The 56643-nt window shown below is 50.8% G+C and carries 61 protein-coding genes and 2 riboswitches (2 of these 63 running past the window's edge); of the genes, 16 read left to right on the plus strand and 45 right to left on the minus strand.

Features of this window, described 5'->3' with window-relative positions; all coding sequences use genetic code 11:
* Both PVA01S_RS06755 and PVA01S_RS06760 read right to left on the minus strand, forming a co-directional pair.
* A protein-coding gene (locus PVA01S_RS06755; RefSeq protein WP_127606217.1) for an efflux RND transporter periplasmic adaptor subunit crosses the window boundary here: on the minus strand, nucleotides 1-242 show its 5' end (the start). It extends 412 nt beyond the left edge of the window; only the first 242 of its 654 coding nucleotides appear in the window; the start codon lies at nucleotides 240-242; the stop codon falls past the left edge of the window.
* Between the two features lie 22 nt (nucleotides 243-264).
* On the minus strand, nucleotides 265-705 hold the full coding sequence (locus PVA01S_RS06760; RefSeq protein ID WP_054797697.1) for a MarR family winged helix-turn-helix transcriptional regulator: 441 nt from the start codon (nucleotides 703-705) through the stop codon (nucleotides 265-267).
* A gap of 205 nt (nucleotides 706-910) precedes the next feature.
* Between PVA01S_RS06760 and PVA01S_RS06765 the strand changes: the two genes are divergently transcribed.
* From PVA01S_RS06765 to PVA01S_RS06770, 3 genes are all read left to right on the plus strand, one after another.
* Nucleotides 911-1342, plus strand: coding sequence for a MarR family winged helix-turn-helix transcriptional regulator (locus tag PVA01S_RS06765; protein WP_054797696.1), 432 nt, complete (start codon nucleotides 911-913; stop codon nucleotides 1340-1342).
* 124 nt (nucleotides 1343-1466) lie between these two features.
* Nucleotides 1467-1643: a hypothetical protein gene (locus tag PVA01S_RS26505; RefSeq protein WP_164751755.1), complete on the plus strand. Its 177-nt coding sequence runs from the start codon at nucleotides 1467-1469 to the stop codon at nucleotides 1641-1643.
* A 160-nt stretch (nucleotides 1644-1803) separates the two neighbouring features.
* Complete coding sequence (locus PVA01S_RS06770) at nucleotides 1804-2001, plus strand: hypothetical protein (RefSeq protein WP_127606221.1); 198 nt, start codon at nucleotides 1804-1806, stop codon at nucleotides 1999-2001.
* Between the two features lie 56 nt (nucleotides 2002-2057).
* Here the strand turns inward: PVA01S_RS06770 and PVA01S_RS06775 are convergent, their stop codons facing one another.
* On the minus strand, nucleotides 2058-3266 hold the full coding sequence (locus PVA01S_RS06775; RefSeq protein WP_127606223.1) for an MFS transporter: 1209 nt from the start codon (nucleotides 3264-3266) through the stop codon (nucleotides 2058-2060).
* Nucleotides 3267-3439: 173 nt separating this feature from the next.
* Here PVA01S_RS06775 and PVA01S_RS27170 point away from each other — a divergent pair, with 173 nt between their 5' ends.
* A complete protein-coding gene (locus PVA01S_RS27170; protein WP_219996633.1) occupies nucleotides 3440-3568 on the plus strand; it encodes a DUF6254 family protein in 129 nt (42 codons plus the stop codon).
* A gap of 118 nt (nucleotides 3569-3686) precedes the next feature.
* On the opposite strand, the gene PVA01S_RS06780 is transcribed toward PVA01S_RS27170, so the two are convergent.
* Nucleotides 3687-3965 (minus strand): small, acid-soluble spore protein, alpha/beta type, encoded by a 279-nt coding sequence (locus PVA01S_RS06780; RefSeq protein ID WP_127606225.1) that lies wholly within the window; start codon nucleotides 3963-3965, stop codon nucleotides 3687-3689.
* A gap of 112 nt (nucleotides 3966-4077) precedes the next feature.
* Between PVA01S_RS06780 and PVA01S_RS06785 the strand changes: the two genes are divergently transcribed.
* Nucleotides 4078-5025, plus strand: a complete 948-nt coding sequence (locus PVA01S_RS06785) for an SPL family radical SAM protein (protein ID WP_127606227.1) — start codon at nucleotides 4078-4080, stop codon at nucleotides 5023-5025.
* On the opposite strand, the gene PVA01S_RS06790 is transcribed toward PVA01S_RS06785, so the two are convergent.
* The 3 genes from PVA01S_RS06790 to PVA01S_RS06800 form a co-directional block, all read right to left on the minus strand.
* Nucleotides 5022-5786 (minus strand): ABC transporter permease, encoded by a 765-nt coding sequence (locus PVA01S_RS06790; RefSeq protein ID WP_127606229.1) that lies wholly within the window; start codon nucleotides 5784-5786, stop codon nucleotides 5022-5024. The two genes, PVA01S_RS06785 and PVA01S_RS06790, sit on opposite strands and share 4 nt — an antisense overlap.
* Nucleotides 5779-6531 carry an ABC transporter ATP-binding protein gene (locus PVA01S_RS06795; protein ID WP_127606231.1) on the minus strand — a complete coding sequence of 251 codons (753 nt, stop codon included), beginning with the start codon at nucleotides 6529-6531 and terminating at the stop codon, nucleotides 5779-5781. Before PVA01S_RS06795 ends, PVA01S_RS06790 begins: the two co-directional genes overlap by 8 nt.
* Before the next feature lie 152 nt (nucleotides 6532-6683).
* On the minus strand, nucleotides 6684-7703 hold the full coding sequence (locus tag PVA01S_RS06800) for an FUSC family protein (RefSeq protein WP_127606233.1): 1020 nt from the start codon (nucleotides 7701-7703) through the stop codon (nucleotides 6684-6686).
* A 22-nt stretch (nucleotides 7704-7725) separates the two neighbouring features.
* On the opposite strand from PVA01S_RS06800, the gene PVA01S_RS06805 reads away from it, so the two are divergent.
* On the plus strand, nucleotides 7726-7914 hold the full coding sequence (locus tag PVA01S_RS06805) for a hypothetical protein (RefSeq protein ID WP_127606235.1): 189 nt from the start codon (nucleotides 7726-7728) through the stop codon (nucleotides 7912-7914).
* A gap of 323 nt (nucleotides 7915-8237) precedes the next feature.
* Here the strand turns inward: PVA01S_RS06805 and modB are convergent, their stop codons facing one another.
* Nucleotides 8238-8915 (minus strand): molybdate ABC transporter permease subunit, encoded by a 678-nt coding sequence (gene modB, locus PVA01S_RS06810; RefSeq protein WP_372813360.1) that lies wholly within the window; start codon nucleotides 8913-8915, stop codon nucleotides 8238-8240.
* A gap of 2 nt (nucleotides 8916-8917) precedes the next feature.
* Entirely contained in the window at nucleotides 8918-9706 is a 789-nt protein-coding gene (gene modA, locus PVA01S_RS06815; RefSeq protein ID WP_412761014.1) for a molybdate ABC transporter substrate-binding protein, read from the minus strand.
* Between the two features lie 181 nt (nucleotides 9707-9887).
* Between modA and PVA01S_RS06820 the strand changes: the two genes are divergently transcribed.
* Together PVA01S_RS06820 and PVA01S_RS06825 are read left to right on the plus strand one after the other, a co-directional pair.
* Nucleotides 9888-10832 (plus strand): helix-turn-helix transcriptional regulator, encoded by a 945-nt coding sequence (locus tag PVA01S_RS06820; RefSeq protein WP_127606237.1) that lies wholly within the window; start codon nucleotides 9888-9890, stop codon nucleotides 10830-10832.
* 43 nt (nucleotides 10833-10875) lie between these two features.
* A complete protein-coding gene (locus PVA01S_RS06825; RefSeq protein WP_244932920.1) occupies nucleotides 10876-11595 on the plus strand; it encodes an HNH endonuclease in 720 nt (239 codons plus the stop codon).
* Nucleotides 11596-11680: 85 nt separating this feature from the next.
* On the opposite strand, the gene PVA01S_RS06830 is transcribed toward PVA01S_RS06825, so the two are convergent.
* The 3 genes from PVA01S_RS06830 to PVA01S_RS06840 form a co-directional block, all read right to left on the minus strand.
* A complete protein-coding gene (locus PVA01S_RS06830) occupies nucleotides 11681-12184 on the minus strand; it encodes a hypothetical protein (protein ID WP_127606239.1) in 504 nt (167 codons plus the stop codon).
* Between the two features lie 136 nt (nucleotides 12185-12320).
* The gene (locus PVA01S_RS06835; protein WP_127606241.1) at nucleotides 12321-12983 is read right to left on the minus strand and encodes a CPBP family intramembrane glutamic endopeptidase; all 663 of its coding nucleotides are present in this window, start codon (nucleotides 12981-12983) and stop codon (nucleotides 12321-12323) included.
* A gap of 95 nt (nucleotides 12984-13078) precedes the next feature.
* Nucleotides 13079-13360 carry a DUF1294 domain-containing protein gene (locus tag PVA01S_RS06840; protein ID WP_054797686.1) on the minus strand — a complete coding sequence of 94 codons (282 nt, stop codon included), beginning with the start codon at nucleotides 13358-13360 and terminating at the stop codon, nucleotides 13079-13081.
* A gap of 275 nt (nucleotides 13361-13635) precedes the next feature.
* On the opposite strand from PVA01S_RS06840, the gene PVA01S_RS26510 reads away from it, so the two are divergent.
* On the plus strand, nucleotides 13636-13779 hold the full coding sequence (locus PVA01S_RS26510; protein ID WP_164751756.1) for a hypothetical protein: 144 nt from the start codon (nucleotides 13636-13638) through the stop codon (nucleotides 13777-13779).
* An 88-nt stretch (nucleotides 13780-13867) separates the two neighbouring features.
* Here the strand turns inward: PVA01S_RS26510 and pruA are convergent, their stop codons facing one another.
* Nucleotides 13868-15433 carry an L-glutamate gamma-semialdehyde dehydrogenase gene (gene pruA / locus PVA01S_RS06845; RefSeq protein ID WP_127606243.1) on the minus strand — a complete coding sequence of 522 codons (1566 nt, stop codon included), beginning with the start codon at nucleotides 15431-15433 and terminating at the stop codon, nucleotides 13868-13870.
* Nucleotides 15434-15710: 277 nt separating this feature from the next.
* On the opposite strand from pruA, the gene PVA01S_RS06850 reads away from it, so the two are divergent.
* Complete coding sequence (locus PVA01S_RS06850) at nucleotides 15711-16883, plus strand: MalY/PatB family protein (RefSeq protein ID WP_054797685.1); 1173 nt, start codon at nucleotides 15711-15713, stop codon at nucleotides 16881-16883.
* Nucleotides 16884-16966: 83 nt separating this feature from the next.
* Here PVA01S_RS06850 and PVA01S_RS06855 read toward each other — a convergent pair whose 3' ends face one another.
* Nucleotides 16967-18253 (minus strand): sigma-70 family RNA polymerase sigma factor, encoded by a 1287-nt coding sequence (locus PVA01S_RS06855; protein WP_127606245.1) that lies wholly within the window; start codon nucleotides 18251-18253, stop codon nucleotides 16967-16969.
* Nucleotides 18254-18426: 173 nt separating this feature from the next.
* Nucleotides 18427-19503 carry a bifunctional 3-deoxy-7-phosphoheptulonate synthase/chorismate mutase gene (locus PVA01S_RS06860; protein ID WP_054797682.1) on the minus strand — a complete coding sequence of 359 codons (1077 nt, stop codon included), beginning with the start codon at nucleotides 19501-19503 and terminating at the stop codon, nucleotides 18427-18429.
* Nucleotides 19504-19700: 197 nt separating this feature from the next.
* Between PVA01S_RS06860 and PVA01S_RS06865 the strand changes: the two genes are divergently transcribed.
* Nucleotides 19701-20198, plus strand: a complete 498-nt coding sequence (locus tag PVA01S_RS06865; RefSeq protein ID WP_127606337.1) for a shikimate kinase — start codon at nucleotides 19701-19703, stop codon at nucleotides 20196-20198.
* Nucleotides 20199-20450: 252 nt separating this feature from the next.
* Here the strand turns inward: PVA01S_RS06865 and PVA01S_RS06870 are convergent, their stop codons facing one another.
* Nucleotides 20451-21068, minus strand: a complete 618-nt coding sequence (locus PVA01S_RS06870; protein ID WP_127606247.1) for a nitroreductase family protein — start codon at nucleotides 21066-21068, stop codon at nucleotides 20451-20453.
* Nucleotides 21069-21285: 217 nt separating this feature from the next.
* On the opposite strand from PVA01S_RS06870, the gene PVA01S_RS06875 reads away from it, so the two are divergent.
* Entirely contained in the window at nucleotides 21286-22098 is an 813-nt protein-coding gene (locus tag PVA01S_RS06875; protein ID WP_127606249.1) for an AraC family transcriptional regulator, read from the plus strand.
* Between the two features lie 275 nt (nucleotides 22099-22373).
* Here the strand turns inward: PVA01S_RS06875 and PVA01S_RS06880 are convergent, their stop codons facing one another.
* The 10 genes from PVA01S_RS06880 to PVA01S_RS06925 form a co-directional block, all read right to left on the minus strand.
* A complete protein-coding gene (locus PVA01S_RS06880) occupies nucleotides 22374-23249 on the minus strand; it encodes a sugar phosphate isomerase/epimerase family protein (RefSeq protein ID WP_054796603.1) in 876 nt (291 codons plus the stop codon).
* Nucleotides 23246-24319, minus strand: coding sequence for a Gfo/Idh/MocA family protein (locus PVA01S_RS06885; protein ID WP_127606251.1), 1074 nt, complete (start codon nucleotides 24317-24319; stop codon nucleotides 23246-23248). The genes PVA01S_RS06880 and PVA01S_RS06885 overlap by 4 nt, the downstream gene beginning before the upstream one ends.
* Nucleotides 24320-24367: 48 nt before the next feature.
* Nucleotides 24368-25429: a sugar ABC transporter substrate-binding protein gene (locus tag PVA01S_RS06890; RefSeq protein WP_127606253.1), complete on the minus strand. Its 1062-nt coding sequence runs from the start codon at nucleotides 25427-25429 to the stop codon at nucleotides 24368-24370.
* 80 nt (nucleotides 25430-25509) lie between these two features.
* Nucleotides 25510-26559, minus strand: a complete 1050-nt coding sequence (locus PVA01S_RS06895; protein WP_164751757.1) for an ABC transporter permease — start codon at nucleotides 26557-26559, stop codon at nucleotides 25510-25512.
* Between the two features lies 1 nt (nucleotide 26560).
* Nucleotides 26561-28048, minus strand: coding sequence for a sugar ABC transporter ATP-binding protein (locus PVA01S_RS06900; RefSeq protein WP_127606257.1), 1488 nt, complete (start codon nucleotides 28046-28048; stop codon nucleotides 26561-26563).
* A 102-nt stretch (nucleotides 28049-28150) separates the two neighbouring features.
* Nucleotides 28151-28996: a sugar phosphate isomerase/epimerase family protein gene (locus tag PVA01S_RS06905; protein ID WP_127606259.1), complete on the minus strand. Its 846-nt coding sequence runs from the start codon at nucleotides 28994-28996 to the stop codon at nucleotides 28151-28153.
* Between the two features lie 150 nt (nucleotides 28997-29146).
* Nucleotides 29147-29731 (minus strand): glucose-6-phosphate isomerase, encoded by a 585-nt coding sequence (locus tag PVA01S_RS06910; RefSeq protein ID WP_127606261.1) that lies wholly within the window; start codon nucleotides 29729-29731, stop codon nucleotides 29147-29149.
* Between the two features lie 21 nt (nucleotides 29732-29752).
* A complete protein-coding gene (locus PVA01S_RS06915; protein WP_127606262.1) occupies nucleotides 29753-30703 on the minus strand; it encodes a shikimate dehydrogenase family protein in 951 nt (316 codons plus the stop codon).
* Nucleotides 30704-30739: 36 nt separating this feature from the next.
* Entirely contained in the window at nucleotides 30740-31780 is a 1041-nt protein-coding gene (locus PVA01S_RS06920) for a Gfo/Idh/MocA family oxidoreductase (RefSeq protein WP_127606264.1), read from the minus strand.
* Nucleotides 31781-31849: 69 nt separating this feature from the next.
* Nucleotides 31850-32515, minus strand: a complete 666-nt coding sequence (locus tag PVA01S_RS06925) for a bifunctional 2-keto-4-hydroxyglutarate aldolase/2-keto-3-deoxy-6-phosphogluconate aldolase (protein WP_127606266.1) — start codon at nucleotides 32513-32515, stop codon at nucleotides 31850-31852.
* 159 nt (nucleotides 32516-32674) lie between these two features.
* On the opposite strand from PVA01S_RS06925, the gene PVA01S_RS06930 reads away from it, so the two are divergent.
* Nucleotides 32675-33469: a DeoR/GlpR family DNA-binding transcription regulator gene (locus PVA01S_RS06930; RefSeq protein WP_236595969.1), complete on the plus strand. Its 795-nt coding sequence runs from the start codon at nucleotides 32675-32677 to the stop codon at nucleotides 33467-33469.
* Between the two features lie 16 nt (nucleotides 33470-33485).
* Here the strand turns inward: PVA01S_RS06930 and PVA01S_RS06935 are convergent, their stop codons facing one another.
* The 12 genes from PVA01S_RS06935 to PVA01S_RS06990 all read right to left on the minus strand — a co-directional run bounded on the left by PVA01S_RS06935 (nucleotide 33486) and on the right by PVA01S_RS06990 (nucleotide 46453).
* Entirely contained in the window at nucleotides 33486-34286 is an 801-nt protein-coding gene (locus PVA01S_RS06935; RefSeq protein ID WP_164751758.1) for a DeoR/GlpR family DNA-binding transcription regulator, read from the minus strand.
* A gap of 24 nt (nucleotides 34287-34310) precedes the next feature.
* Nucleotides 34311-35234, minus strand: coding sequence for a phosphoglycerate dehydrogenase (locus tag PVA01S_RS06940; protein WP_127606272.1), 924 nt, complete (start codon nucleotides 35232-35234; stop codon nucleotides 34311-34313).
* A 14-nt stretch (nucleotides 35235-35248) separates the two neighbouring features.
* Complete coding sequence (locus tag PVA01S_RS06945) at nucleotides 35249-36217, minus strand: phosphotriesterase family protein (protein WP_127606274.1); 969 nt, start codon at nucleotides 36215-36217, stop codon at nucleotides 35249-35251.
* A complete protein-coding gene (locus PVA01S_RS06950) occupies nucleotides 36165-37769 on the minus strand; it encodes a xylulokinase (protein WP_127606275.1) in 1605 nt (534 codons plus the stop codon). Before PVA01S_RS06950 ends, PVA01S_RS06945 begins: the two co-directional genes overlap by 53 nt.
* A 104-nt stretch (nucleotides 37770-37873) precedes the next feature.
* Nucleotides 37874-38908 (minus strand): zinc-dependent alcohol dehydrogenase family protein, encoded by a 1035-nt coding sequence (locus tag PVA01S_RS06955; RefSeq protein WP_127606276.1) that lies wholly within the window; start codon nucleotides 38906-38908, stop codon nucleotides 37874-37876.
* A 67-nt stretch (nucleotides 38909-38975) separates the two neighbouring features.
* On the minus strand, nucleotides 38976-39806 hold the full coding sequence (locus PVA01S_RS06960) for a carbohydrate ABC transporter permease (RefSeq protein WP_127606278.1): 831 nt from the start codon (nucleotides 39804-39806) through the stop codon (nucleotides 38976-38978).
* Entirely contained in the window at nucleotides 39803-40687 is an 885-nt protein-coding gene (locus PVA01S_RS06965) for a carbohydrate ABC transporter permease (RefSeq protein ID WP_127606280.1), read from the minus strand. The genes PVA01S_RS06960 and PVA01S_RS06965 overlap by 4 nt, the downstream gene beginning before the upstream one ends.
* A 70-nt stretch (nucleotides 40688-40757) precedes the next feature.
* Nucleotides 40758-42158, minus strand: coding sequence for an ABC transporter substrate-binding protein (locus PVA01S_RS06970; RefSeq protein ID WP_244932922.1), 1401 nt, complete (start codon nucleotides 42156-42158; stop codon nucleotides 40758-40760).
* A 73-nt stretch (nucleotides 42159-42231) separates the two neighbouring features.
* A complete protein-coding gene (locus tag PVA01S_RS06975) occupies nucleotides 42232-43392 on the minus strand; it encodes a Gfo/Idh/MocA family protein (protein WP_127606284.1) in 1161 nt (386 codons plus the stop codon).
* Between the two features lie 85 nt (nucleotides 43393-43477).
* Nucleotides 43478-43894, minus strand: a complete 417-nt coding sequence (locus PVA01S_RS06980; RefSeq protein WP_127606286.1) for a cupin domain-containing protein — start codon at nucleotides 43892-43894, stop codon at nucleotides 43478-43480.
* Between the two features lie 65 nt (nucleotides 43895-43959).
* The gene (locus tag PVA01S_RS06985; RefSeq protein WP_230876127.1) at nucleotides 43960-45015 is read right to left on the minus strand and encodes a zinc-dependent dehydrogenase; all 1056 of its coding nucleotides are present in this window, start codon (nucleotides 45013-45015) and stop codon (nucleotides 43960-43962) included.
* Between the two features lie 121 nt (nucleotides 45016-45136).
* Nucleotides 45137-46453, minus strand: a complete 1317-nt coding sequence (locus PVA01S_RS06990) for a hypothetical protein (protein ID WP_127606287.1) — start codon at nucleotides 46451-46453, stop codon at nucleotides 45137-45139.
* Nucleotides 46454-47108: 655 nt separating this feature from the next.
* On the opposite strand from PVA01S_RS06990, the gene PVA01S_RS26515 reads away from it, so the two are divergent.
* On the plus strand, nucleotides 47109-47255 hold the full coding sequence (locus PVA01S_RS26515) for a hypothetical protein (protein ID WP_155614774.1): 147 nt from the start codon (nucleotides 47109-47111) through the stop codon (nucleotides 47253-47255).
* An 18-nt stretch (nucleotides 47256-47273) separates the two neighbouring features.
* Here the strand turns inward: PVA01S_RS26515 and PVA01S_RS06995 are convergent, their stop codons facing one another.
* Nucleotides 47274-47456 (minus strand): hypothetical protein, encoded by a 183-nt coding sequence (locus PVA01S_RS06995; protein ID WP_127606289.1) that lies wholly within the window; start codon nucleotides 47454-47456, stop codon nucleotides 47274-47276.
* A 43-nt stretch (nucleotides 47457-47499) separates the two neighbouring features.
* A riboswitch (cyclic di-GMP riboswitch) is annotated at nucleotides 47500-47589 on the minus strand.
* 1185 nt (nucleotides 47590-48774) lie between these two features.
* On the opposite strand from PVA01S_RS06995, the gene PVA01S_RS07000 reads away from it, so the two are divergent.
* Nucleotides 48775-50241, plus strand: coding sequence for an aldehyde dehydrogenase family protein (locus PVA01S_RS07000; protein ID WP_127606291.1), 1467 nt, complete (start codon nucleotides 48775-48777; stop codon nucleotides 50239-50241).
* Nucleotides 50242-50424: 183 nt separating this feature from the next.
* Nucleotides 50425-50524: riboswitch (purine riboswitch) on the plus strand.
* A 145-nt stretch (nucleotides 50525-50669) separates the two neighbouring features.
* Nucleotides 50670-51968 (plus strand): NCS2 family permease, encoded by a 1299-nt coding sequence (locus PVA01S_RS07005; RefSeq protein WP_127606293.1) that lies wholly within the window; start codon nucleotides 50670-50672, stop codon nucleotides 51966-51968.
* Nucleotides 51969-52056: 88 nt separating this feature from the next.
* Here the strand turns inward: PVA01S_RS07005 and PVA01S_RS26520 are convergent, their stop codons facing one another.
* The 6 genes in view from PVA01S_RS26520 to PVA01S_RS07030 are tightly spaced (at most 31 nt apart) and all read right to left on the minus strand, a layout consistent with a single transcriptional unit that may run on beyond the window.
* A complete protein-coding gene (locus tag PVA01S_RS26520) occupies nucleotides 52057-52236 on the minus strand; it encodes a hypothetical protein (protein WP_164751759.1) in 180 nt (59 codons plus the stop codon).
* Nucleotides 52188-52766 carry an ABC transporter ATP-binding protein gene (locus PVA01S_RS07015; protein ID WP_280531809.1) on the minus strand — a complete coding sequence of 193 codons (579 nt, stop codon included), beginning with the start codon at nucleotides 52764-52766 and terminating at the stop codon, nucleotides 52188-52190. Before PVA01S_RS07015 ends, PVA01S_RS26520 begins: the two co-directional genes overlap by 49 nt.
* 31 nt (nucleotides 52767-52797) lie before the next feature.
* Nucleotides 52798-53055, minus strand: coding sequence for an ATP-binding cassette domain-containing protein (locus tag PVA01S_RS27470; protein WP_307720667.1), 258 nt, complete (start codon nucleotides 53053-53055; stop codon nucleotides 52798-52800).
* 25 nt (nucleotides 53056-53080) lie between these two features.
* On the minus strand, nucleotides 53081-53578 hold the full coding sequence (locus PVA01S_RS07020; RefSeq protein ID WP_230876129.1) for a (2Fe-2S)-binding protein: 498 nt from the start codon (nucleotides 53576-53578) through the stop codon (nucleotides 53081-53083).
* A 1-nt stretch (nucleotide 53579) separates the two neighbouring features.
* Nucleotides 53580-54413, minus strand: a complete 834-nt coding sequence (locus tag PVA01S_RS07025; protein ID WP_054796572.1) for an FAD binding domain-containing protein — start codon at nucleotides 54411-54413, stop codon at nucleotides 53580-53582.
* Nucleotides 54400-56643, minus strand: partial view of a xanthine dehydrogenase family protein molybdopterin-binding subunit gene (locus PVA01S_RS07030; protein WP_127606343.1) — the 3' portion only. The gene runs 39 nt beyond the window's last position; the window shows 2244 of its 2283 coding nt (coding positions 40-2283); the start codon falls outside the window, past its right edge — the gene reads right to left on this strand; the stop codon is at nucleotides 54400-54402. The genes PVA01S_RS07025 and PVA01S_RS07030 overlap by 14 nt, the downstream gene beginning before the upstream one ends.

Genomic DNA, 56643 nt, shown 5'->3' on the forward strand with positions numbered 1-56643 from the left:
CGCGACGGGGACGTTTCCACGATCCCGAGCACGTCGCCCTTAGCGAACGCCTCGCCCTCCTGATAACGCCACTCCAGCAATTTGCCCGCAGACAGTGAACCGATCGCCCGCAGATCGCCCTGTACCTTCGCATCTTCCGTGCTTATGTATTTGCTCGATTCCCGGTAATAGTAATAACCGCCAGCACCGCCGCCGATGAGCAGCACGGCCAACACGGTAAGAAGCACCGCTTTTTTCTTCATCTTGTCGAGCTCCCTTCAACCCTTATCGCATATCTTGTCGCGTATCTTGTAATGAAGATGTCATTTTATGAAGAAGATACATGAACTGCTCTTGTTCCTCCTCCGGCAAGCTGCTGAGCAACTGTGTCAGCAATTGCCGTTTACATTGCCAAACTTTCTCGACCTGCCGTTCCGCCATCTCCGTCAGTTCCAGCCAGACGACCCTGCGGTCGGCTTCGTCACGGGTTCGACCGATATGACCGGTCTGCTCGAGCCGATTCACAGCCAGCGTCGTCGCGCTCGCCGAAATCTGCAAATCGTCTGCCAGCTCGTTCACCGCGGCACGCCGCTTACGGTACAAAGTTTGCAGCAGAACGACCTGCTGTCTGGACAGTTCGGGCGGGACCGCCCACTTCCGGGTTTGCCGGAGTACGACATGCAGAAGCTCCTCGAATTGTTTGATGCGATGATCCGCTTCAGCCAAACAGTTCCCTCCTCTAAAATATTTAGGATAAAATAGTTTATTAATGAAATCATTTAGCTGTAAAATATCATAGGAAATTTGTACCGTCAATTAAAATATTCATGATCGGCAGCAACTTTTTTGAAACCTGCCGCCAGTTCTTACGTATTATCCTGCAGCGGGCTTTTTTACCCGTTGATTTCTTATGTTTATACAGGGGGTTCCCATGCCAAACCGTCAAGATTTGTACGAACTGGAAGTAACGTTTCGCCAATTAATGCGCAGAATTCGAGGAAGCTGGAACCGCTTTGAAATTCAAGGGGTCTCCGCTTCACAAGGCATCATACTAGAAAAATTGGAGAACGAAGGACCGTTGAAGGTTTCGCAAATCGCTGACGCGCTTTGGATTACGGCAGGCGCCGTCACCTCGTTGTCGGACAAGCTCATCTCCGGCGGTTTCGCCAAACGGACCCGTTCGGAGGAAGACCGCCGCGTCGTCTATCTGGAAATAACGGAGCAAGGGCGGACGATTACCGAATCGCTGAAGAAGCACCGCAAGCAAGTGGTGGAAGGTTACTTCGGCAAGCTATCGGATGAGGACGTGAAGTATTTGACGCGAATTTTCAAGAACATACTAAGCGACACGGAAACGTTATAGAGCGTCTCGAAGCCGGGGTGAAACCGCTCGATAAAGCGCTTAAATTTAGCGTCCTTCCTTATCATCTTTTGTGTGATGCGTTCATAGAATGATAGCATCCGGGAAAGGGAAGGAGCTGCTTGCAATGGCCCAGCTTATCGAATTTTTGATGTGGCTCATGTTGTTCGCCTCCATTACGCTCGCGTTTGCGATGATGCTGCTTGAATTCATTCTGCGCGATACGACGGAATACGATATGGAATTTCTTTGGAACCATCAATATACGCTGCAAGATTTACATCTCGACCGCAAGGATTCATAGGATAGCGGAACGTTGGCGCCCGATTTCGTTCGGCCGTTCTTGTTCTGCGCTCGCCGGTCGGCAAAACCGCACAATAAAAAGCCCGGAGTACGCGCAGATGCGCGAATCCGGGCTTTCCTGGTTATTGGGGTAACGCTGCGACGCGCGAGCCGGACGGTGCGTGCTCCGCGGACAGAAGCTTCCCGGTGCGGACAAGCACGTTCTGCAGCGCTTCGGAGACCTGGGCGTCGAACTGCGTGCCGCTGTGTCTGCGAAGTTCTTCGCCGCCGTCTCGACGGACAGCTTCGGCCGCAGCTTACACCCGCTTCCCTTATGGTGTCAACAACAAGAAACCCTTTCAACCTGCGGCTCCGGTTGAAAGGGTATTTCGCTGTGTCCATTCCGTTACACGGGTAAAATTCAAGTCCCGGCCGCTTACACGCGGGGACTCGAAACGTTCGCCGCCTTCGCACGGAACCGCATCCGGGATGCGCCGTACACCAGGGCCAGCAGCAGCACATAGAGCGTCACGAGCACCCATAACGCAACCGATACGGACAGTTGGTCCATACACCACCCGGTCAGCAGCGGGATGAGCGCCCCGCCCACGCCGCCGGAGGCGATCAGTATGCTGGTTATCCGTTCTTCCATGCCCGGGAAAAATCCATTCGCGTACACGAGCGCAACCGCAAACATGCCCGACATCAACAGCCCCAGCAGCAGCACCAGCGCATAGCTCGAGAACACCGTATCGGCCATGGCGAATAAGCTTAAGACGGCGGCCCCGCTGGCGCAGCTGACCAGCAGGTAACGGGCTTTTCCCCAGCGGCCGGCCAATTGGGCGGCGAACAGCCGTCCGACCGCCATCGCTCCCCAGAAGCAGGTGACGGAAAGCGCGCCGATCTCCGGCTTCACACCGACATTTTCAATCATAATGGACGGCAGGAAATTCGCGACGCTCATCTCCGCGCCGACATATAAAGCAAAGATGACGATAAACAAAGTCAACAGCCCGATCAAACCGCCGGGAAGACCTTTGAACGAAGGCACGGCGCCTGCCTGCACGGCGTTCGACGCCGATTTCGCCATCACAGCAGACATTCGCCCGAGCGGCAGCACGGCCCATAACACGAAGACGAGCAGCGACAGCAGGCTTAAGGCGAGAAATGACCCCCGCCACCAGCCTGCGGCGATGAACAACGACACCAGCAGAGGCATGACCAGGGCGCCGACGCCGAAGAACACTTCGATGCGGGCCATGGCGACCGTCTTGCGCGATTCTTCGAAGTGCCCGATCACGACGGCGCCGATGATCGTCTCCACCATGCCGAATCCGAAGCCGGCGAGCGGAGCGATGGCGAGTACGATTCCCCATGGGGGCAGCGTAAAGAAGACCATTTCGCCCAAGGCCATGCAGAACAGGCTAACCAGCAGAGCGCCCCGCTTGCCCAGCTTCTGACTAAACCACGGACCGGCTAACACGCCGATTAAAAATCCGAAAAATTGCAGGGCGACGAGTTGTCCCCCCGCGCTGTAATCTTTCCCGTAATGGGCAAGCAGCTCGGGCATTAAAGCGCCGATAATGACATGCGCCAAGCCGATGAGCAAATACGATAAGCATCCTGTCCAAAAAAACGTTCTCACTTTCCAGCCTCCGTCCCCGTTGCTCCTTCTACCCCCTGAATCTTCACTTTAACGGATCAAAGCATAGATTACAACAACGTTTGCGGAGTTTATGAAGAATAAAGGACCGGCCCTCCCGCCATCCTAAAAAGGCAGCACCTTGCTTCTATATCCGAGAAGGGACGTGAAAGAAGATGAGCCATTCCAAACGCCGCCAGGAAAACGAGTGGAAAATCCGCAAGCAGTCCCCGCATCCCCACGGTAAGATCAAGTCGCTTGCCGAATATTCGGACGAATACGATGCCCGGCATTCGCAGCAGTAAGCGGTCGTAAATGCAAGCTGCTCGTGCCCTGCGTAATTGTAACGAACAGGTGTTTCGCACCAAAGCACACCTTCCCGCCCGGGAGGTGTGCTTCTTGATCATCGCGGCGCTAAACCGTTTATTTTCCTGCCAGCCGCTCCTGCGCCATCCGGATCATCTCGCGCACCATCGCGCCCCCGATTTGCCCGCCGATTTGCCCGGCCTGCTCCGTAGACAAATGGCCGTTGCCGTTCGGTTGGAGCGGTATGCCGAGAGATCGGGCCACCTCGTACTTGACGTTGTCCGGTTGCGCGGAATTCGTGCTGTATCCCTCCCTGCGCATCACTTCGGCCTTGAATTGGTCCAGGGCGTAACCGGCCCCGGGCACAACGGTTCTTCTGCTTCTTCTTCTGGCCATTCTGCCATCCTCCTTACCGTTTTGCAGTTCTTGTTGCAAAGGAAGTAAAGCTGCGATATGATAAAAATAAGAACATATGTTCTTGTCAATCCTTCCTTTCGAGGTGTACGATATGAGAGCGAACTATGAGCCGATAAACGCGAAGCAGGTTTTGAATCCCGTCAAAAGTCCCTCGATGCCGTTCGACTGGTCGATTAACCCGTACCGCGGATGCCAGCACGGTTGTAGTTTTTGTTATGCCAGGTCAACTCATACATTCCTGGGATTGGATACGGACGATACCTTCCAACGCCATATCTTGTTCAAGCAAAATGCGGCCGCGGCGCTGGAATCGCAGCTGGAACGCATGCTTCGCCAGAAGAACGGACGAAGCCGCATCGGCAAAGTGGCGATCGGGACCGCCACCGATCCTTATCAGCCGCTCGAGAAGAACGAGCAGCTTACGCGCCAATGCCTTGAAGTGTTGGCCGCCTATCATATTCCGGCCAGCATTACAACCCGTTCCCCCCTTGTTTTACGGGATGTGGACCTGCTGCGGAAAATTCCCGGCTGCACCGTGAACGTAAGCGTGAACACGCTGGACAAATCGGTATGGCGCAGCTTCGAGCCGATGTCGCCCGCGCCCGAACCGCGACTGGACACGGTGCGCCGCTTGCGGGAGCATGGCGTGGACGCCGGCGTGTTTCTGGCGCCGATGCTGCCTTGGATCACGGACGGGGCCGAGCAATTGGAGCCGCTCGTCGGGCGCATCGCGCAAAGCGGCGCCACCTTCGTAATGGGCTCCGTCCTCCGCTTGAACACCGCCGCGGTGAAATCATGGTTTTTTCATTCGCTTCGCCTGCATTACGCTCCGCTAGTAAGCCGGTATGCGCAGCTGTATGCAGGCTCGCCGTCGGCGCCGAAGCCATACCGCGAGCAGGTTATGGAACGGCTGGACCGCCTGCTGCAATCGAACGGGCTAACGGCCTATAAACCGCTGTCGGGTCAGCATACTAGTCCGAGCCCTGACAACGCAAAAAACACCGAACAACGTCCGGTGCAGCTGACTTTCGATATTTAACGATTCGCATCCTCCGTGACCCTAAGCCGGGAGTCGGCGGTAAACCATAACTTATAGCTGATCAGGCTGAGCAGCATCGCTGTCAATGCGGCCGAAGAAGCCAGAATGAACATGATCAGCACCTGGTAGCGCACCGCTTCGATCGGGTCCGCCCCGGCTACGATCATGCCGGTCATCATCCCCGGGAGCTGTACCAGTCCGACGGTTTTCATCCCGTCCACCGTCGGAATCATGCTGGCGCGAACCGCACGCTTCAGCGAGCCTTGAACCGCCTGCCGGGCCGTAGCTCCCAAGGCGAGCAGCGTCTCCATCTCACCGCGCGACGTCTCCATCTCGCGCTTCATTTGACTCAAGAACAAGCCCGATACGATCATCGCGGTGCCGATCGTGATGCCGCTGATCGGGATTATGTATTGGGCAGTCGGTTCAATCATGCGCAGCACGAGCAGCAATCCGATCGTAACCGCTTCAGTGCAGCCGATCGCCGCCGCGATCCGAAGGCGTAAGCCCTTCAGCCGTTTGGCCCGTCCGCCGGCATTCCATGAGGCTACGCCGATCATCATCAGCACGAGCAGCACGATGAGCGCGGGATGCCGCGAATCGAATACGAAGTGCAGCACATAACCGATGGCAAGCAGTTGAACGGCGGAACGAATCGTGCCGATCGCAATTTCTTTCTCCAATCCGAGCTTCTGGCGAATGGATAGAACCATTGTCACCGCCACGAAGATCAAGGTGCAGGCAAGCGCGGCGTTAGACATTCGCTTCATCCTTTCCGGCCGCAGGCCACTCGATGAAACGACGAGCCGGTTCCGTTTCCGGTTGCCGGAAGAACGCCGCCGTATCGCCCTGTTCCAGCAGCTGTCCATCGGCCATAAACCAGACGCGATCGCTGACTTGCTTCGCTTGCTCCAAATCGTGCGTGATCCAGACGCAGGCGGTGCCCTCCCGCTCCGACCACGCGTTCAGCCACTGTTCGACGGCGCGTTTGCTGCCGGGATCCAGGGATGCCGTCACTTCGTCCAGCAGCAGCACGTCGGGACGGGCAAGCAGCGTACGAACCAGGGCAGTGCGCTGCTTCTCTCCGCCGGACAGCTCGGACGCCGGCTTGCTCCAGGCGAGAGCTCCGAGGCCTAATGCCTCCATGCACGTGCGGGCAAGCTCCCGGTCAAACGGGGTGCCATGCAAGCGGCTGACCGTCCGCAGGTTGTCCTCGACGCTTCCGGTCAACATCACGGCCTGCTGCGCAACGTAGCTCACCTTAGCTCTCCATTCCTGCGGCTTCCAATTGTCGGCTGGCTGACCGTGCAGCGATAGACCGCCTTCGTCCATGGCGTCCAGCCGGGCGATGATACGCAGCAGCGTCGTTTTGCCTTGCCCGGACACGCCGAGCAAGGCTACCCGCTGACCGCGATGGACCTCTGCGGTAATCCCTTGAAACAAATAACGGTCGGGGGCTTCGTGCCGGCGTTTGGATAATTGATCGATCGATAAGAAAACAGTCAAAGAAAAGGACCTCCCGATTAAATGATCCGTCACGATAACATCGATTCGTGATACATACAGATCATTATGGGCGCTTATCTGCGGGAATGCACCAGTTTAGAATAAATCCGCCAAGAGAGAAATCCGGGAACTTTCCTCTTGCCCCTTCACTGTTACGAGCCCCGGTGGTATTGTTCCACCAGCTTGTCGAGCCTGCCGATCTGGTAGCCGTAATCGAAGAGCGACGTAGCCACGATCGCCAAGCGCAAATCCTCGTCCGGGCGCTCCCGGTTCTCCGCCATCATTTCGCGCATAAACCGGTTGCTGTCGGCTTCCACGCGCTCGATTTCCGGCGGCTCGGTTTCCTTCAGCTTTTCATCAAATTTCAGCAGCACATGCTCGTGAAACTTAATGAGCTTCTCCAGATGCCGGTCGAAGGCCTTATCAATCTCCTCGCTCCGGTCGGCCTGAAAATAATGCTGCTCCACTGCCTCGAGCACATCAAGCCCCTTGCGCAGCGTCGCATGCATCTGCTGGTACACGACGAGATCGCGGATTTTGCTGAATTTGGCGCCCTTCAGCTTCTTGTACTCCTCTTCGAGCAGCTTGAATTTGGCCTCGATTCCGCCGAGCGCGTCCTCCAGCTTCCGCTTCTCGTCGCGAAACACGCTCTCCTTCAGCTCGTCGGACACGGCCGTCCGGAGCAGCAGCGAAAGCTTCGCGAACACGCTTTCGATCTGCGCCACGAACTGTTCCCGAGGATTCGGGGGAATGAAGAAAATGTTGATCAGCGATGCCGTTCCGATCCCGATCAATATTTGCAAAAAGCGGTTCAACGCAAACTGCCATTGGCCGGATGCTTCCATGACCGCAATGACCGTGACAAGCGTCAGCCCGACGGTCTCCTCCATTTTCAGCTTTAAGCAAATCATGATGACCAGCACGCACATAAGCCCGATTGCGAACGGGTCTTTCGATAAATACATACCTGCCCCAAGCGCGAGCACCGCGCCCAGCGTATTCGTCTGCAGCTGCTCAAGAAAGTGGCGCCAGGAACGATAAATCGTCGGCTGCATCGCAAAAATGGCTGCCACCGCGGCAATAACCGGCGAAGAGATGTGCAAAAACGAACTGATGTATAAGGAAACGGTTACTGCAATCCCGGTTTTCAGCATACGCGCGCCGAACGTCACGATGATCCCTCCTTGTGAGCTAATGAACCGTCAGTCGAATCCGGAAGCGATCGTCGCCTCATCTGCGGCGTACCGGACCAGCTCTTCCCCAAGTGACGAGGCTATTATCCCGGCTTCAAGCGCGCAATCGCAGGCGCTGCAGCGGAACGTTCCGCCGCCGGACACGACGATGTATGAGGTCGTAGTCGAGAGCAGCTGCGGCCTGACTTGATGGCCGGCCGACGGCTCCAGCGTGCCCGCGGGAGAACGCGGACTGTTCCCCTTTGGCCGGACCCGGTCAGCAGCGAATCGTATTCGATACGTGCGGCAAGCGGGGCGGCTCTCGGTTGCGGCTGCGCTCGAAACTACATCTGTCTCTAGCGATTATACCGGGCTTAAGCCGCTCTAGCAACCGTCAAATCGGCGGCAGCGGCCTGTATCCGCCCTATCCGGATCCTATCCCAATCTATATCGAAAAGGAGGTTCTCCAGATGCGCTTCGGGCACATGCCGACGCCGCGCTGAAGCCATTAAAGGCTTGCCCGGCGGGCCGCCATTAACGTCGGCTGAAACCCGGCCTGCCCGCCGCGTACAGCATCGCAAAGCTGATCGCGATCATGGCGAAACACCAGAGCCAGGCCAAGCCCAGGTTGCCGGCATCGACCGCGAAGTAAATGGCGGTCGGTACGGTTTGCGTGCGGCCCGGGATATTGCCCGCCAGCATGAGCGTCGCGCCGAACTCCCCGAGCCCGCGCGCAAAGCCGAGCACATAACCGGACACGAGCGAACGCCACGCTAAAGGAAGCGTAATAAACCGCAGCACCTGCCGCTCGCTCGCCCCCATCGAACGGGCGGCATCCTGCAGATCGGCGTCGGCCGACTGAAAACCGACCTTCAACGTCTGGTACACGAGCGGGAAGGCGACGACGACGGCGGCGATGACGGCCGCTCCCCAGCTGAACACGATGGACTGTCCGAAGACGTTCTCGAACAGCCGACCGACCGGACTCTGCCGACCGAACACGACGAGCAGTACGAACCCTACGACGGTCGGGGGGAGCACCAGCGGCAGCATGATGAACGTCTCCACGATCGTCCTGCCCCGGAATTTCGCCAGACTCATGCGCCATGCGACCCAAGCGGCCGCGACGAAAACGACGGCGCTGGCGATTAGCGAAACCTTCAGCGACAAGGCCACCGGCTCAAGGAAGGCAGCCCCATTCATCCTGCTCATCGTTATCGTCCCGGCAGGCGGAAGCCGTATTTGACGAAGACAGACGAAGCCGCTTCAGACTGCAAATACGTGTACAGCCGCTTCGCTTCCTCCGGATGCTTCGACGCTTTCACCAAACCGATCGGATATTCGATCGCGCTATAGCTTTTCGGGTCGATCGTGAACGCCACCTTCGCCTTCGTGGACGCCAGCGCATCGGTTTTATAAACGATTCCGGCCTCCGTGTTGCCCGTCTCCACGTAACTCAGCACTTGCCGGACATCCTTGGCATATACGATCTTCGCCTGAACCGCATCCCACAGCTTCTGATATGTAAGTGCTTCCTTTGCGTAGGCGCCGGCCGGTACCGATTCCGGTTGACCGACCGCAAGCTTTTTCACTGCAGGCTCGGCCAGCTGTTCGAGCGAGGCGAGCGATACGCCGCCGTCCGCCGGAACGACGACGACGAGCTCATTGGTCAGCAGATTCGATTGCCACTTGCCATCGATAAGCCCCTTCTCGAGAAGAGCTGCCATTTGCTTATTCCCGGCGGAAATAAACACGTCGCTCGGCGCCCCCTGCTCGATTTGCTGCTGCAGCGTGCCCGACGCTCCCAAATTAAAAGTCAGCTTGATGTCGGGATTATGGAGCTCAAAGTCGGCTTGAACCTCCTTCAAGCTGTCCGTTAAGCTCGCGGCCGCCGATACGACCAGCTCTACCTGAGGAGCAGGCTTCCCGGCCGTACACCCCGTCATCGTCGCAACCCCAAACAGAATCAAACAAATGAATATCCTTCGCATTAACCCGGTCATCCCCTTCGCGCCCCCATTCTTTTTACTTTCATGTCTCGAATTGTAGCACAACCTAAGTTCTATTTAAATATATTTAGTTATAATTAGTTATGTTTAATTATAATCAACGCGAACATCCCTTCGGCCATCGCTGGAGGGATGTTCTTATTTTCGGTATAATAGCCTTAAGGCGGTGAAGCTGTTGTCCCACGAACTTTCGTATACAACCGAAGACATTGCAAAAATTTTAAAAATATCCAAGCTCACGGTGTACGATCTGATCAAAAAAGGCGAATTGCCCGCGTACCGGGTAGGCCGCCAAATGCGCGTCGACGCCGACGACTTGGAACGATATAAGGCCAGAGCGAAGGGCGGGAACCTGCGTCCGGCCGTCCCTCAGCCCGAGACCGTGCGTCTGGACACGATCCGCGAGACGGCGGGCGTCAGGCCGCTTGTCATTACCGGACAAGACGTGAGCCTCGACATCTTGACGAAGCATATCGAGAAGCGGACGAAATCGTACCGGCCGCTGCGTTCCCATGTCGGAAGCCTGGACAGTCTCATCGCGATGTATCAAGGCCAAGCCGACATCGTCAGCACCCACCTGCTGGATGGAGATACGGGCACGTACAACGTCCCTTATGTCCGCAAGCTGCTGACCGGCCATGCCTACGTCGTCCTCAACCTTGTCGTGCGGGGGGCAGGTTTATATGTGCGCCGCGGTAATCCGAAGCAGATCTTGGGTTGGGCCGATCTCGCGAGAGACGACATCCGGATCGTGAACCGGGAAAAGGGTGCGGGAGCGCGCGTGCTGCTCGACGAGCAGCTGCGGCTGCATGCCCTCTCTTCCCGTGATGTGAACGGTTACGACGACGAGGAGTCGAACCATCTGGGCGTGGCCGGCAAAGTGGCGAGCGGGGAAGCCGACGCCGGTGTCGGCATCGAGCGGGCGGCGTCGATGGTGGGCGTCGATTTCATTCCGCTTATTCAGGAGCGGTACGATCTGGTCATGCTGAAACATCCGCACAATGAGGAATGGATCGGGCTGATCACGGAAATTGTCCGTTCGGATGCTTTCAAGAAAGAGCTTCGTTCGATCCAGGGGTACGATCTTACGCATACGGGGACGGTCATGTATGAGTGTTGACCGCTGCAATATGTCGAAACGAACATCAAGTCGAGGTGAACACGTGGATCAAGAGCTGAACCAAGAGCCAACGGAACCGTATACAGATGCGGAGCTCCCGTCTCATAAACGATGCGCGCACTGTCAGGAAATGAAGCCGCTTACCGACTTTTTGCGGCGAACCGGCAGACGTTCCGGCAAATCGTCCCGCCGCGGCGCATGCCGCGCTTGCCGGATGGAACGCAAGCCGCAAAGCGGCGAAACGCCGGGCCAAGAAGCGAGGGCCCGAAAGCGGCCCCGCTCACGCAAGCGGGCCGCCGCCCGGCCAGCGGCTGAGGAGGCGCTTGTTCTTACGCCGAAGCGGCGGATCAGCCGGCCGCTGCCTATCCCGCCGCCAAGGCCCAAAGGACCGGACGTGTCTGTGCTGCGGGTCAACCGCGAAGGCTTCGTCTGGATGCGGGGCCGCACGGACAAAGGCCGCCGCTGGCAGCAGGAAACGGATCTTGAAACGGCGGTAACGCTTGTGCGGGAGTTTGCAGCCGTCGTCGTCAACCGGCACACGATTCGTCGCGTGTATACCAATAGAATGTTCCGCCTTTACATTTTGACGCGCGACCACTACACCTGCCACTTCTGCGGCGAATACGGCGATACGATCGATCATCTGCTCCCCCGTGCCAAAGGCGGCCACACGACGCCCGTCAACTGCGTCTGCGCCTGTCACATCTGCAATCAGGAGAAGGCGGATCGCAGCCTGGATGAGTTTATCGTATCCGAAGATTAGCCATGCCAAAGACCGCCCGGATTCCTTCCATCCCGGACGGTCTTTTCTGCTTGCTAGCGGCGCCGCTCGCCGGTTGCCGACCAGCTTACGCCCCGCTCTTTCTCTTCATCAGGGTCCAAGCCCCCGCGACGATCAACACGATGCCAACGATCGGTCCATTGACCATCCATTGACCGAGGAGAGAACCGACGGCGAATACGGCAAAAAACAGGACCGACAGCACCATCAAAATGTTGATCGGAATCAGCAGCCACTTGTTTCGGCCGCCGAGCCAATAAAACTCGAACAGCCCGATCGCAACCGCTAAAATAAACCCGGGCCACATCGTCCCCCAGCTATCGAACAGCATGGAGATTTGGCACACGATCCCCGCCGTAAACAAAATGCCCCCGGGAATCAAGAGGCCCGCTCCCCGCGGCGCCGTCATCGAGAAATACAGCCAGTGGAAAAACAATCCTAGCGGAATGACGAATAAGCTCGGCCAGAAATAACCGAAAATGTCGCCTGCTCCGAACGTTGCCCCGCGGTTTAGAAACAAGCTGGCTCCCAGCAGAATGAAAACGGCTCCGATGATCGTCCGTTTGTTCATGAGTAGACACTCCTTTATCGCTCCAAGTTCATTACAACCAACTTACCATATCCCGGAACTTGGCGTCCCCCTGCTTGGGTAAGGAAGCCGACTGGACTTTAGTCCAGTATTTGCCGTCTTCTTTGTCGTGCGTATATTACTGCAAATAGATCAAATAAACCGCTACGATACCGCCGTCCGCCAAAGCGTGACTGATGAAGCCTCCGAGCAGCGACCGCTGCTTTCGATACATCCAGCCCCATAATAGACCGGCCATGAACACCAGAAGAACGGCCAGCACATCGCAAGGCCATTCGAACATCGGGACTAACCACAGCAAATGGTACAGGCTGTAGAAAATCGAGGTGAGACCGATCGCCAATCCGGCATGCAGCTGTTTTTCCAGCTTCCGGTACATGTAGCATCTCCAGTAGATTTCTTCCAGGAGCGGATTGACGACGACCAGAATGACGATGTACCAGACCGCGTGCCTGGAGAAGCCCCATGCCTGCAGCAGCGATTTCAGTTCCGTCACATCAAAGAGAAGAGGCCGCATCAAGGCCACCGTCATCGGGATGACAACCAGTAAGACGATGCCCAAGATAAGCCCGTATTTCAGATTCTTCTTATGGACCCGGAATCCGAGCTGCTTCAAGTTTTCGGATAACGTACTCTTTTTCTGAAGCAGGCCGTCCGCCAGCGGAATCAGCAGCAGCCACCCGTAAAATAAGGCAAACGTGTAAAGCATGCTGTTCAGTCCTTGCAGCCCTAACAAAATCATCGCCGTCGGCCCGATCATCAGCACAAAGAGACGCATCATCCTTCAACTCCATCCCGTCGTCCTTTTGCGCTTATTGTAACCAATTCCAGCCAGATCCAACAGGACGAACTTCGGCCGGCATCTCCCCGACCCATTTAGAGCCGCGGATAAAACAACCACTTGAGAAGCAAATACATGCACAGCACGTTGAGAATAAAAATGAAGGGAATGCCTACGGTAAACGATTCATGCTTCGTTTTGTGGCGCCACACCTGCATAGCGATCCAGACGCCCGCCGCCCCGCCAAGGAAGGCCCATAGAAACAGCCGTTTTTCCGGCACCCTCCGGCTCTTCCTCTTCGCTTTCATTTTATCGGCTCCCATGACGATAAACCCGATCACATTCACGATCAGCCCATAGATCAGGACCACGTACATTAGCTCCACCGCCTGTTTCCGCTGCCGCCTGCTCTGACAGCGTTTATCTGTTCCGCCCGGCCGGATCGGTTAATCCCGGCTGCGTTCCGAATCCAACATTCGACATTTTTCCGCCAAATTCCTGCTTTCGCATTTCGTTTGCAAAGCCTAAGCGGTACGCCGCAAGCGAGCATACGATAGAGCAAGTCCATGCAGAAAGAAGAAATCCGCCATGTGACCGTCTTGTTGGATCGGCCGGATCGGGCCTTAATTTTAGTAAGCGGGGGTGAGGGATCATGATCAAGCTGGAGCACATCCTGAAAGTGCTTGCCGACGATAAAGACATGAAGAAGATGTTCAACGATATGAGCAAGCTGGAAAAGGACATCGATAAGCTCTTCAAAAGCATGGAAAACTTACAGAAGTCGAATAAGCTATGAACCAGCCGCAACTCGCGCAAGGCCATTCCCAGAGCGGAATCTCCGCCCTGAGAATGGCCTTGCGCCGGTTTACCCGGCGCCTTCGCCGTTACAGCTTCCGGGAAGTCAGTTTCGCTTGCGTATATAACAAGAGGTAATCGTGCCCTCCCGCCTTCGAATCGGTGCCGGACATATTAAAGCCTCCGAACGGGTGAACGCCGACCAACGCTCCGGTACACTTCCGGTTCACATACATATTGCCGCAATGCATCTCTTCGAGCGCATACGCGATTCGAGCTTCATCCTGCGAGAAATACGACCCGGTCAAGCCGAATTCCGTATCGTTGTACAGCGCAATCGCTTCTTTGTAATCTTTAGCTTTGGCGATGGCCAGCACCGGCCCGAAAATTTCCTCCTGCATAATGCGCGCTCTACCGTCCACATCGGTAAAAACGGTAGGTTCAATGTAATACCCGTTGCCTTGCGCTTTCCCTCCGCCAACGAGCAGCCGTCCTTCCGTCTTTCCGATTTCAATGTACGCCAAAATTTTATCGTAAGCCTGTTGATCGGATACCGGTCCCAACGGATAGTTCAGCTCCGGCAAGCCGACCGTCAGTTTCTCCGTTTGCTCCTTGACCAGCTGCACGATACGGTCGTACACCGACGCCACGGCAATAACCCGTGAGCCGGCCGAACACTTCTGCCCTTGGAATCCGAAGGCCGAAGCTACGATGGCCTTGGCGGCTTCTTCCAGATCCGCCGTTTCATCGACGACGATGCCGTCTTTACCGCCCATTTCCGCGATCACGCGCTTCATCCAAATTTGTCCTTCGTTCGTCTGGGCGGCCAATCGGTTGATCCGAAGTCCGATTTCCTTGGAGCCCGTGAAGCTGATAAACCGCGTCTTCGGATGCGACGTCAAGTAATCGCCGACTTCCGCCCCGCTTCCGGGAATAAAGTTGATGACGCCGTCCGGCAGCCCGACCTCTTCCATCAGCTCCACAAACTTGTGGGCGATGACCGGCGTGACGGATGCCGGCTTCAACAGCACCGTATTGCCGCTGACAACCGCGGCGGCGGTAATGCCTACGCAGATCGCCAGCGGGAAGTTCCAAGGCGGAATGACGATCCCGACGCCAAGCGGGATGTAGGTCAAGCGGTTTTCTTCCCCTGGGAGCTTCGTTAAAGGCCGGTGTGTATGCGTCTCGCTGAGACGGATCATCTCCCTGCCGTAATATTCCATAAAATCGATCGCCTCGGCCGTATCCGCATCGGCTTCGGCCCAGTTTTTCCCGGCTTCGTACACCATCAGCGCGGAAAACTCATGCTTGCGCTCGCGCATCAGCTTCGCCGCCCGGAATAAATAACAGGCCCGGTCGACCGCCGTTGTTTTTTTCCACGTTTCGAACGTGTTCAAGGCCGCGTTCATCGCTTTCTCCGCCAAGTCTTGAGTCGCCTTGCTCACGTGTCCGATCACTTGATCCACATTCCCGGGATTAACGGAAACGATCTTCTGCTCCGTCATTACCTTCTCCGATCCGATCCGGAGCGGATAATCCCGCCCAAGCTCCGCTTTCACTTTAAGAAGCGCCGCTTCCATCGCCTGTTTGTTTTCAGGCCGCGAGAAATCGGTAAACGGTTCGTTTTGAAAGGGGGTTACGGTATATTCGGTCATCGGGCAGTCTCCTTTATGGTTCAGGTTTGGCCGCTAGGTCCAGACGCAGAATTTCGAAGCTTCGACCGCCACGATCGACGAATCGGGCTCCATGATACAGCTATATTCAACAAACCCCCACTCCATGAATGGGAGACCATGCTGCATACGATAAACCGGATCGGGCGGCAGTTCCTGCTCTTCAAGCTCCGTATGAAGCAGCGGCGAAACGCCGGATTCGAACGTACGGTCATTTGATGATATAATCGATCATTATACGAAGCTGAGGTGATCTTAAGTGACTTACGATTTTGACCGCCGTATCGATCGGCGGCATACGCGCTCTTACAAATGGGATCAAAACGATAAACTCTTCGGGGATTCCGACGTTCTTTCCCTATGGGTTGCCGATATGGATTTCTTAAGCCCTCCCGCCGTTCAGGCGGTCTTGGAGAAACGGGCCGCCCTGGGCGTATACGGCTATGCCATTCGGAGCAACAGCTACTTCGATGCCATCGTAAATTGGTTCGAGCGGCGTCACGGCTGGTCGATCGATCCGAAATGGATCTCGGATTCCCCCAGCATCGTCACGACGCTAAGCTTAGCGGTCGAGCTGTTCAGCGAGCCGGGCAGCCAGGTCGTCCTGCAGTCGCCGGTCTATTATCCGTTCTATGACGTTATCCAAGGCAACGGCCGCATCGTAGCCAAAAACCCGCTCGTGCTCCGCAACGGCCGTTACGAGATGGATTACGATCATTTGGAATCGTTGTTCCAGGGGGGCGCGAAGCTGCTGCTCTTATGCAGCCCGCATAATCCGGGAGGCCGCGTATGGGAGCGCGAGGAGCTGCTCCGGCTCGGCGACTTATGCCTGAAGCATGGAGTCACCGTCATTTCCGACGAGATTCACTGCGATTTGGCATTGTCCGGTCACAAGCACATCCCGTTCGCTTCCCTGTCACCCGAGCTCGCGGACATCACGCTTACCGGCTTGGCCGCGACCAAAACGTTTAATTTGCCGGGGCTTCAAACGTCCTATATCGTGGCTTCCAACCCGTCCATGAAGCGAAAGTTCGATCATCGGATCAAAACGCTCAGTCTGCATATGGCCCATCATTTTGCCCAGGACGCGGTGGAAGCTGCTTATAACGAAGGGGAAGCTTGGCTGGATGAAATGCTTGCTTATGTAGAGGGGAATTTATCCTATACGCTCGCCTATTTCAAGGAGCATTTGCCGGAAGCGAAGCCGCTGCGGCCGGACGGCACCTACTTGCTGTGGATCGACTGCCGCGATTTGGGCTTAACCGTCAGCGAGCTGAAAGCCCTAATGTTTAAACAAGCCAAAGTAGCCTTTAGCGAAGGTTCGGTGTTCGGAACGGAAGGCGAAGGCTGGCTTCGCATCAACCTGGCTTGTCCCCGTTCCATCGTGGAGCAGGCGCTGCGTCAGTTCGTCCAAGCGGCTCGAAACCGTTAAGGAAACAGAAAAAAGACCGTCCCCGCACGGTCTTTTTTCTGTTTAGGCTGCAGTAGTCGTATCCCGGCAAGCTCCTGCTGATTTTAGGGTTCGAGCGGAACCGTGATTTCCAGCTCCTTCAAGTATCCTGGCGGGGTCAGTTCACGGGTGACGAAGGTCAGCTGTTCTTTTTCAGTGAATGCCGGGAATTCCTTGACAAACCTATAATGTACCGGATCCACGGTGATGGAAGGCTTTTGCAGCTGAAGGTACTTGTTCCCGCCGCTGTCTTCGATCCATAATGGATTTGCCTGCTCCTGAGGAATAAGCCCTTCCGTTCTATAGTGAACAAGCGTTTTATCGGGTAAGCGTTCCACCTGGGTGATCAATAGATGACCGGCTTCTCCCTGCGATAACGATATCGGCTTTTCTTCTGTGGGCATCTGGTCTAAAGGCGCCTTCGATTCTGTTAAAGGTCCTTGGAATGGAAGATCAACGAAAGGGCGGATCGTAATGGTTTTGGGCAATGGGCTGACGGGCCCGTAACGCTGTGAGAAGGTTGATATGGATATTGGGCCGTCCGTTTGTCCCCTGCCGCTTCCACTGCGCCTTTGCAATTGCGTGCCTTTATCGTCGAACAGATCGTACTGGATAAACCGGCCGGCATCAGCAGGTTGCTTCACCTCTACGTCAAGCTCTGTTGAGCCAGGTGTGAAGAGAACCTTCTTCACCGTTAGTGTGATATCCCCATACGATTTAGTGATCATTGGCAGGACCACTTTATTGGTCGAGGCCATCTTTGTTACAGGTATCGAAAAGCTCCACCGCCCTTTCGTGCTTCCTATTTGGCTGATATCCATCTGCAGTTTAAAGTGATTGGGCAAATCCTCTGCCGGCATCAAGTCGATGACCCCTGCATAAGTATGCTCATCGACCGGACTTCCGGTACCGCTAAGGGCGGGCTCCAACAACTCCGAGATGACGCCGACCGACATATCCTCCAAATAATGCAGCTTCACGATGAGCCGCAGTGTATCCTCCAGACGGTTTACCGCCTCCCACAAATCCACCTTGCCATATTCCGCAGATTCGGCATGCTCTTCAGGCAGAACGGCAACCGGTATCGTTCTTTTGCGCTGGCGCAGGAATTGGTTGCACTCGTTAATCAAGATTCTCATAAACCAGGTTTTGAAAAAATGCGGTTTTTTTAGCTGGGCTATTGATTTATAGGCCTTCAAAATGGTTTCCTGAATGGCATCCGCGCAGTCTTCATCGCTTCGCACAATGGATCGGGCGACTCGATACATAGGAAGCTCCAAAGCCTTCACCAACCGGGAGAATGCTTCCTTGTTCCCTTTTTGGGCCAGTAGGACGTCTATTTCTGTTATCACATGGAACTGCCTCCTTTTGTTGTCTAAGCATTAGATGCCCCAGCTCTTCGAACGGTTCACGCAGCCCATTTTTTTGATTACGCCCCACATTCATTTTACCTGCACCGGTGCGGCGCTTTCCGCAAAAAATCGCCCATCGGCTTGCCTTGAAGGCAAGCCGATGGGCGATCTCCTTAAGATCCGAACGGTTGAAACGCATTCAAATCCCGATAAAATTCAGCAAATTGCTTAAGGTCTAATTGCTGCTGACCGTCTGAAAGGCTAATGGACGGATCGGGATGCACTTCGACCAAGAGGCCATCCGCACCGGCAGCAAGCGCGGCTTTGGCGCACGGCAATACAATATCTTTACGGCCGGTCGAATGACTTAAATCAACCAGGACCGGCAAGTGGCTTTCCTTCTTGAGTATAGGTACCGCCGAAATGTCCAGCGTGTTCCGGGTCCATTTCTCATACGTTCGTATGCCCCGCTCCATAAGTATGACCTGAGCATTGCCGCGGGAGACGATATATTCCGCGGACAGAAGAAGCTCCTCCAGCGTTGCCGAATTACCTCTTTTCAGCAGCACCGGGATGCCCGAGTCGCCAACGGCCTTTAATAAAGAAAAGTTCTGCATATTTTTCGCGCCAATTTCTACCATATCGATATATTGTCCAGCCAGCTCCAGCTCTGACGAATCCATGATTTCGCTGACTGTAATCATCCCGAATTGCCCGCCGACTTTATGTAAAATCTCGAGACCTTCCTTGCCGAGCCCTTGAAAATCGTAAGGAGAAGTTCTCGACTTGTAAGCCCCGCCCCGCAATATCGTAACGCCTTGCGCTTTAAGTGAGGCCGCCACTTCGTACATTTGACCATAGCTTTCCACCGTGCAGGGGCCGGCTACAAGGACTTTGTCGGGTCCGCCAATTCCAACCCCTTTAATGTGAATGACCGTATCCTCGTGTTTTCGCTTTCGGGTCACGAGCAGATGCTTCTTATGCTCCTCTTCCAACAGCTCCAGGGATGCTTTGAAAATTTGTTTAAATAAATGCCTGACTGTTGCATCGTCGAAGGGGCCTTTATTTTTCTGGACTAAATTTTCCAGCATCCTGCTTTCGCGAACCGGATCGAATCGGGGGATGCCTTGCTTTTGCTTTTCAATGCCTATTTTCTCGACAATTTCAGCCCGGTTGGATATCAATTCGAGAATTTGAACGTTGATTTCGTCCAACTTATTTCTAAGGGCTTCCAAATCTGAAGTACTCATGCTATACAGCTCCTTTTTTGACTGAAACTCCCAAGTATCTGGTTCATATATCGATTGATCCTATTATAAAACACCTTTATAATGGAAAGTAACCCGTGCTTCCGCACTTTAAAACTTAAAAGCAGAAGAGAGTGTTGAGCGTGTACAACAACCCCGATATCCCTTTACGGGAAAAAAATATAATCTTAATCGGTTTTATGGGTGTGGGCAAGACGACCATAGGTCATCTTCTCGCCAAAAAACTGTATAGAGATTTTATCGATGTCGATTATGAAATTGAGCAGCAGTACAAGATGCCTATCACGCAAATTTTCAAATCTTTCGGCGAAACGAAATTCCGCCAAATGGAAAAGGAATATATTACCAATTTATGCACAAATTCCCGGTTGAAAATTATTTCTCTTGGGGGAGGCGCATTTATGCAGGAAGAAATCAGAAACATCTGCTTGTCCACGTCCATCGTCTTTTTCCTTGATCTTACCTGGGAGACCTGGAAAGACAGGCTGCAGCTCATTGTAGACAGCCGACCTGTCTTACAGAACAAATCTTTGGAAGAGATTGAAAATTTATTTTACACCCGGCAAAACCTATACGCATTAAATCATTCAAGCGTTAACACCGACCACCTGGACCCGGAAGAGGCCGCCGATTACATTATTAACACGCTGAAGCTGGGTTGGGAGATTTACTCGTAGTTACGTCGTAAAGCTGCCTCGCCATGCACCATGCGGCCTGTCCGGGGCAGACCGCATCGTATTCTTTCGTCACTCTGATGATGAAAACAATTGATAGCAAACGGTTACATAAACAAATTAAATCGATAAAAATAACTAGAAAAATTATATCCTTTGCAAGCAAGCGGCGTCAATACGAAATAAAACAAGCCTCCAAATTCCACGATTTAAGCGGGCTCGGAGGCTTGTTTTTCGCTTCCTCAAAGACAAGAATTATTTCGATACTTTAATCCGTTCTTCCAAAGGCTTGAATTCCTTCTCTCCGGCCGGGGCCGTCGGTTTCCCGAATGGCATCTGGGCGATGAGCTTCCAGGATTGCGGAATGATCCAGGACGTCTTCACTTTTTCATCGATCAGAGGATTGTAGTGCTGTACACTAGCACCCAGTCCTTCGTTCTCAAGCGCAGTCCATATGACAAATTGAAGCATGCCGTTCGATTGCTGCGACCAACTGGGGAAATGTTCCGAATAGCTTGGAAAGCTCGCCTGCAGCCCTTCAATCACAGTCATATCTTCGAAGTAGAGTACGGTGCCGTGCCCGCTTCTAAAGCCGTTTATGCGTTGTTCGGTCGATGCGAATTGATCCGCTTGCACAATACCGCGCAAAATTTCCTTCGTCAAATCCCATAACTTATGATGCTGTTCTCCCAGCAATACAAGCACTCTCGCGCTTTGCGAGTTAAAGGCGGACGGCGTATATTTTACCGCTTCCCGAATGATTTCAACAATGCGCTCATCCGAAATCGGCGATTCCTGGCTAATCCCATAAATCGTGCGTCTTTCCCGTACTGCTGTTAAAAAATCTTTTCCTGTTCCTACCGCTTCTGCCATGTATCTGTCCTCCGGATGTGATGTCGTACTCCGTTATTTTGATCTTAGTCGTCGCCTGCTATACAAACGCCTCAAAAAAAGGCGTATTTATGGTAAATACATCTAAATTGTTCGAAAGTTATAATTTATTGTTGTATTGCTGGATGATTCTTGAATTCACTCTTGATTCTACTATAATTGTGATAGTTAAAAGGTAAACCTAGGGGGATAAAACCTAATGATAGGAGTTCCCGAAATTCTAGAAGACCCGAAATTTATTGCAGCGTATGAGATCAAGGGGGAGCCTTCATGGAGTAAAACGTTGAATGAAAAAAAACAGAGTACCGATATTTTTTTCGTACAAGACGGCAGTGGGCAGTGTGTGATAGGCGAAATGATTTTCACTGTTGCGAGAGGAGATATCGTTATTTTTCCAACTTTAAGTTCCTATGAAATTATTTCATCCGTCCAGACACCGATCTCAGGAATCGTAATTTCCATCTCGAATGTGCAAATATCAGGAATGCCCAAAGGTTATTTAACCTCCCCGGACCAGTGCCCTGTCATTCCAACGGATAAAGACTACAGCTCAACCAGTCGATATTTTTCCGAAATTTATAGCGAATATCAGCATCCCACGTACGGCTCAAACGAAATGATCGAATCTTTAACGAGAACCATCCTTATTGTAACGATTCGAAAGCTTTATCTGGTTAAACCGAAGATTTCCCCTTCTATCACTCATGAAGTCAAGAAATACATCGAAGAATACTATTATCAAGACCTGACCTTGAGTGATCTGGCCGCAATCGTTTATGTAAGCCCTTACCATTTGGCGCATATTTATAAAGAAGAAATGGGCACCCCTCCTATCCAATATTTAATTCAATGCAGGATCGACGAAGCGAAACGACTCCTGAAGTACACCAATTTAACCATTCGTGAAATCGCTCTCAAAGTAGGATACCCTAATGGGATATACTTTAATTTGCTGTTTAAAAAATTGACCGGTATACCTCCGGGCAAATTCAGAAAAATATTTAGCGAATAAGGAATGGCCTTAATGAATGCCTTCCAGATTCGCAGGCCCGTGACCTGCAGCTCTCATCCAGAACGAAGCAGGTCACTGACCGAAGTTTAGGATGAAAGACAGGTTCCGGCTCCGCTGTCCAGTAAAACGGTGACATCGGGAGCTCCCGCCTCGTCTAATTCCTGATTGGATTTGAACGTGAAAATATTCATCGGAAAACCTGCCCCTTCTTCCCTCATGGGTTCGTTGAAAGCATATAACCGCTCCCTATGAGGAAGCGGTTATATGGTGGATCCTTATCGATTAGGCAAGTTTCTCCAAGCGGCAAGACGATCCTTCGTTCCCTCAATGACCGGCCGCATATACTCGATAGCTTGCCGGGTGATGCCGTCAGGATTGCGATCCCGCCGGGGGAAGCCGATCTCCATGGACAACCATCCGTCATAACCAATCAATGCAAGTTCATCGACGGCGCCTCTGAAGTCGGTATGTGTGCCGGGCGCGTCACGGTTCACATCGGAAATATGAACATAGATCAGACGGTCGCCCGCTTCGTTAAATTGTTCCCTTACATCATCCCCTCTATAGAAGACGTGAATCGTATCCAGCATAACACCGGCAACATCGGCGCCAGCTCCCGCCTCTTCCATTAATTTCAGGGAATCGCCCGCATGCTCGATGACATCCGACACTTCCGAAGTAGGTTCAATCGCCAGCTTAACGCCTAGCGGACGCGCAACCTCCGCACATTTGTGAAGAGCTTCAACCGCATAATTCCAAGCTTCCTGACGAGGTTGTTTGTAGCGCTTCCAACCCGGCAGCCAAATCACCCGCTCACATTCAAGATCATGCGCCAGCTGAAGACACTCGGAAATATATTGGAAGTTGGCATCGCGCTCCTCTTGATCGGGCGAAGCCGGATTATAACCGGGACCGCCGCCCAATGCCGGGCATAATGCCGATACTTCCATCCCGCGACTCTTTACATGCTTCAGCATTTCTTTTCTGCGGGCGGAATTCGTATGCGCCGGGAAACCGTGCGGGGCTGCGGCGCCGATTTCAATGCCGTCATATCCCATTTCTGCAAGCGTATCGACCGTATCCTCGAGCGAACGGCATGGCAGCCAACCGAAAGCAGATCCGTACAACCAACTGTTAAAAGATAATTTCATTGTAAAACTCCTCCTTTAAGAATATGGGTATTGTAAAATTGGTTAAAATCGATTTTTTCTCCACCGCGTTTTGTCGATTCGACGGCGGCTAATACGAGTCCCAAGCTGCGCAGATTGTCTTTTCCGTGGGTTTCCGGAAGCTTATTCGCCTTGACGGCTGTAACAAATTCCTTGACCGTGCCTAGTCGCTCCTCTTCTTCAACAGGGTCGAGCGTCACTTCCAGAATATCGTCGGACATTTCAAGCGTTCTCGCCTTGAAGACGGTTTCTCCAATGATATTGCCATGCGGGTAAAGCAGCACACGATTTTCATCCCATAGAATAGAAGCGTGTGTGCCGTGAATTTCCCAGGCTCCGTCCCAAGTCGTGTGCGGACGGCGCGAAACCCAAGATCCCGTATACGAAATCATCGTGCCGTCGTTTGTTTCAAACTCGACGAAAGCGGAGGCGTTGCCTTTGTACCAGGTCCAGCTCGGGTTATAGCTTCGCGCACGCACCCAATCGGGTTCTACTCCAAAAATACCGCGAATGTAATCAAAATGGTGAATGGCCATATCCACAATCAACGGTTCCTCCATTTCAGTGCGGAAGCCTGTAAATGGGGGGGCTTTTCGGAAACGCCCGTAAATGGTCTCAATTTTCCCTACCGCACCCTCTTCGATAAGGCGCTTTACCGTCCGGGGGCCTCTTCTGAAACGAAAGCTTTGCGTCACCATGATATAACGGCCTGCTTGCTCCGCTTTTTCCACGATCCTGTTCGAGGACGACAGCGTTGGCGCAAACGGCTTTTCAATCATACAATGCAGACCTGCTTCAAGAGCTTCAAGGGCGACAGCTTCATGGGCTTCGGGCGGGACAACGATAAGCGCGGCATCAGCCTCGACATTGCTCAGAGCTTCCGCTAACGAGGTGAATCTTCGATCATGCGGGAGACCCACCGAGTCGCCTACCGTGTTCAATGTCTGTTCATTCAGATCAACCAGCGCGACAAGCTCCGTCCATGGGGAATTGGCAATGACGCCTGACCATCCGTTACCCCAAAAGCCTAAACCAATTTGAATGACACGCATTCCATTCTTGCTCCTTTCTGTTGGTTGAATATTATTTCTTGTTGGATGTTATTTCTTCGACTTCTGAGCCATGATGTTGCCCCACAGATTAGGATCATCGACATTGTTCTTATCTATAATAGAAGGAGGAATCATCGTATCGCGTTCGAACTTGGTTTCACCGCTGAAATACTTGGCTACCCTTTCCATGCCTTCCGACCCCATGGCCTTCGCGTCTTGATTCAAAGAAGCGTCTTGAACGCCTTCCCGAATGCGCTGTAGTCCCGTAGGCGTACCGTCGACTCCGATCATGACAATATGTCCGTTTTCTCCGACCTTCTTATCCCTGCCTAATTTCTTAAGAGCGGAAACGACACCCCGCAGCATCTCGTCGTTGGCTGAGAAAGTAGCGACAATGTCCTTATGGGCGGTGAAGGCATCAAGCGTATTGGAGAATGCTTTATCGGCAACCCATTCGTTATTTAAAGTGACCACTTTCAAATTCGGATATTTCTCCATTTGGTCATTAAAGCCGGAGCTTCTGAGGTCCGCCCCCGTCGCACCTACCAGACCGCGTTGTTCGAGCACGGTTCCTCTCGCGTCCCCTACCGCTTTGGCGATATAATCGGCTGCCATGACGCCGGCTTTGTAATTGTCATACCCCACCCAAGTCAAGTAGTCTCCGCCAAGAATTTTGGATTCCACGCCGAAAACCGGTATGTTTTTCTTCCTCGCCGCATCGATCGAAGGTACGATCAATTCGCCGTCCACGGAACTCAACAAAATGGCGTCCGGCTGGGTCGCGATAATGCTTTGCATTTGCTCCGCTTGTTTGTTGGCGTCAACATTCGCGTCGAATACTTTAACATCCATCCCGTATTTGTCTGCAACCTCTTTCGCCGAGTCGTTCAGCATGACCATGAATTCAAACCCTAGGCCCATTAACGGAAAGGCAACCTTCTTCCCCTTCGGGGATTTTTCTCCGGCAGTGCCGGATTCTCCTTTCGAAGAATCCACGGCCGATGTCGCAGCCGCAGACTGCTGTTTCTGATCGCTGCCCGAACCGCATCCGGAAAGAACCGTTGTCGCCATTAGAATCATGGCCGCCAGACTCCCTACTGTTTTTTTCATGAGTACGTCCTTCCTTTCAAAAGAGTTTTATCTTAATAATGATGCTATAAGCCGGTGACCATCGCTTAAGCACCATTTCATTAAGCGCCTTGCTCCTTGGTTGCTTGCTTTTTATCGGGCAGAACGGAACGATTGGAAGCGTGTTTATGCAATCGGGTCATATTTCTCGTGCTTTTACGCTGCCGGTATATATCAAGCGCTGCCGCCAGGGCAATCACGACGCCGGTGAAAACCTTGTCATAATTCGGAGGGATAGCCAGCAGGACAATGGCGTTTGAAGCAAGCGTCAACAAAATGACTCCCAATAAGGTGCCGATCACATTGCCTTGGCCGCCAAACAAACTCGTACCGCCGATGACGGCTGCTGCGATTACCGTAAGCTCCATGCCCACACCGATAATCGGACTGCCGGATTGCAGACGAGCCGTCATCATGAGGCCGCCGATAACGGCGGAAAGCCCCGAAATCACAAAGGCAATGATAATAATTCGGTCAGCGGGGATACCGGCGAGACGGGAAGCCGTTTTGTTTCCGCCTACCGCATAAATCATTCTTCCGAAGCTCGTCTTCGAGAGCACAAAATAACTGATGAGCGCGACCGCGAGTGCAAAAGGAATAAATACCGGAATCTTGTCGCCGAATAGTTGGGCATTGCCGACCGTCTCGAATATATCCGGCACCGGGATAATATTTTTACCTCCGGAGAACACATACGCTAAACCGCTTGCGAGGCTTAAGCTTGCCAGGGTTACAATGAGCGGAGGCATCTTCAGCTTCGTTACAGCCAAACCGTGGAATATCCCGAAAGCGACTCCGACGAGTAAGGCAATAAGAATACTAAGCCAAACCGGCAGCCCCAATTTGACTGCTAAACCAACTGAAAGCACGGAAGACAGCGCAATCAGAGACCCTACCGACAGGTCAATCCCGCCAACCAGAATAACGAAGGTTTGGCCAATCGCGACAACGGCTAAAATGGTGGATTGGTATAAAATGTTAATGATGTTGGTCCCCGTAAGAAAGGAGCTGGATGCGAAGCTTAATATAATGCCCAGCAGGAGAATGGCGAACAATAGCCCCTGCACCTGCATCCGCCGGAGAGCATCTCCTAATGACCGAATAATGTTCATCTTAAATCGTAACCTCCTCTGTCGTCGCATATTTGATGATTCGTTCCGGCGAAAGCTCCGACCGTTTCAAGTGTCCTGTCAATTTCCCTTCCCGCATCACCAATACCCGATCGCTTAGCAGCAGCACCTCAGGCATTTCGGAAGTCACCAGCAGGACGGCCACCCCGGATTCCGCCAATTCACCGATCAAGCGGTGAATTTCCGCCTTGGCCCCGACATCGACCCCCTTGGTCGGTTCATCTAAAATTAAGATGCTCGGTTTGCGCGCAAGCCATCGTCCAATAATCACTTTTTGTTGATTGCCTCCGGATAGCGTCATAATATTCGATTCGATCGAAGCGGCTTTCACTTTCAAGGCGGCGCTTTGTTCGTTCGATATATCGATTTCATGATTCTTATGAATCATACCGGCAGGCGCGACCAAACCCAGAAGACTTAGCGTAAAATTCTCGCGTACCGTAAGCAATCCGACAAGACCCTGCCCTTTGCGGTCTTCCGGTACAAAACCGACACCGGCCTTGACAGCAGCAGCGGGCGAGTTTCGTTTAATTCGCTTGCGGTTAATCATGACCTCGCCCGAGTCATAAGGATCAATGCCGAATATACACCGGACGAGCTCTGTACGCCCTGCGCCCACCAGTCCGGCAAGCGTTAAAATTTCGCCTTCACGCAAGCTGAATGAAACGTTCTGCAGAACCCCTTGCTTTGACAAGTTGTTAACCGTCAATATTTCTTTGCCCGGCATTCGTTTGACGGGCGGCACTTCAGGAACGTCTGTATTGACCATCATTCGGACCAGGATGTTTTCGTTAATCTCTTTGATTTGTTCCGTTCCGACATAACGGCCGTCTCTAAATACCGTGACCCGATCGCAAATTTCAAAAATTTCTTCCAGCCAGTGCGAGACAAAGATGATGCCGATCCCCTGATTCTTGAGCTCGCGCATGACCTGAAACAGGCGGTCCACTTCCCTTGGCGACAAGGAGGTCGCCGGTTCATCCATAATTAAGACGCGCGCATCTTCCGAGAGAGCCCTGGCAATTTCGATTAATTGCCCTTCGGCGGGTGTTAGCTGATGTCCTAACAAATCCAGATCGAGACCGGGCACAACGCGCGAAACCGCTTCCTCCACTTTCTTCCTGCATGCTTCGTCAGAAACGACTCCATAACGCCCGGGCCACCGTCCTAACATGACGTTATCAATCACGCTCATATGCGGCACCAGATTATGCTCTTGGTGGATGGTGGCAATGCCGGCAGCGTGAGAGGCAGCCGGATCATTCGTGCGGATGCCGGTTCCATTGATCAGGATCTCTCCGCTGTCAGGAGCATGATATCCGGAAATGATTTTGATTAAGGTAGACTTTCCAGCGCCGTTGGCGCCAAGAAGCGCGTGAACTTCGCCTGCCTTTAGCTCAAAATGGACACCATCCAGAGCGACTGCTCCATGAAATCTTTTATGTACGTTATTCGCTTGCAATAAAGTCATGCTGTCACCTCCCGATACCTTTCTTTGTGCTCATTACGCTCCTTATCATTAGACGCTTGCCGCTTGCTGTGAACGCTTTCAGTTTTCTTTGACTTTGGCAGGTTATCGCAATACGCTCTTCAAGAATGTAATCCCTTCCGCTGCTATTGCATCCTGCGAGCTTGCCAGCGGTCTCCATTGGGAAACCGCTCTGGCAATTTCTTTGATGTCCGTCGTGAATGCCTCAATGACGACATAGCCGTCATATTGAATATCTTGCAAGGCCTTCGAAACTTCTTCCCAGGGAATATGGCCTGTTCCCGGAATCCCCCTGTCATTCTCGCAAGAATGGAAATTCAAGATGTGCTTTCCCGCTGCGCGGATCGCATCGCCAATGCTCTTCTCTTCAAGATTCATGTGGAACGTATCCAGCAGAAAGCCGACGTTGCTATGATTCACCCTTTCAAGCAAATTCACACCCTGCTCCACGGTATTGATCAGATCGGTCTCGAAACGGTTTAAAGGTTCGATCGCAAGCTTGACGCCCTTCTCTCCGGCATAATCAGCCGCCGCCTTTAAGTTCTCAACCGTCCACTCCAGCTGCTGCTTTTTTTCCGCCGGTGTGAGCAGCCTTGTTTTTCCGGTAGCGGCGTACATCGGGCCTGAAACTAAGGGCGAGCCCAGCTGTACGGCGAAGTCCACACATGTTCTGATGTAGGCCAGCCCTTCTTCCCGGACATGGCTATCCTCGGAGCTGATGTCCCGATTCGGGCCGAAAGCCCCGCATACGAGTGCTTGGATGCCCCGCGCCTCCATGTACGCACGGGTTTCCGCTGCCGGAATCGTCCGTGGGTCCTCGATGCAAATTTCTAAAATGTCGAAGCCAAACGCCTTCACTTTATCAACCAAATGGAACGTTTCAGGTGAAAAGGGTGATGCCCAAATGAACGTGCTGGCACCGAATTTCATGAGAACCTCCCCAAACCGTAAATTTGTTGTCGATATCTTTAAATCCATCATAACATCTCTACAAATGAAAACAATTCACTAAAATTGAGAACAAATTATAATATATTGTGGAATAAATAATAATAAATAGAAATTCAACACGCAGCAGGGTTAGTTATTCCACTTCGGATTATCTACAATTGCGGCTTCCCCTGCTTGCTCGATCACGATCTTCCTGAACCCTTTGCTTTCAATCGTTCCATAATCATGCCCGGCATCCGCCCGAAACACATAAAACGTGATCAGGGGTTCGGTCCCGGTATTGATGCTTCGATGCGCGTACCTTCCAGGTACGTACACCGCTTTCCCCGGCGTGAATGGCTCGGCAGCCCAATCGCCTTCCGGGCTCTCCATCAGCATATAACCTTTACCGCCCAGGCAGTAATACACCTCGGCCGTATCCAAAATCGTATGAAAATGTCCCTTGGTCATATAATATTCATCGCCCACTTTACCCGGATAGACGATACTCGTTCCAAAGGCAAGATTGCCCGGTTTCTCCGGCACACCCAACTCATGAAACTCGTAAATGAGAGGGTCGGCGTTTACCGTCATCGCTTCATAAGCGTGCTCGTTCGCGTACATCCCCTTCATTTTGGACAAATTTCTTTTTATCGAAGCTTTGGTATCGGATAACCCGTTGTTTAAGCTGAAATAAACGGAAAATGGTTGTAAGTATTGCTCGAGATTCTCCATGTACCTGCTCACCCTCCCGATTTATTTTACCGTTCTCAAGTCCATCGCAATGCTTTCCAGCTTGTCGAACGTATCGCCCTTGATGTCCATATGAAACACTTCCGCAATGACTTGCGTCCATCCATGAATAAAATAAATCCAGCCGTCTTCGACATGAAGCTGCTTCTGTTCCTTTTGCTTCAGCGCCTGATGCATGAAATCCAATTCTCCGCGGTAATTCAATTCCCAAACCAGGCTGTGCTCCGGAAACTCGCATGGGTCGGTTAACGGCGATCCGGGCCGGTCTTTGCCCAATCCCGTCGCATTAATGACGAGGGACCGGGGCTTCAGAGCTTTCAGCAGCCTGTCGTTATCCGCCGGATTTGGACATAACACATATTCAAACTTTACTTTCGTATCGATGTTGCTTAGCAATTTCTCAGCCGATAACAGCCTCGCTTCGCTCCGGTTGCTGATGATGATCTTGGAAGGAACATCGTCGCCGTGATCCGCTCTGGTTAAATAAGAGCTGATGGCCAGTGCGCTTCCGCCGGCTCCCATAATCAGCGCTTCGCCGCCGTGACGCTTCCAGTAGTTAACCGGAATGAAGGCTTCCATAGACAGACCGCTGGAGATCGGGTCTTTGGCATACCCCTCCAACCTGCCGTCTTGTTTGGAAATCGATGAAATTTCATCGAACATCGTCGCGTAAGGATCCAGGTAATCAAACAAATCCCGGGCGGCGTGATATAAATCGATCTTATGTGTAGTGACCAGCGCGCCTAACGACAGGGGGTCCTCTTTAATGAATCGGACACACTCGCGGTACTGCTCTGGGTCGGCATGAATGTCGATATCAATCCCTTTAATGACCGCATCTTTCAGTCCAAGCTCTCTCGCCCATAAGGGGAACAGCTTCATAATTGAAGATTGCGTCGTGGTCACGCCGATAAAATACATCGTAGGCTGGGTCGCTTTTGCAGGCAGGATCATCTTGTTAATCTCCTTTTCATGGGAAGATAAATGGAATTACGCTTTTACCGCTAATACGGAAGATAACAGGATTTCTTTTCTTTCCTTAATGGACTGATTGCCCGCATTGACGACCATGACAGCCTTTTTCCCGTCATTCCCGGATACTTTAGGTTCCTTATCTTCGAGTATGCACTCGATAAAATGCACATCCTCCGCCAAATACGCATCGCTGAACAACGTTCTCCAGCTGTTCATCACAGGACGGGTCAACCCGTTCCGATTGGCCGTTACGATGGTCTTCTCATGCACTTGACCAATGAATATGACGCCTTCCGTTCCAAGAATCTCCACACGGGAATCATAGCCATATTTGACGGATACCGCTCCATCGATCATCCCCTGCTTCTGATTCTCAAACCTGGCGGTTAGCACCACGTTATCATAGAAATCGGGAAATTCCGCCTGCGCTTGCGGGCATCTGAAATTGCCGGCAAGGGCAAATACGCTTTCTATATCGGCGTCGACAAACCAGTTCAGCGTATCGATATCATGGCTGTTAACCTCGGCCAGCGGGCCGTTGCTTTTTGAAAGATCGTACATCCACGGCTGCGGAATGCTGGGTCCCCGGGTCAAGGAACGAACCAGCACGACGTCTCCGATTGCCCCGCTGTCTATTTCCTCTTTGGCTTGAATAAAGCTATCGTTAAATCTGCGCATAAACCCGATCTGAAGTTTCACCTTATTCCTCTTCGCTGCGGCTATCATATCCCCGCATTCGTTAGCGTTCATGGCCATCGGCTTTTCGCAAAAAACATGTTTACCCGCTTCGGCTGCCGCTACGACGATATCTCTATGAAAAATAGTTGGCGTTACGACGATAACCGCATCGATATTATCGCTTTTTAGTGCTTCTTTATAATCGGTATAATAAGTATCAATGCCCAGACTTTCGGCAGCCTGCTTCGCCACGGCTTCATTCGGATCAACCACGGCGACTAAAGATGCGTGAGGTACATTTCTTCTAAAGTTGGCGGCGTGTATCATCCCGGCTCTGCCGGAACCGATCACGCATACTCCAATTTCTGTATTTCTCAAGCTCTCCACTCCTTTTTATTTCTATCTTTCGTTCTCATATATTATTATATTTTATTGTTATGTATCATGTCAACGATTTTTTGTTTTCATTTTGTTTCTCGTTTCCCTTACTTTTTCAACAAACTTTTTCCCGATCTCGGTTACCGAAGCGTAATCCCCGCGCAGCGCTCCGCGCGTCAAATGACTCCCGATTCCAACCGCGATCGCCCCGGCCTCCAGCCATTCGCCGACGTTATCCAGATCCACTCCGCCGGTAGGCATCAGTTGAGCCTGGGGAAGAGGCCCCTTAATCGACTTAATCATGCTTGGACCGAACAGTTCGCCGGGGAACAGCTTCATGATCTCCACCCCGGATTCCATAGCCTCGATTACTTCTTTGATGGTCATGACCCCGGGCATGCAAGGAATGGCATACCGGTTGCACATGCGGACAACGTCTTGGTTGAAGTAAGGCATGACGATATATTGGGCTCCCGACAGAATGGCAATTCTTGCGGTTTCCGCATCTAATACGGTGCCTGCTCCCAGTATCATTTCATCGTGCGAATACTTGCCCGCCAAATCTTCAACGATGTGATGTGCATTCGGAACCGTAAACGTGACTTCGATGGCCGAGATGCCGCCTGCCAGGCATGCCTCAATCGTTCGGTAAGCTTGTTCTTTAGTTTCGGACCTGACGACGCTAACAATACCGGTTTGATGAATTTTATTAATCACGTTCTGCTTAGGATTCATAGGATTTTTCTCCTTATCTATTCTATAAATGGAATACGCTGTGCCGAGAGTGTTTATACTAAATAAGAGAATAGAAATGAAAATAATTAAAAGATTCTTTTTTATTGGCTGTTATAATGGTAAAATAAATGTACATATCAACAATAAAGGATGATGAATGTGAAAGAACTCGATAACGACTCCAACAGTCTTTTTTCAGAAGAAAGAAAAAATGAAATTGTTAAGCTCATCAATACAAAGGGAAAAGTCCTCGTTCCCGAGCTGGTTCAGCATTTTAAAGTTTCTCCTGCCACGATACGTAATGATCTTCGCGATTTGGAGACGCTGAAGCTCATTAAAAGAACGCACGGCGGGGCCATTTCCATCGAGACGCCTAAAGTAGGCTTTGAACCGTTTTATCAACAAAAAATGGTAGAACATATCGAACAAAAAAGATTAATAGCCAAGGCGGCTTTAGACTTTATTGAAGAAGGCGATATCATCATCCTGGATACGGGGACAACGACGTTGGAATTGGCCAAAATGTTAACAAACATGAATATAACCGTCATCGTCAACGACATCGATATTGCCAGATGCCTGGAAGACTATCCGAATATCCAGGTCGTTCTCATTGGCGGAAATTTACGGAAAAAATTCAGGTCAACCGTCGGTCCTTTCGCTTTAAAAATGTTGTCTGAAATCAATGTGGATAAAGTCTTTCTGGCTGCCAACGGATTCAGCTTCAATCGCGGATGCACCACACCGGATATTAACCAGGCCGAAATCAAAAAGAAATTCGTGGAAATTTCCAATGAAGCCATCTTATTATGCGACAGCAGCAAAATAGGCAAAACCTCATTTGTCCATTTTGCTTCTGCGTCCGAAATTACAACGCTCGTCACCGATCAAGGGATCGCGCAAAGCGACTTGGAGCAAGCAACAAGCCTGGGGATTAAGGTTATTGTCACTTAGCACGGAACCGCTGCACCTAACTCCCCTTTGCCACGATAATCTCAATTCCGGATTCTTCGAGTTTCTGCAAAATGTGTTCCTCGATGTGGTGGTCGGTGATCAGCACATCGATCTCCGTGATCGGAACAAACTGCACAAAGGAATTGGCGCCGATTTTACTGCTGTCGCAAAGCACGATCACTTTCGAGGCGATTTTCGCCATCGTATGTTTAATTTCCGCTTGGCTGACATCCGGTGTCGTACACCCTTTCTCGAGGCTGAAGCTATTCGTGGACAGGAATACTTTGTCGACAATTAACTCGTTCAATATTTTTGTGGCGAAGGGGCCGACCGTGCAATGAAATTTTTTCCTTACGATGCCGCCGATGACCAGAACTTGAATGCCGTCAACCCCTTCGAAACATTCCGCAATATCCAGATCGTTGACGACTACCGTAATATTGCTTCGTTTATGAATCAGCCTGGCCAGTTCTATGGACGTCGTCCCTGCATCTAACACAATGACATCCCCGTCTTCAATAAACTCCATTGCTTTTTTGGCAATGGAGTGCTTTTGATTCAGAAATTTCTGGTTCTTCATTTCATTTCCTTTTTCAAAACCGACCGTAGGCACATCCATCGAAAGAGCTCCGCCGTGTATTCTTCTTAATAAGCCTAACTGCTCCAATTCCCTTAAATCATTTCGAATCGTGGCCGGAGATACGTTAAATTGCCGCACCAATTCCGGTACGGATATTTTGTCCCGGGTTTCAATCAGCTGCAGAATCCGGTCTTTTCTTTCGTCGGCAAACAAATGTCCGTTATTATCGCTTAGCACAATTGCCATCACCTCTAGTTTTTTCTACAGATAATGGATGAGGTTGGCTGTAGCCATCATTCCCATTTCATGGATCGCCTCATAAGTAGATGCGGCACAATGTGAGCCGATGATGATATTGTCCAGTTCGAAAAACGATTTATGGCTTGGAGGCTCTTGTTCGAATACGTCTATGCCCGCGCCCCAAATTTTATTTTCTTGCAAGGCGTGAACCAACGCTTCTTCATCGATTAAACCGCCACGCGCCGTGTTTACAAGCACCGCCGTTTTTTTCATCATTTCAAACTGTGGATAGCTGATGATATGGCGGGTGTTCTCGTTTAACGGCAAATGCATGCTGATAAAATCCGACTCCCTGATCAGCGTTTCCAGGGATACATATTGAATCTGATGCTGCTTCGCATAGGCTTCATCTTTAATAGCATCATAGGCCAGCACCTTCATATGAAAGCCGTTCGCTCTGATCGCAACTCCTTTACCGATATGGCCAAGGCCGATTAAACCCAGTGTCTTTCCCCACATGTCAATTGTCGTCGTTTTGCCCCAATTCGATTTCTTGCATGCCTTGTCAATCATCGGCACTCTTCTGGCGACGCCCAGCATTAAAGCCATGGCATAATCGGCAACCGCTTCCTTATTGGCTCCGGCAGTAACCGTAACCGGAATTCCCCGCTCCCTGGCATAGTCCAAATCAATATTGTCCGTTCCTACCCCATACTTCGAAATCACTTTAAGGTTGGGGGCGTGCTGCAGCACCTCTTTGTCCAAAGGATCGACCCCAAGGATGATGCCGTCAATATCATGCATAAGCGGGATCATTTCCGATTTGCTCATGATTCTTCCATATGGGTTCATCACAATTTCATAGCCTTGATCCTTCAACCTGTCCAACGGCTCGGAGCTGCTCTTCCCGAAGGAACGGGGGGTGATCAGAACCTTCCGGTTCATGTCCATTCACATCCTCATTTGATATCAAACGCTTGAGCCGGATTATGTACCATCATTTTACGAACGGCCGCTTCCGGTACTCCATATTGCTGTAATAACGGCAAAAACCGGCGCGAAAGATGATCTAACCCGATCGTCCCGCCGTAACTTCGCAACCGATGACGGGTCGTATCCAGTCCTAATAAAATAAGATCCTCATATCCGCTTTCCACCATATGCCTGATTAAATCCGCTTCCTCTTCGTCGCTATGATACTTGTATCTGCCGATCGTATCGTATTCCAGATATACGCCAAGATCAGCCAGCTGTTTATGAATTTCAAGCTGGCCCAGATTGCGGTCTAAATGACAGACGATGATTTGATTCGCCGGCACGCCCTCCGTCCGGTACAAGTCGACCAACTGAACGGCTTGGACACAGGATTCGGTATGGCATAACAGAGGGGCGCCTGTTTCAACCGCGGCCCTGGCGGCGGCACGAAACCATTTCTTCTCGGGATCTTGTATCCGTTCCTCATCGATCGCCGTCTTAATGACCCCGGCTTGCGCATCAATGAAATCATTCGGCTCTCCGCGATCGGTTCCCGTGTACATGCCGACGGTTAATTCGTGCACAAACACCTCGTATAGCGCAGCTTCATCATAGGTGTGAATCCAATGCTCCGACGGGTAAAATATCATCTTGTGAAATCCCGTGGAGGCCACGATATGGGTGTCCGTCTCCTGGGCTGCCAAGACCAGGGACTTCTCCATCCTGCCGCATCCCAGAGGCTGAGCATCTACAAGGCTGCGTCCCCCAACCTCCTTAAACAGCAGCAGCTCTTGAATCGTTAAGGCGATATCGTCAATTCGCAGAGCCGCATTGACACGGGCCGGCTGCCCGTCCGCAATAAATAAATGTTCATGGCTATGGCAAAAACCTAATTGCTCGTTATGAATCGGACCTAACACGGTGTGAATGGCCAAACGTACCACGTCCTTCATCCATGGCCTTATAAATGGGCGTTAATTTTTCAACAAGCATGTGATAACAATCTGCATAGCTTTGGTAATTCGTTATATGGTGAGGGTTAGGCGCCACCGTGCTATGGGGATAAACCATGCGGTTCATCGTATCCGCGATATCCGGATAGAACCCGACGCCATACCCCGCAATGACGGCAGTCGCAACTGTAGCCGTGTCGCTGTTGTTTAGCGTCGTATAGGGCACGTTCATTACATCGGCTTTGATCGAGTTGAACAGCTCGCTCTTGGCCCCGCCTCCGACGACATTGACATGGGTGAAGTGAAGACCTGGAATCAACTGTTTCAGCGTAGCCAAATAACCTTGATATTCGTAAGCAATCGATTCGAGAATCGACCGGTACATGTGGCCGTTACGATGCGACCAATTGAGTCCAAGCCAGCTGCCTCTCAAGAAGGGATTGTTGGGACAAGCTCTTCCGGCAAAATGAGGAATAAAAAAAATCCCGTCGCTTCCCACCCTTACATGAGCCGCCTGCGCATTTAATTCATCGAACGGGAGGCTCCCTTCCTGCGCTGCAAGGAGGTCTCTAAACCACGCCAAACATTGCCCTCCCCCGTTGATATAAGCTAGCGGATTCCATAGCCCGGGAATGACGGAGCGCGCGTAAATTAATGTTTTCGTATTCACATCCGGCTTATATTCATCTACGCAGCAGCTTAACACAGACGCGGTTCCCGCCACATCCAGAATGGCGCCTTTGGTCGTAATGCCGGCTCCGAGAATGGTAGCAGCGGTATCCCCGCAACCGGCCACGATCGGAGTGCCCTCCAGTAAACCGCACTTGTCGGCATAACATTTGGATAAATATCCAATGACGTCCCACGGATTGACAATGCGGGGCATCTTGTCTTTGCTGACCTGGAAAGCATCGAGCAAATCGTCCGACCACGAATGATTCGAGACGTCACTGAAGCCGGAAAAATGCAGATGGGTATAGTCTATAAAAGCGTTATCCGCTTTAAGCCCCGCCAAACGCCCCGCAACATAAGCTGTCGGAAGGACAAATTTTTCAATTTTACGATAAGTTTCCGGCCTTTCGTGCTTCCACCATAACACCTTGGGGCCGTGAGCATACGTAACCGGGCAGCCCGTAATCCGGATAAACGGCTCTTCCCCCCATTCTTTAATCAGGGGCATATATTTCTCGCATCGGGTATCCAGCCATGAATCATACGGTGTTACCGCATTCCAATCGCGATCGATCCCCATAATGCCGGCCATCTGTCCATCCAGGCCGATGGCAGCGACTTGGCCGGGCTCGACACCCGAGCGTTTCATCACTTCGGTCATCCCGTCTACGACAGAAGCGAACATTTCTTCAGGCATTTGTTCGACAATCCCGTGGTCCAGGCGTATCAGATTCGAGGGCACAAATGAATTCGTTACGATGCTGCCTCCATCATTAACTAAAGAGACCTTGGTTCCCTGAGTACCGATATCGATCCCGATAAAAAATTGGGTTTGGGTCATGTAGACAAGCAGTCCCTTCCAATATGGTTTAGCGTACACGGGCTGCCCCCGATATCAAACGATGAGCCGGGTCCTATCAAATTCACGACTTCCGGGGGCAGCGCATGCGTCTTCAAGGAAAATGCCTTTCCTTTCCGGGCAGGTCAATCCCAGACAAAGACGGCTTTATCCGTGACTCGTTCATCAAACAGGCGGAAGGCTTCGGCAGCCTGTTCAATATTAAATCTATGGGTAATATACCGGTCCACCGGAATGTTATGGTCGATAACAAAGTTGGCGATTTCCTCGAACATCCAAATCGGGTGAATCCAAATACCGTACACTTTCAATAATTTCCGGATCATTTGTTCGCTTGGATTTATCGTAGTCGCACTCGTCTCGCCGATCAAAGCAACGGACCCCATCTTACGCACGCTATCCAGAGCGGCGTTCTGGGCGGCAGGGTTCCCCGAGCTGTCAATCGCCTTATCTACCCCTTCGCCATGCGTCAATTCGCGCAAAACTTCTACCGCATCTTCTTTCGTACTGTTAATGACGACATCCGCTCCCAATTCTTTGGCCATTTCAAGCCTGGAATCGAGTACGTCGACGGCGATGACTCGGGCTCCACGCGCTTTTGCAATCAATACCCCGGCGCTGCCCATCGGTCCCAGACCGAAAATCGCTAACGTATCGTTGCCGGATACGCCCAACGTTTTTTGCGCGTGATATTGAGTCCCCATATTGTCCAGCAGAAGAGCGCCCGTTTCATAAGACATCGGATCGGGAAGCTTCAGACAATTTTGCGCCGGGACGACCATATAATCGGCATCTCCGCCGTCCACGTCAAAACCGACACATTTCCACTGCGAACACAAGGATAAATAACCGCTCAGGCAGTACGTGCAATGCCCGCAGCCAATGGCCAGATAGACGGCGACGCGGTCTCCGGGCTGCAGCCCTCTAACCCCCGGACCGATCTCGACGACATCGCCCGCAGGCTCATGGCCGGGAATGATGGTGCCTGTCTTGGCCGCTTCCCCGCCTACGAGCGGCTTCCCGCCGTAGTACAGACTCATATCGCTTCGGCAAATCGCCGATGCACGCATGCGGACCAAGACTTGGCCGTCCCCCGGCACAGGTTTCGGACGGTCGACGACTTGAACTTCTTTTTTTCCAGGTAAAATTACGGCTCTCATTTTCAACGTCTCCTTCAGCATGAGCATTATTTTAGCAAGCAAGCCGCAATAACGGCGTTGCTTGGTGCTAACCTTTGACAGCCCCCATCGTAAGTCCCCGCACCATTTTGCGCTGCAGGATGATCGTGATGATCGCGACCGGCAAGACGATCATCGTTCCTGCCGCTCCGATTTGTCCCCACAGCACGCTGACGGGCGTCGCATATTCATTAAGTCCGACAGGCGCAGTCCTTACCGTGGAACCGGACAACAAATTGGCGAACAAAAATTCATTCCAGGAAAAAATAAACGATAACAAGCCCGTAGACACGAGACCAGGCCCGATAATCGGGAAAATAACGCGAACAAACGCCGTAAAGCGGTTGCATCCATCCACCAGCGCGGACTCCTCGATTTCCCCGGGCACATCTTTATAAAAGCCGTATAACAGCCAAACGGCCAGCGGCAGATTCATGAAGGTATACACTAAAATAAGCGAAGTATAGGTGTCGAGCAGCCCTAATTTAGAGAACACGAGATAGATCGGCAGGATAGCTACGATGGGCGGAACGATACGCAGCGTCAAAATCCAGGACAGGACATTTTTCGCGCCTTTTAAACGATATCTGGCGTACGGATACGCGATACCGCTTCCGAACAAGAGAGCCAGCACTGTGGAGAGGAAAGAGATATACAAGCTGTTCAGCAAATATTTCATAAAGTCCCGCTCAAACAGCACCGTTTGATAGTTGGAAAAGGTAGCCTTAAACAACCATTTGGGCACCGAGGCGTAGGCGTCGACCTGCTGCTTCAGCGATGTCAGAACCATCCATACTATAGGGAAAATAAAAACGAGCATCGCGATTATAATGACCGCGTAATTCAGGACGGTGACCGGCTTGCTCGGAGATGACCTCATGATCTGCCCTCCACTTCGAATAAATCAAACTTTTTCAAAACCAGCGTCAGCAGGGTGACGACAATCACGAGGAGAACGATACATATGGCGGCACCATAACCGAAATCGAGAAATTTGAACCCCCGGTCATACACGATCCAGCTCATCGTCGAAGTAACGTTAATGGGGCCTCCCTTGGTCATCATATAAATCGAGTCGTAAATTCGAATCGCATCAATCGTCCTTAACAATAAAGCGATATAAATAATTCTGGACAACTGCGGAATTGTGATATAGCGGAACGATTGCCAGGAGGACGCGCCGTCGATCATGGCCGCCTCATAAGGCTCATCCGGAAGTCCTTTAAGTCCTGCCAATAAAATAATCATCATAAACGGCGTCCACTGCCAAATGTCGGTAACAATTAAAGCAGGCAGCGCCAGATGCGGTTCGGATAGCCAAGCGGTTCTGGACATGCCCAGCAGCTCTATAAAATAATTGAAAATTCCATATTGATCATTCATCATAAACCGAAACATCAGCCCGACGACCGTAGGCGCCATGGCAATCGGAAGCAGCACGACGGACTGATAAAATCGTTCTCCCGAAGTAAGTCTATTCAATATAACGGCCAATACCAGTCCGATGGCAAATTCCAGGATGACCGTGCTGACTACGAAAATAAATGTCACCTTGAGCGCATTCCAAAAATTGTGATCCTGGAATACATCGATATAGTTATCCAATCCAATGAACGGATTCACCGCACTGATGGGGCTGTATTGCTGAAAACTGATTTTGAATAGAAAAACAGTCGGGTAGACGGAAAAGAGAAGAAGCAGCAGCATGCCCGGGACCATGGCCAAATACGGCCCGCTGTATCGCAATCCAAATTTTTTCATGATTTATTCTCCCGATTCCTAATGGAGGGGGAGGGGGGTCCCCCTCCAATCGATTTCCAACATGGACTTATCATTTCATCATTTTATTAACCGCTTCATCCGCTTTTTTCAACGCCTCTTCGACTGACATGCGTTTGTGCTGAGCGGCGCTCAAGTATTCGGATACCGTCGTCTCCCACTTCTCATCCTGAGGGAACCAAGGACGGGCTTTTGTTGTTTTCATCGTCTCTTTAAGCGCATCGTAACGGCGGAATTGCTTGACATTCGTTCCGTCGATTAGCTTGTTGGTTAAAGCGGGATCGGAGTACGATTCTTCACGCACCGGGTCCCCTGCGCCCAGCAGGGCCTGGTTCACGTCGTTTTCTTTCGACTCCAGCCAAGCCATAAATTTAAAGGCTTCATCGGAGTTCTTCGACGATTTCGGAATGACCATAGGCCAGGACGAATAATCGGCGACGGATTTCTTCATAGCGGGCGTTTGCGCGAAATCCCATTTCCCAAGCGTTTTGGACTTGGTGGGATCATCGACTTCAAATGCTGACCAGGACCAGTGAATCGCCATAGCCAATCTGCCTTGAGCGGCGTCGGAAGCCACTTCGACGAACGTATAATCATTAATGCCCGGAGGCGAAAACTGCAGCAGATCGACCCAGGTTTTCGTCGCTTCGATGGACTCCGGTGTGGACAAGGACGATTTCATCGTATTCCAGTCAAATACATCGCCCTCATTCGAATAAAGGAAGGTCAGCCACGTATGTACATTCCCGAACCCTTTGCTGGCCTGGGCCGCCCAACCGTATATTTTTTGCCCGTCCACGACTTTGCCGTTGAAAAATTCGGACGCATCACGGAATTCCTTCATCGTTTTCGGAGGAGCCAAATCATATCCGTACTTGGCTTTAAATTCTTGCTTAAAGGTCTCATTATTGAATAAATCCGAACGGTACCAGAGCAAATGAGGATGTACCGTTTGCGGTAAACCGTAAATCGTGCCGCCTTCGCCGAAAGAACCGTTTTTTCCGTTCCATTGTCCTGCGGCCAAAGCTTTCGGCAATAATTTGGAAGTATCAAAATGATACGTTTTGATCATATCGTCCAAGGGCACGAGGCTGTTTTGCGACGCGAACTCGGGGATCCAGTTGTAATCGACGCTGAAAAGGTCATAGTTTGCTTTACCGGCAATTGACGTGGCGATTTTCTGATAAATGACATCGCGTCCGACCAGCTCGACGTTCACTTTGACTCCCGTTTCTTTCTCATATTGCTTGGCTAATTCTTGTACGCTGGTCCCCCAAGTGGAAGCAAGGAAAACGCTGTTTAAGGTTACGGGTTCGCCGGTTTTCGGAGTCCCGCCGGATTCCGAAGCCGAGGCGCCGGCATGATTCGCGGGACTGCTCCCGGGTTCAGTGGAGCATGCGCTAAGCAGAAGCAGAGTGCTTAATAAAATCATGAATGAAAAATTTTTTTTCACTCTCAAAGTCGTACCCTCCAGAAATTTCTATTGAAATGAAATCGCTTACAATCAATCTTTGAACAGCCCGCCCTTAAACATTTTCCCATGTTAGAGATTGAATCGATTTCGTAACCGCATCGAGCACTTTATTGTTCATCACGCCATCGTAAAAGTTTGGATACACCTGCTGCTTATCCTTGATCGCTTTGAAGAAGTCTGCAAATTCATTCACAAATGTGTTTTGGTAGCCGATGATATGTCCCGGCGGCCACCAGGCATTGATATACGGATGAACATCTTCCGTCACCATAATGCGTCTAAAGCCTTGCACTTCCAGATCATCTTCGTTAGACCAGAATTCCAATTCGTTCATGCGTTCAAAGTCGAAGACGAGCGATCCCTTGCTTCCGTTAATTTCAATGCGTTGATGATTTTTTCGTCCGCCGGCAAATCTCGTTGCTTCGAAAGTTCCGACCGCCCCGTTTTTAAATTTAGCCAGGAAGGCTGTCGTATCGTCAACCGTAACCGCTTCATATTCCGTCATTTCGCCTTTTGCCGTTAGCTTGGAGCTTAATTGATCATCGACTTTCACCTTGGGGCGTTTGTCCACAAACGTTTTCTCCATGCCGACCACTTTATCGATCTCTCCGACCAAATATCTCGCCAAATCGACGATGTGCGCATTTAAATCCCCGTGCGGCCCAGACCCTGCAACCTTCTTATTCAGCTTCCAGCTCGCAGGGAAGTTAGGATCAAGCAGCCAATCCTGCAAATATACGCCTCTGAAGTGGTGAATGTCCCCCAGCCGTCCATCCTGAATAAGCTTTTTGGCAAGCCCGATCGCCGGTACTCTCCGGTAATTGTGGCCCAGCATATGGACAATTCCGGCTTGTTCCGCAGCTTCAAACATACGGTGCGCTTCATGAGCGTCCATCGCTAACGGTTTCTCGCAAAAAATATGCTTCCCTGCTTTCGCCGCTTCAAGAGCGATTTCGATATGGGAAGACGTCGGCGTTGCAATATCGATCACGTGGATGTCTTCCCGATGAATTACATCTCTCCAGTCGGTAGCAAATTCTTCCCAGCCGAACCTTTCCGCCGCCTGCTTGACCAAATGCTCCGTTCTGCCGACAATTACTTTTTTGACGGGCTTCACGCCATGATCGAAGAAGAACGGCACATTCTCAAATGCATGGCTATGTGCCTTCCCCATAAAGTTATAACCAATTAACGCAACATTGATCTCTTGCACAAATGGACACCTCTCCTGTGAAATTTCAATCCATCGCATGCGTTATGAAAGAAAGGGCGTTAAGCACTTTCTTCATCAATCGGTATTAATGCTGTTTGCTCTTCTTATCTTTCTTGTCAAATACCGCTTCAATAACAATAATTCTTAAATCGGAGTCGCCAATGTTCCGGAAGGTATGCTTGCTTCCGCTTTTGGTCAGACACGCGGTGCCGGGATCCATAACAAACGTGTCTCCGTCAACCGTCATTTCCCCTTTGCCTTCCACAACGTAGTAAATCTCTTCATTACCCACATGAGGGTGCAAACCGATTGTTGTGCCTATAGGCAGCGTCGTTTCATGCATAAAATTGATGAGCGAGTCAAAATCTTCCGGATTTCCGGGAACAGGGAGCAGCGGTTCATAGCCCAGCAGTTGTCTGACGAGAATCGTCCCTTGACCATCATGGCACTCATCCACCGGAAAATTCACTACATCGTTTCTTCCTCTCACTACATAAGCCATTTCGAATCAACTCCTCAGTATAATTTATATAAATGAAAGTACTGCCGATAGGGGTAACACGCCCATCAACCGATGGAAATGACATTTTTCAAGCCTATACCTCTTGTTGCGTGATCGAAGGCGTTATTGATTTGATCCAGGCTGAAATTAGCCGAAATCAGCGATTTTACATCAACCAAACCGTGTTTAACAAAATCAAGCGCTTGAACATATTGCAAAATGCTCGACCTTGTACTTCCTGTTACAATGACTTGTTTGTAGTGAATCAGGTTGGTGTTCAACGGAACAATTTCCTTTTCTTTGGGAAGACCGCCGAAGAAATTGATTCTTCCGTTCATGGCCACCAATTCAAGCGAGCTTGCTTGAACTTGAGGTACCGGGCAGGCCGTAATTACGACTTCTACGCCTTCGCCATTCGTGATGTCAGCTACGTAATTCCTCAAGTCGTCAGAAGACACGGTTATAATAAAATCGTCAATCTGACGGCACATTGCCATCCGCTCTTCGGAAATATCATTCATAATGACTTTAGAAGCTCCGGCCATCTTGGCCAGCTTGGCATGCATTAATCCGATGGGACCGGCACCGATGATCAGCACGTGATCCCCGGGTTTAATATCCACCTTCAGGAACCCGTTGTACACACATGCCAAAGGCTCAACGAGAGCCGCTTCTTCGAAAGATACATGATCCGCCAACGCGCAAATGTTCCCCTGCCTTACCGCTGATTCGGGAATTTTCACGTATTGGGTAAAGCCTCCATGAATATTGATGCCAAGAGCTTGATATTCCTTGCATAAATGAGTATTGCCGCTTACACACTGCCTGCACATCCCGCAGCCCATATTAGGAGCCACGGTCACTCTCATGCCAGGCTCATACTTCTTTACGTTTTTTCCAACCTGTTTAATAACACCTGCCATCTCATGTCCTAAAATTCTTGGCGTAGCACTGCTGATGCCGGCGTAGCCGTTATTAAACATTCGGACATCCGTACCGCAAATGGCAGCCTTCTTTACCTCCAGTAACACTTCATTCTCGGTTATTACCGGATCTGCAATTTCCTCCAGCCGCAAATCTTTGGGGCCATACAACATAGCTGCTAGCATCTTCTCATTCATCCTTTCCGAATGCGTTCGTCTCTGTTCTCTTTTATCGTTATATCTTATTTTTACTTATTGTTTTCTTGTTTTTATTATATTTTATTGTCATTTGTTAGTCAATCACTATTTTTTATAAAAATTAGATTTCTTCGATCTGCATATCCAACACGCGAAGCACCATATCCATCTCTACCTTTTTATGTCCCGGAATCAATATGCCGTGGTGCGAATAAAGCGCATTCATCAGCTTGTGACCGTCGTTAATTTGAATTAATGCGCCATTCCTGCAGTCCGAACCGGGATATCCGACGTATTCCTTCAGGGCGCCTTCGACGACCAGCATTTTTCCAAGTGTTGGATGCAGTTCCGCAATCGTAATTTCACCGATCGGGTAACGCGCGTCGATGGCCGTTGCCTGTTCATCCACGATACCCAGCACCTTCGGCCTTAATGTCCATTCTGACGCAAACGATCTGGGCATACAAGCAAAATAGCCGCAATGGCCGACCAGAATATGATTTTCAGGCTCTTCGACATCAGGAAATTGGTCTATCTTTTCATGCTTGATAGCTGCCATTCCAGCCAGGAAAGGGTATAGGTTACTCATCACGACAGGCGCCTTCAAGGACTTATGTAGAATAAATTTGTTAAGCAGCGACATGATATCGCCTTCACAAGCCCACATGACTCCTTTTTCTTCATACAGCATGCTCCATGTCATGCAAGGCGTCGTATCCGAATAGAACGATTCGTTCAGACAGTTCATGCCTACACCCCGGATCGTTTCATCGAGTTCAATTTCCTGCTTGACAGCGATATACATTTTCACAGCGTTTTTTAGCGCCCTGGGTGCAACGCCTTCCGTATGATGATTCCATGCCTTAAGAACCTGTTCCGCTTCCGTGTCCGGAATATCTTTGGCATCCTGGGCAAGCTTCTTGAAGCTTTTTTTCACGACGGTAATCCCGAATTTATCTTTAATTCGCCGGATACACTCTTCTTCCCACCAAAAGAAACGCTTGAAAATACTAGCCTGCATCCCGTCGCCCGGATTGTCTTGAAAAATAAGAAACTTCGTCTCTCTCATCTGGCTTTTGACAGCCAAAGTCCGGCAAATGGTTTTCGTTAGATCAAGACTATATGGAGCAAATGTCTCGATACCTTCCGCTTTAAAAAATGTTATAATTTCCCAGTCCCACATCGCAACCGTTCCAAATTCCGACGTTACAATCAGAAATGGCTTATTGATTTTTTTCAGCTGTTCGATTTCTCGATAAGCTTCTCCCACCAATTGCGGAAAAATAACGGCATCCGCTTCGGGAATTGGTGAGCCGAGCGCGACTGGCTCTAAAATTTCGGCTTCCTCGGCCAGCATCTCTCTTAACCTGTTTACCTGGTCATCAAATTCTTTATTTCTTTCGGACTTGAAGTACATGGGAACTAATTGCGCTTTCATATCATATCACCTCTAACCTTTCATTTATTATTGTTTTGTATCTAATATTATTTTATTTTATTACATTTTATTCTGTCAATGTTTAAATGAATAACGTTTATTTCCGCCAAACCCATACAGCGCTTTCATTCTTCAATCCAACACCTGTAGCCTAATCATAGGTTCTTTCCCATTATTAAACAATTCATCGAAATTGAGTTTAAATTATACTATATTGTGTTGATTTGCCTGCGAAATAAAAAGAAGGCTACAAAGTCCTTAGACCTTGTAACCTCCAGATCCGCTAACTCCATTGCGCGGCACCGTATCCAGGAGCATGGGGATTAAGCAAAGATACCGAAGAACGGCCGGAAGCGCCCTCCAATGGGAGCTGTGACGGGCGCCTTGATTGATAGATAAAGACGTGCCGACATTACAATGCAGACGGACTACGGGGCGAGCTTTTCTATCGCAATGGTTTGCTTGGGAGCGGCTCAGGCTGGGCTTCCATACGGAGCATACTGAAAGGATCAGGGAGCGGACTTCGAGAGGCGAAGACTTGCGTCAAATAAAGATCAGAATTTTTTTAGATTTGTACAGCCATTCTTCGACAGCTTTTTCCCGTTATTCCATTATAATAGTACTATAAACAGGTTTACAGGAGGTCATGATCATCGTGCCGCATAGCTCAAACTTCCAATTAGTAGCCGCTGAATTAGACATCATTAAAGTCGGGATTAAACTCGGGCTTGATATCGAACAGCTGCTTGCAGCCGTTATGACAGACAAAGACTCCGAAGAAATAAAGGATCATTTCAAATAACAAGGCGACCGTTTCCGGTCACCTTTGCGGGTCGTTCTTTTTTTCCAGTTCCTCTCTCAGATACATAATAAAGCGAATAGACTCTGCTTCCGTTAATCGCTTGCCTTCGAAGGTAAAATGAAATTGACGAAGTATTTCCTCTACATTGAGATGCAGCATATCAACCAGCTGCTGAACTTCCATGTCTACTTTTCCCAACATCGATTTCCTCCTCCGTTAATCCACAATGGTCAACGGGCGTCATTTCGGCAGCTGGCAAGCGTTCTGGACTTCGTCCAAATTAGCCCCTATAGCTTTGCGTCATCATCTTTCGATGATTTTGCCGTTTGTCGTTGACTTCATCTGTACTTCTACTATACCTAATATTTCCATACCCTACAATATAACGAATCATATTTTATCCAGCGCTTAATCAATTATTTATACTTTTTCACAGCAATCATGAGGGTTCTGTCAAATTTTTTGTCCGACTGCCGTTTATAACCGGTATTTGTTGTTTAAAATGTTATTGACCAGCTTATATCACATGGGGTTGGATGGCTGCCTTAACCATTTACACCGATCTCTCATTCGGTTTCATTTTGGATCTGTATAATTTTGTTGAGCCTACGGTGAATTTTGCCGATCTCCCCCTTCAAGCGTTACTGCCTCCTTCTATAGGCCTTATTTTCCTCAATTTTATGCCCAAAAAAGTGCAGCACTTCTTTTTTTATCTGATAGGAGTCGTACTCATTTCCATTCCTTTTGAATATTTGTCGATTTTAACCGGTTACCTGATATATAAAGGGTGGAAGCTATGGTATTCCGTCCCCTTCTACCTATTCGGTATGATTTATTTAAGATGGCACTTGTTTTACTTGAGAAAACGACATCCTTAAATCATAATGGCCTGATCATAACTTGCAGGCATAGCATACCTCCCCTTCATTCTATATAACCCGCAGGTCCGGTCCTTGAAACAGGAGATCGAAAACAATTTTGCACAAACAGCAGTAACGAAGTGGCGATCCTTCATTTTCGGAAAAGCGAATGTGCTCCATCGGTTGAGGCGAATATCGAGGAGCTTGAGCCTGTAAGGAGCGGGGCGTAACCGATCCGCGAGACGGGAACAGCGGCGAATGATTTTATACGTTACGGATGTGGACAGCAGTTGGAATATTGGTATTGAATTGGAATATACTCCCATGGTAACATAGTCCTATCAAGTTGTTTCATTAACACCATGTCGAATAGTTTGAATCGGGAGTCAAATACCAAAATTTCAATAAGGAGGATGAGACGAGGATAAGTGGATCAAAGAACCGTTTACCCGATCATATGCAAATCAGTTTTGTAAGCGATTACATATTTGAGTATTATCCTGCCTTCTTCTGCCATTCCCCTTGTCAGGCGTCTTCAACGAATGAACTTATCGCTGGCAATAAATGAATGTCGATTCATAAAAGACATATCGCTGCATACATATTGAACGAATAACTGGAACGAAAAACGCTCAAACCTTATGAAGGAGGACAAGTCTATGAGTCTGGCTATTTCGAAATCATACGGCAAACAGTTTATCGCGGGGGTTTGGAAGGACGGGTCGAGCGGTAAAACGTATCAGGATCTGAATCCATACAACAATGAAGTCGTCGCCACCTTCATTCTTGGAAATGAAACGGATGTGGACGAAGCTTACTCCGCGGCCAAAGAAGCGCAGAAGGCATGGAAAGAAACCTCGGTTGAGGCGAAAAAACAAGTGCTGATGCGTGCTGCGGAACTGCTTGAACAAAGAAAAGATGAAGTAGCGGCCATCATGATCAAGGAAACAGGAAGTTCTATGGCCAAAGCCCAAATTGAAATTAAAAACAGCGCAGGCATCATTCGGGCCGCAGCGCAGTATCCCGAACTGATGACGAATCCGCGAGTCAATCCGTCCGTCATTCCGGGTAAGGAAAATTTGATCTACCACGTTCCGGTTGGCGTCATTGGCGTCATTTCACCGTTTAATTTTCCGCTCGTGCTGTCCATGCGCAGCGTAGCTCCGGCTATCGCGACGGGAAATGCCGTCGTATTGAAGCCCGATATTCAAACTGCCGTTTCCGGCGGTCTCGTCATTGCCGAAATTTTTGAAGAAGCCGGTCTCCCTAAAGGCGTGCTGAATGTCCTCACCGTGGATATTGCCGATATTGGCGATTACTTTATCGCGCACCCTGTTCCGAAAGTCATATCCTTCACCGGTTCGACTGCAGTCGGCCGCCACGTCGGAGAAGTGGCAAGCCGAAACTTAAAACGCGTGTCACTCGAGCTTGGCGGCAACAGCCCCTTCGTGGTGCTGGAAGACGCCGACTTGGAGAAAGCGTTAAGCGCAGCGCTCTTCGGCAAGTTTTTTCACCAAGGGCAAATTTGTATGATTACGAATCGGATCTTCGTGCATCGCTCCCTTTACGATCAATTCGTCAGCAGCTTTGTAGAAAGGGCGCAAAAAATTCCGTACGGCGATCCTAGCGTCGATCCCAACGTCTTTATCGGGCCGATTATTAATGAAAAACAGATGCAAAAGGTGCTGAACGTCATTGAAGCAGGGAAAACAGAAGCGCGTTTGGTGCTGGAAGGACAACGAATTGGGAATGTGCTGACGCCGTTTGTATTCGCTGATGCGAAAAATGACAGTACCCTGGCTCAAACCGAAATTTTCGGCCCCGTAGCCACGATTATTCCGTTTGATACCGAAGAAGAAGCGCTCGCCCTAGCGAATGATACGCCGTACGGACTATCGGCCTCCGTTTTCACCAGCGATTTGGAACGAGGCATCGAGTTTGCCCGTCACATTGAAAGCGGCATGGCCCACGTGAATGATCAGACCATCAATGACGATCCTAACGCTCCTTTCGGCGGTGAAAAAGCGTCCGGCCTCGGCCGATTTAACGGAGAATGGATCTTTGAGGAATTTACAACCCGGAAGTGGGTATCGGTCCAGCGGGAATATCGGGATTTCCCGTTCTAGAACGAAAGCCGAATCGAGAAACCTGTGCCTTGTTAAGGCATGGGTTTCTTTCATTTCAACAAACATCGTAAAAACCGAACGTATTAGTCTAATTGTTGTAAAGTGTTCGGAAATTTACGAAAAAATATGAGAAAAACATTGACACCGGGTATATCCGTCATTTAATCTATGGAAGGATCAATTGAATGAAATGACAGACAAGTTCGTATATCCTCAATAATATGGTTTGAGGGTTTCTACAAGGAGCCAAAGAATCCTGACTACGAATATGGGATACGTGTATCTGCTATCCTATATTCGCAGTCAGGATTTTATTTTTTCCACATTACTAAGCGATCCCAAGTAAGGAGAGAATGGATAAGGCAATGCTCGATTGTCTGTGATGAGGCTGGAGCAACCCTGTCCTATTTAAATTGGAGGCGAGATGAATGAAGAGCTTGTTTAAGTTGGAAGAACGAGGCACATCGATTTCGACCGAGCTGATGGCCGGTGTCACTACATTTTTAACGATGGTATACATCGTTATTGTGAATCCCGGCATTCTGAGCAAGGCGGGGATGGATTTCCATGGTGTGTTCATTGCGACAGTGCTCGCGAGCATTGTCGCAACGCTGATTATCGGGGTATTTGCCAACTACCCGATCGTGATAGCGCCAGGCATGGGGTTGAACGCTTACTTTGCCTTTAGTGTTGTGGGGGGCGGCGGCGTTTCATGGCAAGTTGCGCTTGGCGCCGTATTTGTGGCGGGGATCTTGTTTGTGCTGTTATCGCTGACCTCGTTCCGCTATATGCTGCTGGATGCGATTCCTTCAAGCCTGAAACATGCCATTACGGCGGGCATCGGCTTATTTATCACGTTTATCGGGCTGCAAAACGCTAAAATTATTGTCGATTCTCCGGCCACCTTAATCACCCTTGGGAATTTGAAGGAACCCATGACGATGTTAACGATTATCGGACTGGCTGTTTCCCTTATCCTCATGGCTTATCAGGTTAAAGGATTTCTTTTTGTGGGCATGCTGATCACCGCAATTCTGGCTTGGTTCCTGGGGCTGCTTCATTTTCCGGATGCTTGGGTATCCTGGCCGACCGGACTTGCGGCAACGGCCTTCCAGTTAGATATCGCCGGGGTGTTTACAAACGGTCTATATGCGGTTGTGTTTACCTTTTTGCTGATTACGCTGTTCGATACGACGGGAACGATGCTGGGGGTTGCGGAGCAAGCCGGACTGCTGAAGGATAATAAATTCCCGCGTTCACGGGGGGCGCTCGTTGCAGACGCCATAGGCACAACCGCCGGCGCTCTCCTCGGAACAAGTCCGACATCCGCTTATATTGAGTCCAGCTCCGGAGTTGCCGTAGGCGGGCGAACGGGTCTCACCGCTGTAACCGTCAGCGTGCTGCTTGCGCTTACGCTATTCTTCTCGCCGACGGTTGCCGTGCTTGCCAATATTCCTGCGATAACAGCTCCGGCATTAATTATTGTCGGTTTTCTCATGATGAATGTCTTGCGGAAAATTGATTGGCACGATCTGGAGGAAGCCTTCCCTGCTTTTCTTATTGTTGTACTGATGCCGCTAACCTACAGCATTGCTACGGGAATCGGCATCGGGTTCATCGTCTATCCGATCTTAAAGCTTGTTCGTGGTAAAAGGAAAGACGTTCATCCGATTTTTTATGCGTTCGCCGTGTTGTTTTTTATTCAAATTGTGTTTTTCAGTCATTGAGACAGGAAGTCATTCATGGGGTTCCCGGTATCCGAAACGCAGGAATGCAAAAAGGCTGCCCAGCGGCAGCCACTCAAGGATCGTATATTTAAAATAACAGAGTCGCCTCTACCGGCCAGCGTACGATCGCCTGCCCGCCAACCCGCAGGCCGGTCTCTTTCGTTGCGTACTGCATCCTGGCCGTAAAATGCTTGTCCAGCTTTTCAATGACAACGCCGATCAAGTAGGAAGCGCCGGTATAATGGATGAACGAAACCGTGCCGGACAACGAATTGTAACCATCCGAGCACCCGCAGGCCGGGCTTCCACTCCCCCGGGCAGCACTTCGACGGCTTCCGGACGAACCATTGCGTAGGTCGGCGTCTGCTGTCCGGCAGTCCTCTCCGCCGCAATGGTCTGGTCCCCCGCCAATTTCATCCGCCATCGCCCGTGCTCCTCCTCCGCCCCGGATACTTGCACCAGATTGGATTCGCCCACGAAATTAGCCACAAACGGATCGGCCGGCTGCGTATAAATTTGCTGCGGCGTTCCGATTTGTACAATCCGTCCTTGGTTCATGACGGCGATACGATCCGACAAGACCATGGCTTCTTCCTGATCGTGCGTTACGAAAATGCCGGTAAATCCGTACTCCTTCTGTAACGAGCGGATTTCTATGCCTAGAGCTTGCCGCAGCTTGGCGTCCAGATTGCTAAGCGGCTCATCGAACAGCACGAGCGGCGGCTTCAGGACGAGCGTTCTGGCCAAAGCGACGCGCTGCTGCTGCCCTCCGGATAATTGCGCGGGAAATCGGTCCATATAGCCGCTCAGCTGAACCGATTCCAGGGCGCTATGTACCCGATTCCTTTATTTCGGTTTTCGGCACGCCGTGACGGCGCAATCCGAACGCGACATTATCATAAACGTTCAAATGAGGGAACAAGGCATAATTTTGAAACACAAGACCGACATATCGTTGATGAGGCGGCACAAACGTCAAATCCCGATTGTCCAACAAGATCGATCCGGATGAAGGAACTTGCAGGCCGGCGATCATACGAAGAGTCGTCGTTTTCCCGCAGCCGCTCGGTCCGAGGAGAGAAAGCATTTCACCGCTGAGTCGGCACTCTATTCTACAGATGGTTCTGGTCCATCGACAAAAGTCTCCGGTTCAAGACGGATTGGACGGCCTCCCGAATTTCCTCATAACCTGTGCAACGGCAAATGTTAGATTGCAGCCAATCTTTGATCGTTTCCTCGTCGGCTTCGGGATAAGTTTGGGTCAGCGCATAAATATTCATGATAAATCCTGGGGTGCAGTATCCACACTGAAAAGCAAATTTTTCGACAAAGGCTCTTTGGACGGCAGTGTCTTTTAGACCTTCAACAGTCGTAACCTTTTTTCCCGCCGTTTCCACCGCAAGCATCAGACACGATTTCATCGGCGAACCGTCTAGGAGCACCGTACAAGTACCGCAATCCCCATTCCGGCAGCCAGGCTTTGCACCGGTCAGACCGAACGATTCCCGCAGAACGTCCAAAAGAAGATCCGCCGGTCGGACGGTTGCGGTCCGCAGCTCCCCGTTCACATTCAGGTTAAGCATTACCGCATAAAAGTCATTACTTGACATGTCATCCCCCTCCCAATGTCCTTATTGTATCGTGCAGCGTATTTTTCAAAACTAGCTTGCGGTAAGCCGCCGAGCCTTTTATATCACTGAGGATCGGCGCGGGCAATTGATCCGCCGCCTGATTGATTCGGTCCTCCAAAGGAATCTCGCGCCGGTTTAATATTTCTTCGACGGCAGCGGACCGGAATGGGAAGGAACAGACGCCACTAAAAGCAACACGAATCCCCGAATCTGACCGGAGAGCGGTGACAGTCACCAGCGGATAATCAATAGAAGCCACTTTGCGCTTTTTCACCGTCACATAAGGCATACCTATATAGCTGACTTCGGTGAGCGCTTGAACGAGAAACTCTCCCCTACTCAGCTTCAGGGTACGGTCAAACACTTGACCGATTGGTACTTGCCTAAATCCGGTGGGACCAGCGATCCTCACTTCACTGTCCGTCAACAGCAGAGGCAGCACCGCTTCCTTGTAAATGAATCGTCCGCAAATATTCCCGCCAAATGTAATTTTGTTTCTTGAGGTTCGGTCGGCAACGCCGGCCCCCGTTTCCCCAAGTAGAGGAAACACTCGGGAATCGTGAAGCTCGGATAGAGTCAAAGCAGATCCGAGAACCATCTTTTGCTCAAGGACCGCAAGCATGCGGCATTCCGGGATTTGCTTCAGATCAATAACTGCCCCTGTGTAAACCTGGTTGATTCTTCCCAGTGTGATGATTTCAGTTCCGCCGGAATAATATAGGGGGCTCTTATCATGAGCATCCAACTGCTGAAAAAGACTGACGGCTTCGTGGAGAGTGGCAGGCCGATAATATTCGAAATTATAAGGTATCATGCGGCTCCCCCATTTTTGTTCTCCAAATCCGTTCCGGGAAAAGGGGCAACCGATTTAGCTGGACCCCGGCGGCCCGGGAAAGCGCACTAGCGAGCGCGGCTGGCATCCCGATGAGTCCGTGCTCACCGAGCCCTCGGGCACCGAACGGTCCATCCAGACACGGATTCTCGATGAACTCCACGATATATTCGGGGTTTTCGCCGTAACGGATCAGATTGTAATCACGGAGCGTAGGATTATCGACGGTTCCCTGATCACTGAATACAAACGTTTCACGGTTCGCAAAGCTGAGCCCCATGGAAATCGCACCCATGATCTGGCCTAAAGCCGCTTTTGGATTCAACACTTTGCCGGCGTCATTGACGGAAATCGCCTTCAGCAGCTTGTATGAATAATCCCTCGTGTCGAGCTCGATCTCCACCGCTTGGGCCCCAACGTTCCATTCTGGTCCGGGCGTTCCCTCCCCGGTTTGTGGGTCAAGGTTGTTCATCCGCCGTTGGATGTAGTGACCTCGCCCTATAATTTGGCCGCCAATGGAATTTCCATTCGGATACGTGTAACCGTAACAGATGTCTTTGACCTCGATTTGGATGGAGGGATCAGCCTTGGCCATCACTTTACCCCATCCGAGCTCAAGGTCATCCGGATCGGCCCGCAGCACACAAGCCGCGATCTCGAGCAGTTGACGGATCGCGTCGTCCGCCGCCTTAAGAACCGCACGGCCGGCCAGGAAAGTTCCGCGGCTCGCAACCGTCTTCCAATGCTCCGGTGTTATTTCCGTATTCACCTCGAACTTGACGTGAATCCTCTCCGGATTCATTTTCATCCGCTCCGCGAGCATCTGGGCCAGCACCGTTTTCGTGCCAGTTCCGATCTCCACGACCCCGGTCTCCAGATTCAAGCTGCCGTCGGAATTGAAAGAGATAATAGCGCCCGAGCTTGCATTGGGATCCATCGATGAGTTTTTCCAAAAGCAACTGATGCCCTTGGCCCGGATTGTATTCGCGTTCACCTGCATCACCTTCCAATCATCCCAGCCTGCTAGCGTGCGAAGCCGGTGCATACAAGTCGTAAGATCCCCCAGATTGCTGGACGTAAGTACATCCCGCGTCGGAGCAGAATCGCCCGGCACGGCTATATTCCGCATGCGAAGCTCCCACGGATCCATTTGGAGTTTGTCGGCCAGCGCGTCCAGCGCTCTTTCCATCGCGAAAGTAAGCTCAGCATGTCCGTAACCTCGAAAGGCCGAAGCATATGGATGATTGGTATAGATAGTCAGACAGTCACAATAGAGATGTTCGATCGCATAAGGCCCCGAGCAGTCCTGCGCAGCCGCTCTTGCAACGTCACTGGATTTGTCGTCGTAGGCGCCACCATCGAACCGGTAGACAATTTCCGCCGCGGTAATTTTCCCTGCCAGATTGCTGCCCAGCCGGACGGTGGCATCAAGCCCTATATGAACCGGGGAGGTAACCATGTCTTCCTCTCGGGTATTGATAATTTTGACTTTTCGGCCTCCGACCGCCCGGGAAGCCAAATAGGCAACAAGCTCCAACTGAATCGCCGCTTTACCGCCGTAAGCGCCTCCGACCAGCGGTGTTTTGACCACGATCCAGCCGGGATCGAAGCCGAAATATAGGCCCATAAATTTTTTGACGGCAAAAGGGGCCTGCGTTGACGACTCGATGTGAATGTAGCCGTCCGGCCTGATCTCAGCAATGGCACTTCGTGTTTCCATCGCTGCATGATCCGAGGGCATAAACGAAATGGTGTTCTCGAGGATGACTTCGCTTTCCCTCCACCCCTTGTTCATGTCTCCTTTGCGGATTTTAATGAGGCTGGCGATATTGGTGCCGGGAATGGAGACCACCCCCTCTGCCTTTGTATACTCACCCAGCCTTTCGTGAACGAGCGGAGCGTCCTTCCGCAGAGCTTCCATGGGAGAGTTGACAACCGGCAGCGGCTCGTACCGTACCCGGATTAAATCCGCGGCACGCTTCGCCTGCACTTCGGTATCGGCTACTACGACAGCAACGGTTTCTCCGAAAAAACGAACCCGATCTTTCGCTATTATCGGACGGTCTCGAATCTCTTCTCCGGTCAGTACTTCGCTGCATTCCCCGGTCAAAATAGCACGAATCCCTTGAACCTGCCAAGCCGCGCTCGTGTCTATGCCCAAAATTAGGGCATGTGCAAAGGGACTTATCGCCATGCGCGCGTACAGCATTCG

Source organism: Paenibacillus validus NBRC 15382, assembly GCF_004000985.1.
Classification (GTDB): Bacteria; Bacillota; Bacilli; order Paenibacillales; family NBRC-103111; genus Paenibacillus_G; species Paenibacillus_G validus.

What these genes read in the sequence shown, in the direction of transcription:
- PVA01S_RS06765 (WP_054797696.1), top strand. Translation starts at nt 911, where the DNA reads ATGCCAAACCGTCAAGATTTGTACGAACTGGAAGTAACGTTTCGCCAA.
- PVA01S_RS26505 (WP_164751755.1), top strand. Translation starts at nt 1,467, where the DNA reads ATGGCCCAGCTTATCGAATTTTTGATGTGGCTCATGTTGTTCGCCTCC.
- PVA01S_RS27170 (WP_219996633.1), top strand. Translation starts at nt 3,440, where the DNA reads ATGAGCCATTCCAAACGCCGCCAGGAAAACGAGTGGAAAATCCGCAAG.
- PVA01S_RS06780 (WP_127606225.1), bottom strand. Translation starts at nt 3,965, where the DNA reads ATGGCCAGAAGAAGAAGCAGAAGAACCGTTGTGCCCGGGGCCGGTTAC.
- PVA01S_RS06785 (WP_127606227.1), top strand. Translation starts at nt 4,078, where the DNA reads ATGAGAGCGAACTATGAGCCGATAAACGCGAAGCAGGTTTTGAATCCC.
- PVA01S_RS06790 (WP_127606229.1), bottom strand. Translation starts at nt 5,786, where the DNA reads ATGTCTAACGCCGCGCTTGCCTGCACCTTGATCTTCGTGGCGGTGACA.
- PVA01S_RS06805 (WP_127606235.1), top strand. Translation starts at nt 7,726, where the DNA reads ATGAACCGTCAGTCGAATCCGGAAGCGATCGTCGCCTCATCTGCGGCG.
- modB (WP_372813360.1), bottom strand. Translation starts at nt 8,915, where the DNA reads ATGAGCAGGATGAATGGGGCTGCCTTCCTTGAGCCGGTGGCCTTGTCG.
- modA (WP_412761014.1), bottom strand. Translation starts at nt 9,706, where the DNA reads ATGACCGGGTTAATGCGAAGGATATTCATTTGTTTGATTCTGTTTGGG.
- PVA01S_RS06830 (WP_127606239.1), bottom strand. Translation starts at nt 12,184, where the DNA reads ATGAACAAACGGACGATCATCGGAGCCGTTTTCATTCTGCTGGGAGCC.
- PVA01S_RS06835 (WP_127606241.1), bottom strand. Translation starts at nt 12,983, where the DNA reads ATGATGCGTCTCTTTGTGCTGATGATCGGGCCGACGGCGATGATTTTG.
- PVA01S_RS06840 (WP_054797686.1), bottom strand. Translation starts at nt 13,360, where the DNA reads ATGTACGTGGTCCTGATCTATGGGCTGATCGTGAATGTGATCGGGTTT.
- PVA01S_RS26510 (WP_164751756.1), top strand. Translation starts at nt 13,636, where the DNA reads ATGATCAAGCTGGAGCACATCCTGAAAGTGCTTGCCGACGATAAAGAC.
- pruA (WP_127606243.1), bottom strand. Translation starts at nt 15,433, where the DNA reads ATGACCGAATATACCGTAACCCCCTTTCAAAACGAACCGTTTACCGAT.
- PVA01S_RS06860 (WP_054797682.1), bottom strand. Translation starts at nt 19,503, where the DNA reads ATGAGTACTTCAGATTTGGAAGCCCTTAGAAATAAGTTGGACGAAATC.
- PVA01S_RS06865 (WP_127606337.1), top strand. Translation starts at nt 19,701, where the DNA reads ATGGGTGTGGGCAAGACGACCATAGGTCATCTTCTCGCCAAAAAACTG.
- PVA01S_RS06870 (WP_127606247.1), bottom strand. Translation starts at nt 21,068, where the DNA reads ATGGCAGAAGCGGTAGGAACAGGAAAAGATTTTTTAACAGCAGTACGG.
- PVA01S_RS06875 (WP_127606249.1), top strand. Translation starts at nt 21,286, where the DNA reads ATGATAGGAGTTCCCGAAATTCTAGAAGACCCGAAATTTATTGCAGCG.
- PVA01S_RS06880 (WP_054796603.1), bottom strand. Translation starts at nt 23,249, where the DNA reads ATGAAATTATCTTTTAACAGTTGGTTGTACGGATCTGCTTTCGGTTGG.
- PVA01S_RS06885 (WP_127606251.1), bottom strand. Translation starts at nt 24,319, where the DNA reads ATGCGTGTCATTCAAATTGGTTTAGGCTTTTGGGGTAACGGATGGTCA.
- PVA01S_RS06890 (WP_127606253.1), bottom strand. Translation starts at nt 25,429, where the DNA reads ATGAAAAAAACAGTAGGGAGTCTGGCGGCCATGATTCTAATGGCGACA.
- PVA01S_RS06895 (WP_164751757.1), bottom strand. Translation starts at nt 26,559, where the DNA reads ATGAACATTATTCGGTCATTAGGAGATGCTCTCCGGCGGATGCAGGTG.
- PVA01S_RS06900 (WP_127606257.1), bottom strand. Translation starts at nt 28,048, where the DNA reads ATGACTTTATTGCAAGCGAATAACGTACATAAAAGATTTCATGGAGCA.
- PVA01S_RS06905 (WP_127606259.1), bottom strand. Translation starts at nt 28,996, where the DNA reads ATGAAATTCGGTGCCAGCACGTTCATTTGGGCATCACCCTTTTCACCT.
- PVA01S_RS06910 (WP_127606261.1), bottom strand. Translation starts at nt 29,731, where the DNA reads ATGGAGAATCTCGAGCAATACTTACAACCATTTTCCGTTTATTTCAGC.
- PVA01S_RS06915 (WP_127606262.1), bottom strand. Translation starts at nt 30,703, where the DNA reads ATGATCCTGCCTGCAAAAGCGACCCAGCCTACGATGTATTTTATCGGC.
- PVA01S_RS06925 (WP_127606266.1), bottom strand. Translation starts at nt 32,515, where the DNA reads ATGAATCCTAAGCAGAACGTGATTAATAAAATTCATCAAACCGGTATT.
- PVA01S_RS06940 (WP_127606272.1), bottom strand. Translation starts at nt 35,234, where the DNA reads ATGAACCGGAAGGTTCTGATCACCCCCCGTTCCTTCGGGAAGAGCAGC.
- PVA01S_RS06945 (WP_127606274.1), bottom strand. Translation starts at nt 36,217, where the DNA reads ATGAAGGACGTGGTACGTTTGGCCATTCACACCGTGTTAGGTCCGATT.
- PVA01S_RS06955 (WP_127606276.1), bottom strand. Translation starts at nt 38,908, where the DNA reads ATGAGAGCCGTAATTTTACCTGGAAAAAAAGAAGTTCAAGTCGTCGAC.
- PVA01S_RS06960 (WP_127606278.1), bottom strand. Translation starts at nt 39,806, where the DNA reads ATGAGGTCATCTCCGAGCAAGCCGGTCACCGTCCTGAATTACGCGGTC.
- PVA01S_RS06965 (WP_127606280.1), bottom strand. Translation starts at nt 40,687, where the DNA reads ATGAAAAAATTTGGATTGCGATACAGCGGGCCGTATTTGGCCATGGTC.
- PVA01S_RS06980 (WP_127606286.1), bottom strand. Translation starts at nt 43,894, where the DNA reads ATGGCTTATGTAGTGAGAGGAAGAAACGATGTAGTGAATTTTCCGGTG.
- PVA01S_RS06985 (WP_230876127.1), bottom strand. Translation starts at nt 45,015, where the DNA reads ATGAATGAGAAGATGCTAGCAGCTATGTTGTATGGCCCCAAAGATTTG.
- PVA01S_RS06990 (WP_127606287.1), bottom strand. Translation starts at nt 46,453, where the DNA reads ATGAAAGCGCAATTAGTTCCCATGTACTTCAAGTCCGAAAGAAATAAA.
- PVA01S_RS06995 (WP_127606289.1), bottom strand. Translation starts at nt 47,456, where the DNA reads ATGTTGGGAAAAGTAGACATGGAAGTTCAGCAGCTGGTTGATATGCTG.
- PVA01S_RS07000 (WP_127606291.1), top strand. Translation starts at nt 48,775, where the DNA reads ATGAGTCTGGCTATTTCGAAATCATACGGCAAACAGTTTATCGCGGGG.
- PVA01S_RS07005 (WP_127606293.1), top strand. Translation starts at nt 50,670, where the DNA reads ATGAAGAGCTTGTTTAAGTTGGAAGAACGAGGCACATCGATTTCGACC.
- PVA01S_RS07015 (WP_280531809.1), bottom strand. Translation starts at nt 52,766, where the DNA reads ATGGACCGATTTCCCGCGCAATTATCCGGAGGGCAGCAGCAGCGCGTC.
- PVA01S_RS27470 (WP_307720667.1), bottom strand. Translation starts at nt 53,055, where the DNA reads ATGCTTTCTCTCCTCGGACCGAGCGGCTGCGGGAAAACGACGACTCTT.
- PVA01S_RS07020 (WP_230876129.1), bottom strand. Translation starts at nt 53,578, where the DNA reads ATGTCAAGTAATGACTTTTATGCGGTAATGCTTAACCTGAATGTGAAC.
- PVA01S_RS07025 (WP_054796572.1), bottom strand. Translation starts at nt 54,413, where the DNA reads ATGATACCTTATAATTTCGAATATTATCGGCCTGCCACTCTCCACGAA.